This window comes from Nocardioides sp. (assembly GCF_016462705.1).
Lineage (GTDB): Bacteria > Actinomycetota > Actinomycetes > Propionibacteriales > Nocardioidaceae > Nocardioides.
Genome location: NZ_JAEMSS010000010.1, coordinates 1 through 43014 on the forward strand (window position 1 = coordinate 1; position 43014 = coordinate 43014).

48 protein-coding genes are annotated in these 43014 nt (G+C 72.4%); 27 read left to right on the forward strand and 21 right to left on the reverse strand.

Annotation, left to right across the window (positions count from 1 at the left end; translation table 11 throughout):
• A partial coding sequence (locus JHD21_RS02305; protein ID WP_292671325.1) for a hypothetical protein occupies positions 1-787 on the reverse strand: 787 nt, incomplete at its 3' end.
• 142 nt (positions 788-929) lie between these two features.
• Here JHD21_RS02305 and JHD21_RS02310 point away from each other — a divergent pair.
• Complete coding sequence (locus JHD21_RS02310) at positions 930-2906, forward strand: clostripain-related cysteine peptidase (RefSeq protein WP_292671327.1); 1977 nt, start codon at positions 930-932, stop codon at positions 2904-2906.
• Between the two features lie 150 nt (positions 2907-3056).
• Positions 3057-3692: a hypothetical protein gene (locus JHD21_RS02315; RefSeq protein ID WP_292671329.1), complete on the forward strand. Its 636-nt coding sequence runs from the start codon at positions 3057-3059 to the stop codon at positions 3690-3692.
• Positions 3693-3745: 53 nt separating this feature from the next.
• On the opposite strand, the gene JHD21_RS02320 is transcribed toward JHD21_RS02315, so the two are convergent.
• On the reverse strand, positions 3746-4189 hold the full coding sequence (locus tag JHD21_RS02320; protein ID WP_292671330.1) for a nuclear transport factor 2 family protein: 444 nt from the start codon (positions 4187-4189) through the stop codon (positions 3746-3748).
• A gap of 35 nt (positions 4190-4224) precedes the next feature.
• Here JHD21_RS02320 and JHD21_RS02325 point away from each other — a divergent pair, with 35 nt between their 5' ends.
• Positions 4225-5385, forward strand: coding sequence for a sulfotransferase (locus JHD21_RS02325; RefSeq protein WP_292671332.1), 1161 nt, complete (start codon positions 4225-4227; stop codon positions 5383-5385).
• Here the strand turns inward: JHD21_RS02325 and JHD21_RS02330 are convergent.
• Positions 5321-5935: a TetR/AcrR family transcriptional regulator gene (locus tag JHD21_RS02330; RefSeq protein WP_292671333.1), complete on the reverse strand. Its 615-nt coding sequence runs from the start codon at positions 5933-5935 to the stop codon at positions 5321-5323. The two genes, JHD21_RS02325 and JHD21_RS02330, sit on opposite strands and share 65 nt — an antisense overlap.
• A 37-nt stretch (positions 5936-5972) precedes the next feature.
• Here JHD21_RS02330 and JHD21_RS02335 point away from each other — a divergent pair, with 37 nt between their 5' ends.
• From JHD21_RS02335 to JHD21_RS02365, 7 genes are all read left to right on the forward strand, one after another.
• The gene (locus tag JHD21_RS02335; protein ID WP_292671334.1) at positions 5973-7256 is read left to right on the forward strand and encodes a hypothetical protein; all 1284 of its coding nucleotides are present in this window, start codon (positions 5973-5975) and stop codon (positions 7254-7256) included.
• The gene (locus tag JHD21_RS02340; RefSeq protein ID WP_292671335.1) at positions 7253-8089 is read left to right on the forward strand and encodes an oxidoreductase; all 837 of its coding nucleotides are present in this window, start codon (positions 7253-7255) and stop codon (positions 8087-8089) included. Before JHD21_RS02335 ends, JHD21_RS02340 begins: the two co-directional genes overlap by 4 nt.
• 28 nt (positions 8090-8117) lie before the next feature.
• Positions 8118-9068 carry an oxidoreductase gene (locus tag JHD21_RS02345; protein WP_292671336.1) on the forward strand — a complete coding sequence of 317 codons (951 nt, stop codon included), beginning with the start codon at positions 8118-8120 and terminating at the stop codon, positions 9066-9068.
• Between the two features lie 14 nt (positions 9069-9082).
• Complete coding sequence (locus tag JHD21_RS02350; protein WP_292671337.1) at positions 9083-10501, forward strand: M15 family metallopeptidase; 1419 nt, start codon at positions 9083-9085, stop codon at positions 10499-10501.
• Positions 10498-10911 carry an HIT family protein gene (locus JHD21_RS02355; protein ID WP_292671391.1) on the forward strand — a complete coding sequence of 138 codons (414 nt, stop codon included), beginning with the start codon at positions 10498-10500 and terminating at the stop codon, positions 10909-10911. The genes JHD21_RS02350 and JHD21_RS02355 overlap by 4 nt, the downstream gene beginning before the upstream one ends.
• A gap of 6 nt (positions 10912-10917) precedes the next feature.
• Positions 10918-11685: a 3-oxoacyl-ACP reductase FabG gene (gene fabG / locus JHD21_RS02360; RefSeq protein ID WP_292671339.1), complete on the forward strand. Its 768-nt coding sequence runs from the start codon at positions 10918-10920 to the stop codon at positions 11683-11685.
• 95 nt (positions 11686-11780) lie between these two features.
• Entirely contained in the window at positions 11781-12812 is a 1032-nt protein-coding gene (locus JHD21_RS02365; RefSeq protein ID WP_292671341.1) for a DUF3048 domain-containing protein, read from the forward strand.
• Between the two features lie 24 nt (positions 12813-12836).
• On the opposite strand, the gene JHD21_RS02370 is transcribed toward JHD21_RS02365, so the two are convergent.
• Complete coding sequence (locus JHD21_RS02370) at positions 12837-13553, reverse strand: TetR/AcrR family transcriptional regulator (protein ID WP_292671343.1); 717 nt, start codon at positions 13551-13553, stop codon at positions 12837-12839.
• A 159-nt stretch (positions 13554-13712) separates the two neighbouring features.
• Here JHD21_RS02370 and JHD21_RS02375 point away from each other — a divergent pair, with 159 nt between their 5' ends.
• The 5 genes from JHD21_RS02375 (at position 13713) to JHD21_RS02395 (ending at position 17956) form a co-directional block, all read left to right on the forward strand.
• A complete protein-coding gene (locus JHD21_RS02375) occupies positions 13713-14234 on the forward strand; it encodes a hypothetical protein (RefSeq protein ID WP_292671345.1) in 522 nt (173 codons plus the stop codon).
• Between the two features lie 85 nt (positions 14235-14319).
• The gene (locus tag JHD21_RS02380) at positions 14320-14889 is read left to right on the forward strand and encodes a YqgE/AlgH family protein (protein ID WP_292671346.1); all 570 of its coding nucleotides are present in this window, start codon (positions 14320-14322) and stop codon (positions 14887-14889) included.
• 22 nt (positions 14890-14911) lie between these two features.
• Positions 14912-15196, forward strand: coding sequence for a DUF3039 domain-containing protein (locus JHD21_RS02385; RefSeq protein WP_292671348.1), 285 nt, complete (start codon positions 14912-14914; stop codon positions 15194-15196).
• A gap of 92 nt (positions 15197-15288) precedes the next feature.
• Complete coding sequence (locus tag JHD21_RS02390) at positions 15289-16986, forward strand: DEAD/DEAH box helicase (protein WP_365695385.1); 1698 nt, start codon at positions 15289-15291, stop codon at positions 16984-16986.
• Between the two features lie 10 nt (positions 16987-16996).
• Entirely contained in the window at positions 16997-17956 is a 960-nt protein-coding gene (locus JHD21_RS02395) for a haloalkane dehalogenase (protein ID WP_292671350.1), read from the forward strand.
• A gap of 3 nt (positions 17957-17959) precedes the next feature.
• Here JHD21_RS02395 and JHD21_RS02400 read toward each other — a convergent pair whose 3' ends face one another.
• The 4 genes from JHD21_RS02400 to JHD21_RS02415 all read right to left on the reverse strand — a co-directional run bounded on the left by JHD21_RS02400 (position 17960) and on the right by JHD21_RS02415 (position 22023).
• Positions 17960-18613, reverse strand: a complete 654-nt coding sequence (locus tag JHD21_RS02400; protein ID WP_292671351.1) for a response regulator transcription factor — start codon at positions 18611-18613, stop codon at positions 17960-17962.
• On the reverse strand, positions 18610-20640 hold the full coding sequence (locus tag JHD21_RS02405; protein ID WP_292671352.1) for a histidine kinase: 2031 nt from the start codon (positions 20638-20640) through the stop codon (positions 18610-18612). Before JHD21_RS02405 ends, JHD21_RS02400 begins: the two co-directional genes overlap by 4 nt.
• A gap of 33 nt (positions 20641-20673) precedes the next feature.
• Positions 20674-21474, reverse strand: coding sequence for a hypothetical protein (locus tag JHD21_RS02410; protein WP_292671353.1), 801 nt, complete (start codon positions 21472-21474; stop codon positions 20674-20676).
• 66 nt (positions 21475-21540) lie between these two features.
• Positions 21541-22023 carry a helix-turn-helix domain-containing protein gene (locus tag JHD21_RS02415; RefSeq protein WP_292671354.1) on the reverse strand — a complete coding sequence of 161 codons (483 nt, stop codon included), beginning with the start codon at positions 22021-22023 and terminating at the stop codon, positions 21541-21543.
• 54 nt (positions 22024-22077) lie between these two features.
• Between JHD21_RS02415 and JHD21_RS02420 the strand changes: the two genes are divergently transcribed.
• Positions 22078-22605, forward strand: a complete 528-nt coding sequence (locus tag JHD21_RS02420) for a PaaI family thioesterase (RefSeq protein ID WP_292671355.1) — start codon at positions 22078-22080, stop codon at positions 22603-22605.
• 1 nt (position 22606) lies between these two features.
• On the opposite strand, the gene JHD21_RS02425 is transcribed toward JHD21_RS02420, so the two are convergent.
• Complete coding sequence (locus JHD21_RS02425; protein ID WP_292671356.1) at positions 22607-22975, reverse strand: nuclear transport factor 2 family protein; 369 nt, start codon at positions 22973-22975, stop codon at positions 22607-22609.
• Positions 22972-23457: an Lrp/AsnC family transcriptional regulator gene (locus JHD21_RS02430; protein ID WP_292671357.1), complete on the reverse strand. Its 486-nt coding sequence runs from the start codon at positions 23455-23457 to the stop codon at positions 22972-22974. The genes JHD21_RS02425 and JHD21_RS02430 overlap by 4 nt, the downstream gene beginning before the upstream one ends.
• Positions 23458-23527: 70 nt before the next feature.
• Between JHD21_RS02430 and hppD the strand changes: the two genes are divergently transcribed.
• A complete protein-coding gene (gene hppD / locus JHD21_RS02435; RefSeq protein WP_292671358.1) occupies positions 23528-24748 on the forward strand; it encodes a 4-hydroxyphenylpyruvate dioxygenase in 1221 nt (406 codons plus the stop codon).
• A gap of 12 nt (positions 24749-24760) precedes the next feature.
• Here hppD and JHD21_RS02440 read toward each other — a convergent pair whose 3' ends face one another.
• Positions 24761-25651, reverse strand: coding sequence for a phosphatase PAP2 family protein (locus JHD21_RS02440; protein ID WP_292671359.1), 891 nt, complete (start codon positions 25649-25651; stop codon positions 24761-24763).
• 146 nt (positions 25652-25797) lie between these two features.
• Between JHD21_RS02440 and JHD21_RS02445 the strand changes: the two genes are divergently transcribed.
• Complete coding sequence (locus JHD21_RS02445; protein ID WP_292671360.1) at positions 25798-27039, forward strand: HNH endonuclease signature motif containing protein; 1242 nt, start codon at positions 25798-25800, stop codon at positions 27037-27039.
• 89 nt (positions 27040-27128) lie between these two features.
• On the opposite strand, the gene JHD21_RS02450 is transcribed toward JHD21_RS02445, so the two are convergent.
• From JHD21_RS02450 to JHD21_RS02470, 5 genes are all read right to left on the reverse strand, one after another.
• Entirely contained in the window at positions 27129-27398 is a 270-nt protein-coding gene (locus JHD21_RS02450; RefSeq protein ID WP_292671361.1) for a hypothetical protein, read from the reverse strand.
• Between the two features lie 83 nt (positions 27399-27481).
• Positions 27482-27856 (reverse strand): hypothetical protein, encoded by a 375-nt coding sequence (locus tag JHD21_RS02455; protein ID WP_292671363.1) that lies wholly within the window; start codon positions 27854-27856, stop codon positions 27482-27484.
• Between the two features lie 868 nt (positions 27857-28724).
• Positions 28725-29393 (reverse strand): SPFH domain-containing protein, encoded by a 669-nt coding sequence (locus JHD21_RS02460; protein ID WP_292671365.1) that lies wholly within the window; start codon positions 29391-29393, stop codon positions 28725-28727.
• 330 nt (positions 29394-29723) lie between these two features.
• Entirely contained in the window at positions 29724-30983 is a 1260-nt protein-coding gene (locus JHD21_RS02465; protein WP_292671367.1) for an ATP-binding protein, read from the reverse strand.
• Positions 30980-31681: a response regulator transcription factor gene (locus JHD21_RS02470; protein ID WP_292671369.1), complete on the reverse strand. Its 702-nt coding sequence runs from the start codon at positions 31679-31681 to the stop codon at positions 30980-30982. The genes JHD21_RS02465 and JHD21_RS02470 overlap by 4 nt, the downstream gene beginning before the upstream one ends.
• 226 nt (positions 31682-31907) lie before the next feature.
• Here JHD21_RS02470 and JHD21_RS02475 point away from each other — a divergent pair, with 226 nt between their 5' ends.
• A complete protein-coding gene (locus tag JHD21_RS02475; RefSeq protein WP_292671371.1) occupies positions 31908-32507 on the forward strand; it encodes a hypothetical protein in 600 nt (199 codons plus the stop codon).
• Between the two features lie 48 nt (positions 32508-32555).
• Positions 32556-33089 (forward strand): DUF1697 domain-containing protein, encoded by a 534-nt coding sequence (locus JHD21_RS02480; RefSeq protein WP_292671372.1) that lies wholly within the window; start codon positions 32556-32558, stop codon positions 33087-33089.
• On the opposite strand, the gene JHD21_RS02485 is transcribed toward JHD21_RS02480, so the two are convergent.
• From JHD21_RS02485 to JHD21_RS02505, 5 genes are read right to left on the reverse strand one after another with little or no spacing between them, the layout of a single operon-like run.
• On the reverse strand, positions 33061-34311 hold the full coding sequence (locus JHD21_RS02485; RefSeq protein WP_292671374.1) for an MFS transporter: 1251 nt from the start codon (positions 34309-34311) through the stop codon (positions 33061-33063). The two genes, JHD21_RS02480 and JHD21_RS02485, sit on opposite strands and share 29 nt — an antisense overlap.
• Positions 34308-34883, reverse strand: coding sequence for a helix-turn-helix domain-containing protein (locus JHD21_RS02490; RefSeq protein WP_292671376.1), 576 nt, complete (start codon positions 34881-34883; stop codon positions 34308-34310). Before JHD21_RS02490 ends, JHD21_RS02485 begins: the two co-directional genes overlap by 4 nt.
• A 34-nt stretch (positions 34884-34917) precedes the next feature.
• Entirely contained in the window at positions 34918-35730 is an 813-nt protein-coding gene (locus tag JHD21_RS02495) for an enoyl-CoA hydratase-related protein (protein WP_292671377.1), read from the reverse strand.
• Positions 35723-36298 (reverse strand): isochorismatase family protein, encoded by a 576-nt coding sequence (locus JHD21_RS02500; protein WP_292671378.1) that lies wholly within the window; start codon positions 36296-36298, stop codon positions 35723-35725. Before JHD21_RS02500 ends, JHD21_RS02495 begins: the two co-directional genes overlap by 8 nt.
• 20 nt (positions 36299-36318) lie before the next feature.
• On the reverse strand, positions 36319-37656 hold the full coding sequence (locus JHD21_RS02505) for a nicotinate phosphoribosyltransferase (RefSeq protein ID WP_292671379.1): 1338 nt from the start codon (positions 37654-37656) through the stop codon (positions 36319-36321).
• Between the two features lie 18 nt (positions 37657-37674).
• Here JHD21_RS02505 and clpS point away from each other — a divergent pair, with 18 nt between their 5' ends.
• The 7 genes from clpS to JHD21_RS02540 all read left to right on the forward strand — a co-directional run.
• Positions 37675-37983: an ATP-dependent Clp protease adapter ClpS gene (gene clpS, locus JHD21_RS02510; RefSeq protein WP_292671380.1), complete on the forward strand. Its 309-nt coding sequence runs from the start codon at positions 37675-37677 to the stop codon at positions 37981-37983.
• Positions 37980-38567 (forward strand): DUF2017 domain-containing protein, encoded by a 588-nt coding sequence (locus JHD21_RS02515; protein ID WP_292671381.1) that lies wholly within the window; start codon positions 37980-37982, stop codon positions 38565-38567. The genes clpS and JHD21_RS02515 overlap by 4 nt, the downstream gene beginning before the upstream one ends.
• A 163-nt stretch (positions 38568-38730) precedes the next feature.
• Complete coding sequence (locus JHD21_RS02520) at positions 38731-39837, forward strand: glycosyltransferase (protein ID WP_292671382.1); 1107 nt, start codon at positions 38731-38733, stop codon at positions 39835-39837.
• 1 nt (position 39838) lies between these two features.
• Positions 39839-40900 carry a glycosyltransferase gene (locus JHD21_RS02525; RefSeq protein ID WP_292671384.1) on the forward strand — a complete coding sequence of 354 codons (1062 nt, stop codon included), beginning with the start codon at positions 39839-39841 and terminating at the stop codon, positions 40898-40900.
• The gene (locus JHD21_RS02530; protein WP_292671386.1) at positions 40897-41904 is read left to right on the forward strand and encodes a glycosyltransferase; all 1008 of its coding nucleotides are present in this window, start codon (positions 40897-40899) and stop codon (positions 41902-41904) included. The genes JHD21_RS02525 and JHD21_RS02530 overlap by 4 nt, the downstream gene beginning before the upstream one ends.
• Positions 41901-42743, forward strand: coding sequence for a galactosyltransferase-related protein (locus JHD21_RS02535; protein ID WP_292671388.1), 843 nt, complete (start codon positions 41901-41903; stop codon positions 42741-42743). Before JHD21_RS02530 ends, JHD21_RS02535 begins: the two co-directional genes overlap by 4 nt.
• 12 nt (positions 42744-42755) lie before the next feature.
• Positions 42756-43014 (forward strand): NAD(P)-dependent oxidoreductase (locus JHD21_RS02540; RefSeq protein WP_292671389.1); only part of this gene is annotated, 259 nt, incomplete at its 3' end.

The window sequence follows — 43014 nt, forward strand, 5'->3', positions numbered from 1 at the left end:
GAGGATGTGGCGGCTGACAGGTAGGGGCCTGCTCGCCCACCCACCCCGCCTTGCCGACCGCCGCGTTGACCGCCGGGCCGGCCAGCAGGCCGGCCACCAGGTTGGCGACCGCTGCGGAGGTCAACGCCGCGACGACGAGGTGGAGGCGCCGGTCCCGGGTCATCCCACCGAGCACGCCGACGGTGGCGGCCGTGCCGAGCTGGACGAGCAGGGTCGAGGCGTTGAGGAGCCACAGCAGCTGCTGGAAGTCCGGCCAGTGCGACATCGGTGCGCCTACGCACGACACCACGACCTGGCCCATGCTGGTGGCGGCGAGAACCCCGGCGACGCCGTTGAGCCAGTCCCCGGAGTCGGTCGCCTCGACCCGGAACTGGTTCCAGTGGACCAGCCCGCGGTAGATCAAGGAGGTGAACGCCACGCCACCGAGACCGAAGGCGGCGGTGCGCAGCCCCGCGTCCAGGAGCTGGTGGGAGATGAGCGTGTCGACGCACCCCTGGAGCACGAGAGCGGCACCCATCACGCCGACCGCCGCCGCGAACGAGGCGCGTACGCCGCGCTCGGAGGACTCGACGGACCTGTCGCGCCACAGGAGTGTCCCGAGCAGGCAGCACAGCACCCCGATCACGATCTCGACGAGCGGACCCCGGACCGCGATCACGCCCGCTTCCGCCGCGACGAACACGACCGAGCCGAGCGTCGCGAGCAGTGACACCGCGGTCACCCGCACGCCCTGGCTCCGGTTGTGGTCGTGCACGTGGCCACAGCCCTTCATCGCTTGCGGGTTCACAGTCGAGATCGGCAGGCACTCGCCAGAGGTGAGGAATCCGTGCCGGCGTTCGCGAGGCGCTGGGTCACCGCCCGACTAGCCCGGTCTCCAGGAACAGGCCGTTCGTCGGACGCCCGTCGGTGGCGCACCTACCGTCACCCGAGTGACCCCACGCCCCGTTCGTCGCTCCGGCCTCGCTGCCGCAGCCACCGTCCTGCTCCTCACCGCGGCATGTTCCGGGGGAGGGTCGGACGACGACGCCGGCGGCGACGGTGGCGAGGAGCCCGGTGACAGCGGCAGCGCGGTCAGCGGGCACACGGGCCGCGAGGGCGACGGCTGGACGGTCCTGCACTACTCGATGGCGGACACCAACCTCGAGCCGTTCATGGTCGAGGACGTCAACGAGCTCGGCGCGGTCGGCTCGAACGAGAACCTCCACGTGCGGGAGCTGATGGACCGGTCCGCGGAGTACGGGGACGACGAGCTCCTCGACCAGGGCAGCTGGGTCGGGGGCCGGGTGCTCGACCTCGGAGCCCCCGGGACGACCGAGGTCGTGTCGGACCTCGGTGACGTCAACTCCGCCGACCCCGCGCTGCTCGCGCAGTTCATCGCCGAGGGCATCGAGCAGAACCGTGCCGGGCACTACGCGCTCATCATCTCCGACCACGGTGCCTCCTGGCCCGGGATCGGCCCCGACGAGGGCAGCGACAACGACGTCCTCGACCTCGCCGAGCTCACCTCGGCGGTCTCGAGCGGGCTGGAGCAGGCTGGCGTCGACAAGCTCGACCTGCTCGGCTTCGACGCCTGCCTGATGGCCAACTACGAGGTGGCCAGCGCGGTGGCCCCGCTCGCGGACCGGATGGTGGCCTCGCAGGAGCTCGAGCCCGGTCACGGGTGGGACTACGGCTCGCTGCAGGTCCTGGCCGACGACCCCGACGCGACCGCCGACGAGCTCGGGTCCGCGATCATCGCCGGGTTCCAGGCCCAGGCCCAGGAGCAGGGCACCCAGGACCAGATCACCCTCTCGATGGTCGACCTGACCCAGATGGAGGCGGTCGACACCGCGGTGGCCGACTTCGCGGCGGCGCTGAGCGAGCAGTCCACGGTCGTGGCCCCCGCGGTCGGCCAGTCCGAGGCGACGACCCTCGCCTTCGGCAAGAGCCCCGACGAGACCCAGGACAAGCACCTCAGCGACCTCGGCCTGCTGGCCTCGTCGATCGGCGAGTCCGCGCCGGAGGTCGCCGCCCAGGCCGGCGAGCTCGTCGCGGCCCTGGACGCGGCCGTGCTCGAGGACATCGAGGGCAGCGGCACCGCGGGCGCCACCGGTCTGTCGATCTACCTCCCGCCGGTCGCGGAGCTCGCCGACCCGGCGTACGCCGAGGTCGTCAGCGCCGGTCCGTGGGGCGGGTTCCTCGACTCCTACTACGGCGCCGGGGAGGCGATCCCGGCCGAGCAGCTGCCGGCGTTCACCGACCCGGAGGCGGGACCGGAGGTCGGCTTCGAGGACGACGGGACCATCTCCCTCCTGGGGACCTTCGACGTCGCCGCGTTCGGGAACATCACCGAGGCGACGGTCAGCTACGCGGTCGTCAACGACGACGGCTCGATCACCTACCTCGGCGAGGAGGTCACCGACTTCGCCGAGGACGGCACCGTGTCTGGCGCCTACGACCTGACGTCGCTGCAGATCAGCGACGGCGAGGACGTCGCGTACGCGTACGTCGACCTGACCCTGAGCGACGACCTGCTCACCGGCTTCTTCGACGTGCCGATGACCTACTACGCCTCGACGGACCCCGAGCAGACCGACCCCCAGGAGGCGCTGCTCTCGCTGGTCCTCGACGCCGAGACCAGCGAGTTCGTCAGCGAGACGATCTACATCTACGACGAGGTGTCGGGCGGCTACGGCGAGCTCGCGCCCGACCCCGAGGGCATCCTCATCCCCGACGTGCTGACGATCGGCGCCGACGGCAGCCAGGTGTGGGAGCCCACGACCGACATCGGCCTCTACTCCGACGTGGAGAACCTCACCTACGAGTTCGTGCCGCTGGACTCGGGCACGACGATCCAGGCCGACCTGTCGATCTACGACTTCGGGGGCAACTCCAGCGTGCTGAGCGCGCTGGTCGAGGTGCCGTAGACCGCACGCGGGGCGCGGCACGCTGACGGGCACGGCGGACCGCTGGCAGGTGGCCCGGATGGGCTATGGCGCGGCGGGCCCGCAGGGCGGAAACATGCACGGGCCGGTTCGGGGCAATGGCCGGCGACCCACGAAAGGATGAGACTTCGCATGCAGAGCAGTTCACGCAGGCCGTCCCTGGCCCTGATCGTCGCGCTCCTCGCGCTCGTCGTCGCCCTCGGCGGGACAGCCGGCGCGCTGCCCGGCAAGGGCTCGGTGCAGAGCAACGACATCAAGAAGAACGCGGTCAAGGGCAAGCACGTCAAGAACGACAGCATCAAGGGCGCGGACGTCCTGGAGAGCTCCCTCGACACCGTGCCCTCGGCGGAGAACGGGGCGACCCGGATCTCCTACAAGGGCGTCGCGGGCGGGGCACCGCAGGTCATCTTCAACGGCGGCGGCCTCGTGCTGAAGGCGACGTGCGTGGATGCCAACGACCTGGTGATCACGATGGAGTCGACGGTCAACGACGCCGCGGTCTTCGCCGACAGCCACGACCACGACGGCAGCGGCGCCGGCAACGACGACGCCGACAACACCTACGAGCACCAGGGTGACTTCGACGCGGGCCAGCCGGTCGTCCTCGACGGCAGCAACCTGCACTCGGACGACGGTCAGGGCGTCGAGATCAACTACTCGAACCCCAACGGCACCGAGGTCCTCGTCAAGTTCCAGAACTGGCTCGGCAGCGGTGTCGCCACCGCACCGGCGGCCTGCTTCGTCGGCGGCGTCGGGTTCGTCGCCTGACCCGCAGCAACACTCGAGCTCTGGGAGCGGCCGGTCGGATGGACCGGCCGCTCTCAGAACTTCAGGTGGTGGCTCAGGTCGCCGGTCTGGTCGATGAACATCACCCTGGTGTCGAACCACCACGCGCCGTCGATGCGGCGGAACGTGTCCTGGTAGTGGCCGGTGATGATCAGCTGCAGAGGCAGCTCGTCGGTGGCCTGCGTGACGGCATAGCTGGTCCGTGCGCTGGCAGTGCCGGCTGACTCGTCGACCTCGATGCGCGCGTTGGTCGTGAGGTGCTTGGTCTTCGGCGTGCCGGTGTCCTCGTAGATCCGGGTCGCCATCCCGTAGAGCGCACGCACGGCGTCCCGGCCCTCGAAGACGGTCTCGGGCGGCCCGTTCTCCTGGCCGTGGATCCGGCCGTGGGCGAACAGGTCGGCCACCCCGTCCAGGTCGCCGGCGTCGATCCGCTCGGCGTACGTGTAGAGCAGGTTCTCGATCTCGCGGGCACTGTCCACGCGCGCAGCGTAGTGATGCGTCTAGGTTTCAGCGCGTGGACGGCTTCGACGTGGCGTCGGTCGTGGCCGACGCGCGCGCCAAGGAGGGCCTCGAGGACCTCGGCCCGGGTGACTTCGAGGAGCCGCTCGGCGTCCTCCTGGAGAGCTACCGCCACGCGGGGCTGAACGACGTCGGCGCGTTCATCCTCCGCCAGGGCATCGTGCACAGCCTGCGGATGCGGCTCCGGGCACAGGAGTGGTTCCGCCGGAACCCGGAGATCGCCGACGAGGTGGTCGCCGCGCCCGTCGTCGTGGTGGGGATGATGCGCAGCGGCACGACGCTCGTCCAGCGGCTGCTCGCCGCCGACGACCGGCTGCACAGCGCCCTCGGCTGGGAGGTCCAGCAGGTCGCGCCCCGGCTCGACTGGGACCCGCTGGCGGCGGATCCCCGGGTCGCCAGGGCGTTGGAGCGCGAGGAGCAGACCAGGCAGCACGCGCCGGACCTGTTCGCCATCCACCCGATGTACGCCCTCGAGGCCGAGGAGGAGATCGTCTTCCTCGCCGACGCGTTCCTCTCCCACGTCCCCGAGTCGGGTGCCGACGTGGCGGGCTACCGCGAGTGGCTGGACACCGCGGACCTCGCGCCGGCGTACGCCCACCTCCACCGGATGCTCCAGCTCCTCCAGTGGCAGAAGCGACAGCGTGGGGAGTCAGCCACCCGGTGGGTGCTCAAGACGCCGGCGCACCTCGGCTACCTCGACGACCTCCGGCGTACCTTCCCCGACCTTCACCTCGTGCACCTGCACCGGGACCCGGTGGAGACCATCCCGTCCGGCGCCAGCCTGAACTCGACGCTGCACGCGATGCACGCCGACACCGTCGACGGGGAGCGGATCGGTCGGCAGTGGCTGGACCGGATGGGGTGGACCAACGACCGGGCGATGGCGACCCGCGACCGCTGGGGCGCCGAGGCGCCGGTGACCGACCTGCGGTTCGAGGACGCCGTCGCCGACCCGATCGGCTCGATGGCCACGGTGTACGACGCCGCGGGGATGACGCTGACGGCCGAGGCCGAGACGGCCATGCGGGCCTGGCTGGAGCGGCGGCCGCGGGAGACGGGCCGGCCCGACTACTCGCCGGAGAGCTTCGGGCTCAGCGAGGGGTCGATTCGCGACCGGTTCGCGGACTACGAGCGCCGGTTCCGAGCGCCGGCCTGATCGTCTCCAGGGCCTCGCGGGTCAGCTCGCCGAGCCGGGCCAGGTCGTGCGGGGGAGGGGCCTCGGTCCAGACGGCCAGCGCGGCGAAGACCGCCCCCGCCACGGCCTCGGCCCGGACCGCGGCGTCCAGGTCCTCGGCTCCGCGCGCCACCAGCAGCGCGCGGACCTCGCGCGCGACCGCGCTCTGCCGGTCGCGGAACACCCGCCCGATCCGTTCCGGGCCCAGCAGCTCGCTGCGCAGCCGGGCGATCTCGGCGAGCAGCTGCAGGTCGGTGGGCCCCGACCCGAGCGAGACGAGCACCGAGCGCACCAGGTCCTCCTCCGCGGGCCGGTCGTGCAGGGCCTGGGCGAACCAGGCGAACGCCTCACCCACGTCGTCGAAGAGGACCTCGTCCTTGGTGGCGAAGTGCCGGTAGAACGTGCGCTCGGTGACGCCGACCTGCGCGGCGATGGCGGGCACGCTGGCCGCCTCGAAACCGTGCGCGACGAAGTGCTCCAGCGCCGCGGCCCGCAGGGCGGCCCGGGTGCGCGCGGACTTCGAATACGTCACAACTGACATTTTGGCATTTTCCCGCTACCTTCGCCGGGTGCCACCCGCCGCTGACAGCACCGGTCACCCCGTCGCCACCGCCGAGCAGCACGCGCACGAGCTGGCCGCGCTCGAGCTGTTCGAGCACCCCACCGTCAGGGCGGCGTACGCCGAGGTCGCCGCGACGTGGCTCGGGCGGGCCAAGGCGTCCGAGGCGATGCGGGCCGTCTTCGAGCCGGCGTTCGAGGAGGTCATGTTCTCCGCCGCGGTCTGGTCGTCCAACCAGGACCCGCTGCGGCCCAAGGTCACCACGATCACCCGCCTCGAGCACCAGGTCGAGGGGCGCCGGGTGCCCGGCAGCCGTTGGGGCATCGACAACCCCGACACCGTCTACCGCGTCATCCCGATCTCGGGCGAGGAACGCTACGAGATCCGGGGCCGGGTCGGCGCGAACCGGATGACCGAGAACTACTTCACGCTCTGGGACGCCCACATGGGCACCGTCGACGTGCTCGACGGCCGCCGGATGCACGTCGAGGCCGACGGGTCCTACGTCATCACCGTCGACTCCGGCCCGGCCGGCGACCGGCCGAACCACATCCGGTCGTCCCCCGAGGCGCACGAGCTCTACATCCGCGACGTGCTGCTCGACTGGGGCAGGGACGACGCCAACCACATCGCCGTCGAGCGGCTCGGTGCCGCACCGACGACGCCGGCGCTCACCCTCGACGAGCAGGCCGAGGCGACGGCCAGGATGATGGCGCACTTCGCCGACTTCACCGGCAAGCTCTCCTACGGCATGTACAAGGCGCCGCAGAACCACGTCAACCTGGCCTGGTCGGCCGACCACACCGGCGGGCTGCGGCACCAGGTCTACGTCGCCGGGCGGTTCGTGCTCCGGCCGGACGAGGCCTTCGTCGTCAACGTCAGCGACGGGGGTGCGGAGTACTTCACGGTGCCGCTCTCCAACATCTGGGGCACGACGCTCGACGTGCTCGACCGCACCGGCAGCCTCAACAAGGCGCAGTCCCGGCCCAACGAGGACGGCACCTACACCTACGTGATCGCCGGCGAGGACCCCGGCGTGCACAACTGGATCGACACCGGCGGGCTGCCCGAGGGCATCCTCACGCTGCGGATGGCGGAGTTCCCGGAGGGCGGCGCGCGGCCGGACCTGTCCGCGCGTGGCCGCGTCCTCCCGCTCGACCGGCTCGACGCCGAGGTGCCCGGGCTGGCCCGGGTGAGCGCCGAGGAGCGTGCGGAGCAGCTGGCCAGCCGACGCGCCGGCTACGTCGCCAAGCGCCTGCCCGAGCTGGACGGAAGCGAGGGCGGAGCAGCATGAGCCGCTGGCTGGTCACCGGGTGCTCCACGGGCATCGGCCGCGAGATCGCCCGGGCGGCGCTCGAGGCCGGGCACCAGGTCGTGGTGACCTCGCGCAAGGTCGCCGACGTCGAGGGCCTGGCCGACGCGCATCCCGGGACCGCGCTCGCCGTCGCCCTCGACGTCACCGACAAGGCACAGATCGCGGACGCGGTGGCAGCCGCCGACACGGCGTTCGGCGGCGTCGACGTGCTGGTGAACAACGCCGGCTACGGCTACCTCTCCGCGGTCGAGGAGGGCGACGACGCCGAGGTGCGCGCGCTGTTCGACACCAACTACTTCGGCACGGTCGACATGACCAAGGCCGTGCTGCCGCAGATGCGCGAGCGGGGGAGCGGCCACATCGTCAACATCTCCTCGATGGCCGGGCTGGTCGCCAACCCGCCCAACGCCTACTACTCGGCCACGAAGTTCGCGATGGAGTCGCTCACCGAGGTCCTGGCCAAGGAGGTCGGGCCGCTCGGCATCAAGGTCACCGCCATCGAGCCGGGCGCCTTCCGCACCGACTGGGCCCGGCGGTCGATGCACGAGTCGGCGACCCCGATCGAGGCGTACGCCGAGGGCGTGGGCGCCCGCAAGGAGCTGATCAAGGCCTTCGCCGACCATCTCCCCGGCGACCCGCGCAAGCTCGCCGAGGCCGTGCTGATGGTGGTCGCCTTCGACAAGCCGCCGCTGCGCCTGCTGCTCGGCGCGGACGTCCTCCAGGCGACCCGGGAGAAGCTGACCGCGATGCTCGCCTCCATCGACGAGTGGGAGGCCGTGACCCTCGACGTGGGCTTCCCGGCCGGCCAGTGACGTGAACAGTGACGTGAGGAGCTGGAGCGTGCTTGCGGACCACCCGACCGCCGACGAGGTGCTGGCCGGCGTCGACCTGACCGGACGCACGGCGCTCGTCACCGGCGGCTACTCCGGCATCGGCCCCGCCACCGTGGCGGCCCTCGCCAGGGCCGGCGCGCGCGTGCTGGTGCCCGCGCGACGCCCCGACGAGGCGCGGCAGGTCCTGGCGGACGTCGCCGGGGTCGAGGTGGGCCAGATCGAGGTGGAGAGCCTCGACCTCTCCGACCAGGCCAGCGTGGCGGCGTACGCCCAGACCCTGCTCGACGACGGGACGCACCTCGACATCCTGATCGGCAGCGCGGGGATCATGGCCACGCCGGAGACCCACACCCCGCAGGGGTGGGAGCTGCAGATGGCGACCAACCACCTCGGGCACTTCGCCCTGGTCAACCGGCTCTGGCCGCTCCTCACCGGAGGTGCGCGCGTGGTCAGCGTGTCGTCCTCGGGCCACCACCTGAGCGACATCCGCTGGGACGACCCGTGGTTCACGCTCGGCTACGACAAGTGGGAGGCCTACGGGCAGTCCAAGACCGCCAACGCGCTGTTCGCCGTGCACCTCGACGCCCTCGGACGGGAGCACGGCGTGCGGGCTTTCTCGCTGCACCCCGGCGCGATCCTGACGCCGCTCGGCCGGCACCTCGGCGCCGACGACCTGGAGAAGGTCATGGTCCGAGACGAGCACGGAGAGCTCGTGCTCCCCGAGTTCAAGACCCCCGAGCAGGGCGCGGCGACCTCGGTGTGGGCGGCGACGGCCGCCGAGCTCGAGGCGCACGGCGGCCGCTACCTCGAGGACGTCGCGGTCGCCGAGATCGCCACCGACGACGAGGTGCGGGCCGCGGAGAGCATCGGCGTGAAGGCCTACGCGCAGGACCCGGCCGCCGCCGCCCGGCTCTGGGCGTGGTCGGCGCGGCTCACCGGGGTCGACGCGTTCGCCTGAGGCATCATGCCCACATGCGACTCGGGTCGACACGTGCGCTGACGCGCGCCCTGCCACTGCTCCTCTCCGTCGTCCTCCTGGTGGCGCTGGCGCCACTCGCCGGGCACCGGCCGGCCTCGGCGGCGGACGCGACGACGCTCGCGCTCGCCGGTGAACCACGCCCCGCCGGGCAGTCCTCGCCGCTGGTGGCGACGCTCACCGCGTCCGACGGCGCCGCGGTGCCGGGTGCGCAGGTCGTCGTCGAGCGCAGGGTCGACGGAGCGTGGACCTCGGCCGGCACCGCGACGACGGACGTCTCCGGCCGGGCCCAGGTCTCGGCCGTCATCGGGCGGGACGCCGACGACAACGTCTTCCGGGCCTCGTACGCCGGCGACGGGACCCGCGGCCCGTCCCGGTCCGCCGACGTCCAGGTCCCGCTGGTGCGGGTGGGGACCCGGGTCCGGGTGACGGGACCGCGGACCGTCGTCGACGAGCGGCCGCTCGACCTGACCGTGCGGTGGACGACCGAGGCCGGCGAGCCGGTGTCCGGTCCCGTCGTGGTCCTCCGCCGGAAGGTGGACGGGCCGTGGCGACCCGTAGAGCGGCTGACCACGGACGCCGCCGGCGCGGCCACGTTCACCACTGAACCCCGCGTGGACACCCGCTGGAAGGCGCGCACCCGGCCGTTGCCCTGGGCCGAGCGGGACCGCAGCCGGGTGCACCGCGTCGACAACCTTCCCCCCGCCCCGCCGGCCGACCTCCCGGACGCCGCTCCGCGGCCACGGATCCAGCTGCCGCCCCAGCGGAGGGCCGTCGGCGAGGGTGCCAACCCCGTGATCAGCCGCATCCCGGACCAGGTGTGGCGGGACATGACCGGCCGGTTGTGGCACGCGGGCTGTCCCGTCGGCCGCGCCGGGCTGCGGCTGCTGAGGATCAACTACTGGGACTACGACGGCTACCGGCGGCGCGGCGAGATCGTCGCCGCAGCCGGGGCAGTCGGCGCCATGGCCGGCGCCCTTGCCGCGATGTACGAGCGCGAGCTGCCGATCCGGGCGATGTACCGGGTGGACCGGTTCGGCTGGTCACCACGGCTGCAGGGCGCCGACGACCACGCGTCGATGGCCTCCGGCAACACCTCGGCGTTCAACTGTCGTCAGGTCGTGAACAACCCGGGCGTCCGGTCCCCGCACTCCTACGGCCGGTCCCTCGACGTCAACACGTGGGAGAACCCCTACCGGTCGGCGACCGGCCTGGTCCCGAACGCCTGGTGGCAGCCCCGCTCGCACCCGCGCGTGGCCTGGCGGTCCCGGGCGCACGCGGTCGTCCGGATCATGGCGCGGCACGGGCTGCGCTGGACCTACGGCCACGGCGACACCCAGCACTTCGACGTCGTGCGCAGCAACGGGAAGGTGCTGTTCCCACGAGGGTGCTCGATCCTGGTGCCGTGCAAGTGAGCGACTGCGTCTTCTGCGGCATCGTGGCCGGCGACGTCGAGGCCCACCTCGTGCTCGACGAGCCGGACTTCGTGGCGTTCCTCGACACGCGGCCGCTCTTCAAGGGTCACGTCCTGCTCGTCCCGCGCGAGCACGTCGTGACCCTGCCCGACCTGCCGTCCGGGCTGCGCGACGGCTTCCTCGCCGCCGCCCAGCGGCTCGCGACCGCGGTCGTGGACGCGCTCGGCGCCCAGGGCAGCTTCGTCGCGATGAACAACGTGGTCAGCCAGTCGGTGCCGCACCTGCACCTGCACGTCGTGCCGCGCACCAAGGGCGACGGCCTGCGCGGGTTCTTCTGGCCGCGGACGAAGTACGCCGACAGCGAGGAGCAGGGGCAGTACGCCGCCCGCCTCCGTGCGGTCCTAGAGTGACCGCCCATGGGTAGGTACGACGGACGCGTAGTAGTGGTCACCGGCGCAGCGCAGGGCATCGGCTTCGGCTGTGCGACCCGGTTCGCCGAGGAGGGTGCCTCGGTCGCGGTCGTGGACCTCGACGAGTCCGCCGCCGCGGCTGCCGCGGCCAAGCTCCCCGGCGGTGACGGGCAGAAGCACACCGGCATCGGTGCCGACGTCAGCGACACCGAGGCGGTCGAGGCCGCGGTCGCGCGGGTCGTCGAGGAGCTCGGCGGCATCCACGTGGTGGTCAACAACGCCGGCATCACCCGCGACAACCTGCTCTTCAAGATGACCGACGAGGACTGGGACCTGGTCATGAACGTGCACCTGCGGGGTGCGTTCCTGATGACCCGGGCGGCCCAGAAGCACTTCGTCGAGCAGAAGTACGGCAAGATCCTCAACCTCTCCAGCGTCTCGGCGCTCGGCAACCGCGGCCAGGCCAACTACTCCGCGGCCAAGATGGGCATCCAGGGGTTCACCCGCACGCTCGGCATCGAGCTCGGCCCGTTCGGCATCAACGCCAACGCGATCGCGCCCGGGTTCATCGCCACCGAGATGACCGACGCCACCGCCCGCCGGCTCAAGATGGAGCCCGAGCAGCTGCGCCAGATGAACGCCGAGCACAACCCGGTCCGCCGGGTCGGGTTCCCGGAGGACATCGCGGCCGCGGCGGCGTTCCTGTGCAGCGACGAGGCGTCGTACATCACCGGCCAGACGTTGTACGTCGACGGCGGCGCCAAGCTCGGCTGACAGCCCGCGTCCGCGCCCGGGCGCGCCTCCCGCAGCCGCTCGGCCGGACGGCGCACACTTCAAGTCGAGCAAACTTGTAGACCTTTGATCGGAGCATGTCCGTGCGTGTTCACCGGACCAGCGCCTCGGCGCTCGCCCTCGCCCTTGCCGCCAGCCTGGTGCTGGCCGGATGCGGGGGCGACGAGAAGGACGACGGCGGAGACGACCCCGAGGCGCAGCCCGTGGCCGGCGGTGGCGCCCTCGCGCAGACCTGGCCGCTGACCGGCCTGGGCGTGAGCGGCGACCAGAGCGCGGCGCAGAAGCACCCGGTCCTGGTCGTGAAGATGGACAACACCCCGTCCAGCGCCCCGCAGGTCGGCCTGGACGCGGCCGACCTCGTGGTCGAGGAGCTCGTCGAGGGCGGTAGCACCCGGCTGGCGGCGTTCTACTACAGCGACATCCCCACCGAGGTGGGTCCCGTGCGCTCGATGCGGGCCAGCGACATCGGCATCGTCGCCCCGGTGGGGGCGACCATGGTCACCTCCGGCGCGGCCGCGGTGACGATCAACCGGATCGAGGACGCCGGCATCCCGTTCTTCGCCGAGGGGGACGCGGGCCTCTACCGCGAGGACAGCCGGAGCGCGCCGTACAACCTGATGGCCGACCTCGAGGAGACGACCAAGGCGGCGTCGACCGACGAGGAGGCGCGGCCCGCCGACTACCTGCCGTGGGGCGACGCCGCGGACCTGCCTGCGGGGCAGCCGGCGAAGACGATCGCGGCCAGCTTCTCCGGCGGGCACACCACCCAGTGGACCTTCAACGGCGGCGGCTACGTCAACGAGAACAGCTACGCCGACCCCAAGGCGCCGTTCCCGGCGGACACGATCCTGGTGCTGCGGGTCGAGGTCGGCGACGCCGGCTACACCGACCCGGCCGGCAACCCCGTGCCCGAGACCAAGCTGGAGGGCACCGGCCCCGCCATGCTCTTCCACAACGGACGCCTGGTCCGCGGCACGTGGAGCAAGGCCGACCTCGAGTCGCCGATCGAGCTCAGGACCCAGGCGGGCGAGCTCATCGTCCCCACCGGGCACACCTGGGTCGAGCTGATCCCGGTCGACGGTGGCGACGTCACCTTCACCAAGAAGTAGGGCTGCCGGCGCAAGGTCGCGGGGTCACTCCGGCTCGTCGGCCTCCGCTGCCGGTGGGGCCGTGGGCAGGTCGACGCCCGCGTCGGCGAGGGTCTGGAAACCGGTGATCATGAAGCCGATGGCCGCCTCGACCCGCCACGCGGCCAGCTCGGGGTCCTCGGCGGTCGCGACGGACTCGCCGGCCGACGACATGGCGCCGAAGAAGATCCGGGCGAAGGTCTGGAGCATGCCCTCGTCGAGGTCCCAGTCGCCGGCCCCCAGGACCGAGCGGACGATGTCGAGGACCGAGCCGAAGGTCGAGCGCTCCTCCTGCTCGCGGAACCGCTCGTAGCCGAGGACGGACGGGCCCTCCTGGATCACGATCCGCCGGTAGCGCGGCTGCCGCACGATCTCGAGGAACGCGGCCAGCCCGGCCTGCGCCTTCTCCCACGGGTCCCGCTTGCCGCGCAACGCCTTGTTGATGGCCTTGGAGGCGTCGGACTCGACCCGCTCGAAGACCGCCTCGAACAGGGCCTGCTTGCCGCTGAAGTGGTGGTAGAGCGCCCCCTTGGTGACCCGGGCGCCGGCGACGATCGCGTCGAGGGAGGTATTGGCGTAGCCCGACTCGGTGAAGAGCTCCTCGGCGACGTCGATCAGCGCGCGCTTGGTGGAGGCGGAGTACTGCTGGCGCCTGGTGGCCCCCGTGACGGCTGAGACGTTGGCCACCTCGCGGACCAGTCGATGCATCGGGGACTTGGGCATCCCGGCAGAGTAATACCGACCGAAGGTACGGGTGGCCATCATCACGTGGTCAAAACTTGGCGTACCGACGGTATGAGCCAGTACTCTCGGTACGTACCCACGGTATGTGGGCTCCGGTTCCGTCCGACCGGACGGACTGATCACCGAGAGGAAAGAACCATGACCTGGACCGCTTTCCACCGCCGCGGCGAGGTCCTCCGGGCCGTCGTCGAGACCGCTGACCAGCGCGTCGACGGCGAGCTCCCCCTCTACGTCCCCGGTGTCGCCGAGACCTTCGCCGACGCCACCGACCTGCTCGGCGCCCTCCAGCTGCGGTGGCACACCCGCCTCGCCGGCCGGATCGAGCGCGAGCTGATGACCCAGCCGATGGACCTCGAGCGGGCGGTCGTGACCGCCTGGCACCGCACCGCCGACGAGATGCCCGGCGTCCGCGCCATCCTCGACCGCCACCTCGACCACCCCCTCGACGACGACATGGCGCGGGTCGCCCGGACCGCCGCGACCAAGGAGCACGTCCTGCTCGCCGTGATGGCCGGCCTCGGCGGACCCGCCGACGCCGCCTCGGCGACCGTCGGCGCCCGGATCGAGGCGCGGGCCCGCGAGACCTACGTGGCGACGCGTGACCTCGTCGAGCGGCCGCCCACGCTCCTCGGCCGGCTCAAGGCCGCGCTGGCTGCCTGACCGCCCGACCCGCGGCCGGCACCCCTCCCTCCCGTCAGCCGCGGAGACCTCGCCCACCCGAACACCTGTTGTGCAGACTGTCCGGGTGGGCGAGGTGCGCGCGGGGATGCTGCTGGTGGCGACGCCTGACCTGCTCGACCCCAACTTCGCCGACACCGTGGTGCTGATGCTCGAGGTCGACGGGGACGGAGCGCTCGGCGTCGTCCTCAACCGGCCGTCACCGGTGCCCGTCGCCGACGTCCTCGACCCCTGGTCGGACGTGTGTGCCGAGCCGGAGGTGCTGTTCCGCGGCGGCCCGGTGAGCACCGAGGGGGCGCTGGCCGTGGCCCGGCTGCGCGACCCGGCCGACCCGCCCGTCGGCTTCCGGGCCCTGGACGACGCCCTGGGCGGCGTCGTCGGGCTGGTCGACCTCGACACCCCGGTCGAGCTGGTGGGCGACAGCCTGGCCGGGCTGCGCATCTTCGCCGGGTACGCCGGGTGGGGCGCCGCCCAGCTGGCCGCGGAGATCGAGGAGGGCAGCTGGTACGTCGTGCCGGGCGAGGTCCCGGACGTCTTCCGGACCGACCCGACCGAGCTCAAGCGGGACGTCCTGCGCCGCCAGCCCGGCGAGCTCGCCTGGCACTCGACGCGGCCCGTCGATCCTGAGCTGAACTAGCAACCGTCGTAAGGTGGAGCCAATGAGCACCATCGGTTTCGGGCCCGGCACCGCTGTCGACACCGACGTCCGTCAGGACGAGCGGACCGTCCCCACGGACGCGGGTGACCACGAGCGGTTCTCGCACTTCGTGCCCAAGGAGAAGCTCACCGAGGCGATGGTGATGGGCACGCCGGTCGTCGCGCTGTGCGGCAAGGTCTGGGTGCCCAGCCGGGCGGGGGAGAAGTTCCCGGTCTGCCCGGAGTGCAAGGAGATCTGGGAGTCGCTGGGCGACGACTCCGGCAACGGCCCGGACAGTCCCGAGTGACCGGCGGCGACGACGCCGCCCCTCAGCTCCCCCCTCAGGTCGCTCTCACCCCGGCCTGGCCGGAGCGGGCGGCGTGGGGCACCGCGGGCTCACTGCGCGCCTGGCAGTCCGCGGCGGTGGCGCAGTACGCCGAGCGGCAGCCGCGCGACTTCCTCGCGGTCGCGACCCCCGGCGCCGGCAAGACGACCTTCGCCCTCACGGTGGCCGCCGACCTGCTCAACCGCCGGGTCGTCGAGCGGGTGACCGTCGTGGCGCCGACCGAGCACCTGAAGCAGCAGTGGGCCGAGGCCGGCGCGCGGGCCGGGATCCCCATCGACCCGGCGTACGCCGCGGGCAAGGGCAGGACGTCGGCGGACTACGTCGGCATCGCCGTGACCTACGCCGGCGTCGCGGTCAACCCGCTCGCGATGCGGGTCCGCACCGAGCGGTTCAAGACGCTGGTGATCCTGGACGAGGTCCACCACGCGGGCGACGCGCTGTCCTGGGGTGAGGGGATCCGCGAGGCGTTCGAGCCGGCGCACCGACGCCTCGCGCTGACCGGCACGCCGTTCCGCTCCGACGTCAACCCGATCCCGTTCGTCACCTACGCCCCCGGCGACGACGGCATCCCGAGGTCGGCGGCCGACTACACCTACGGGTACGCCGAGGCGCTCGCCGACCACGTCGTCCGGCCCGTCCTGTTCATGGCGTACTCCGGCGAGCTCCAGTGGCGTACCCGCGCCGGCGACGAGGTGGCCGCCCGCCTGGGCGAGCCGCTCACCAAGGACATGCACGCGCAGGCGCTGCGGACCGCGCTCGACCCGCAGGGCGCCTGGATCCCGGCGGTGCTGGCGGCCGCCGACACCCGGCTCTCCGAGGTGCGGCGGCACGTGCCGGACGCGGCCGGCCTCGTCATCGCCTCCGACCAGGACTCCGCCCGTGCCTACGCCGCGCTCCTGAAGAAGGTCACCAAGGAGTCGCCGACGGTCGTGCTGTCCGACGAGCCCGGCTCCTCGAAGAAGATCAGCGACTTCGCCGCCGGCGACAAGCGGTGGATGGTCGCGGTCCGGATGGTCAGCGAGGGCGTGGACGTGCCCCGCCTCGCGGTCGGCGTGTACGCCACCACGACCTCGACGCCGCTGTTCTTCGCGCAGGCCGTCGGCCGCTTCGTCCGGGCCAGGTCCCGGGGTGAGACCGCGTCGATCTTCCTGCCGTCCGTGCCGTCGCTGCTCGGGCACGCCGCCGAGCTCGAGGTGGCCCGCGACCACGTGCTCGGCCGGCGTGTCAACGACGAGGGAGACATCTTCGCCGCCGAGGACGAGATGGTCGCCCGGGCCCAGGAGGGCGAGGGTGCGCTGGAGTCCGGCCTGCCGTTCGAGGCGCTCGGCTCCGAGGCGCGGTTCGACCACGTCCTGTTCGACGGCTCGACCTTCGGCCACGAGGGCGAGGTCCACGTCGGCTCCGACGAGGAGATGGACTTCCTCGGCATCCCGGGCCTGCTCGAGCCCGGCCAGATGCGCGAGCTGCTCCAGCAGCGCCAGGCCTCGCGCCGGTCCCAGGGCCGCGGCACGGCGGCCCCCGAGCCGACCGTCACCGAGCTCACCACGCACGAGCAGCTCGCCGCCCTGCGCCGCGAGCTCAACGGCCTGGTCGCCGCCTGGCACCACCGCACCGGCCAGGCGCACGGCGTGACGCACGCCGAGCTGCGCCGTGAGTGCGGCGGCCCGGCCGCAGCCGTGGCCAACGCGACCCAGCTCCGCGCCCGGATCGCCCGGGTCCGCGAGTGGGCGGCCACCCGCAAGACCTCCTAGGCTCCTCGCCGTGGAGACCGCCCGCACGCCCGACGAGCGGTTCGCGGACCTCCCCGGCTACTCCTTCCAGCCGCACTACGCCGACGTCGAGACCGACGGCCTCCCGCCGGTGCGGATGCACTACCTCGACGAGGGGCCGCCCGATGGTCCCGTCGTCCTGCTGCTGCACGGCCAGCCGACGTGGTCCTACCTCTACCGCGCGGTCGTACCCGTGCTCGTCGACGCCGGCCTCCGGGTGGTCGCCCCGGACAACATCGGCTTCGGCCGCTCCGACAAGCCGACCCGGCCCACCGACTACACGTTCGCGCGGCACGTCGGCTGGACCCGGAGCCTGGTGCGGGCGCTCGAGCTGACGGGGATCACGCTGGTCGCGCAGGACTGGGGCGGCCCGATCGGCCTCAGCGTCCTGGCGGAGGAGCCCGACCGCTTCGCCCGGGTCGTGACCACCAACACGATCCTGCACACCGCCGACCCGGCGCTCGCCGGCCGGCTGACGTGGGCCGTCCACGGTGACGGCGAGTCGCGGGTGGTGCTCGAGGAGGCGCTGGTCGACTACCTGCTCTACACCCAGCGGGCGCCGGAGCTGCAGGCCAGCGTCTTCGTCGGCGCCGCGACGACCGTGCCGCTCGACGCCCAGGTGCTGGCGGCGTACGACGCCCCGTTCCCGGCACCCGAGCACACGGCCGGACTGCGCCAGATGACCGCGCTGCTGCCGCTGACCCGCAACGACCCGGGTGCCCGGATCGGCCGCCGGACGATGGCGGCGCTCGAGCAGTTCGACCGGCCGTTCGTGACGGCGTACTCCGACGGCGACCCGGCCACCCGGGGCTGGGACGCGGTGTTCCAGGAACGCGTCCCCGGCGCCCGCGGGCAACGACACGTCACCATCGCCGGGGCCGGGCACTTCGTGCAGGAGGACGCCGGCGACGAGCTCGGCCGGGTCGTCGCCGACGTCGTCAGGACGACGTAGCCCTCACCCCGGGTCGAGGCGACCCATCCCGGCCCGCCGGGCACGCTCGATGACGTCGGACCTGTCGGCGCCGCCGAGCTTGCCCAGCACGGCTGACACGTGGTTGCGGACGGTCTTGTCGGAGAGGAACAGCTCGCGGGCGATGCGCCGGTTGTCGTAGCCGCGGGCGACCAGCTCGAGGACCTCTCGCTCGCGCTCGCTGAGCTGGGGGAAGACCTCGCGCGCGGGCCTCGCCGAGAGCCCGGTGAAGAAGTCGCCCAACCGGTCGGCCACGGCTGGGCTGAACACCGCACCGCCGCCCGCGACCGTCCTCACGGCCTGCAGCAGGGCTTCGCGGCCGGCTCCCTTCACGACGTAGCCACGCGCTCCGGCGCGCATGGCCGCGACCACCGCGTCGTCCTCGTCGGACATCGTGATGACCAGCACCCGGGTCGCCGGGCTCGCGGCGAGCACGCCGCGGGTGGCGTCGATGCCCGAGCCGTCCGGCAGGTTGAGGTCCATGAGGACGACGTCGGGAGGGTCGGCGGCGACGAGCTCGAGAGCCGAGGCCACGTCGTGGGCCTCACCCACGACCGCGAGGTCCGGCTGGCCGGCGAACGCCGCGCGCACCCCGTCGATGAACAGCGGGTGGTCGTCGACGATGAGGACCGTGGTCATCGTGCCTCCGTCCGGTCGAGGGGAATCACGGCAGAGACGCGGGTGCCGCAGCCGTCGGGCCCCATCGTGACGCCCAGGTGCCCACCGAGCTCCTCGGCGCGCTCGCGCATCGAGCCCAGCCCGACGCCGTCGGCGGGGTCGCCCGGGTTCCCGCCCAGCCCGGATCCGTCGTCGTCGACCACCACCGAGAGCTCGGAGTCGCTGCGGGTCACCTCGACCAGGGCTCGGGTGGCGCGGGCGTGCTTGGCGACGTTGGCGAGGCCCTCGGCGACGATCCGGTACGTCGCCGCCTCCGCGGCCGGGCCGACGTCGAGGTCGTCGTCCACCAGCACCTGCACGGCGAGGTCGGGCGTGCTGGTCCGCTCGCCGAGCAGGCGGAGGGACCTGGCCAGGCCGAGGTCGTCGATCCCCGGCGGGCGCAGCCCGTCGACGAGGCTGCGCACCTCGCCGACCGCCTGGCCCACGCCGGCGGAGGCGCGCTGGAGGATGCCGGCCGCGGGCTCGTCGACGAGCGCCTGCGCCGACTCGATCTGGAGGCGCAGTCCGGCGAGGGTCGCACCGAGACCGTCGTGGAGGTCTCGCCGCAGGCTGCGTCGCTCGCTCTCCCGGGCCGAGACGAGCGACTCGCGGCTGCGCTGGAGCTGTCGGTGCAGGTGCAGGGCGGCCAGGGCCGGGGCCGCCTGCGTCGCGATCGACCCGACCACCGCGGCGTCGCGGGGGTCGAGCTCGGACTCGCCGGCGCGGTGGGCGACGACGAGGCTGCCGAGGTCGTCGCCGCGGTGCCGCAGCGCGAACGCCGTGGTCGTGAGGCCATGGGTCTCGCCGACCGCGGCCGCGGGATCGGGATCGCCGCCGTCGAGGTGCAGCGCGGCTCCGGGGAGGCGCAGGGAGTCGACGACGATCCGGCACACCAGGGTGGGCACCGTCTCCATGTCCGGTGGCGCGTCAGCGAGCTCGGTGCCGAGCTGACCCAGGATCACCATCGGCTCGGCCCGGTCTCCGTAGTAGAGCCGGTCCACCCCGGCCGACAGCCGACGCGCGAGCGGTTGGATGGCCGCGCCCGTGGCGCCGGCCGCGAGCGCGGCGCCGACCGGGGTGTTCATCCCCAGCCCGGCCTGGACCACCGCCAGGAGGCTCAGGTAGAGCCCGGCGAGGCAGACGGCCAGGCTCGCCACGACGACCGCGCGCCGCACCGCGACGTCGAGCTCGTAGAGCCCGTGCCGGGTGACGGCGACGCCGATCGCCACCGGCATGAGCACGACCGCGGCGGCCTGGGCGAGCACGTCGCCCGGCCAGGGGATGGCGCCCTGCGCCGCCGTCACCGCGAGCAGGATGCCCGCGGCGCTGAGCAGCACCGCGACCTGGCGGCGCTCGAGACCACGCGACGACAGCAGGTGCCGCATCAGGCTCGCCAGCCCTGCGACGGCCGCGGGAACGAGGAGCAGCGCGGCCAGAAGGGTCAGTGCCTGCGCCGCGGGTTCGGACGTGACCGGCTTGGTCATCGTCACCGTGCCGTGGAAGGGCTCGGGGTACAGGGCCACGCCGAGCGCCAGGGCGACGATCCCCGCCACCGCCGCAGCGGCGGCGAGACGCCAGACCCGGCCGGGCCGCAGCCCGCTCGGGTAGAGCAGGGGGACGAGGGTGAGCAGCGGGATGAAACCGGGCACCCACAGCCAGCTCTGGAGCTGCACCAGGGTCCTCGCCCATGGTGTCTGGTCGGGGGCGGTCACGGCGAGCGCGGTGGTCAGGGCTGCCGCGGCGGCTGCCGCCCCGCACACCAGCAGCACCTTGGTGAGGGTGCGAGCGCCGGTGGGGAGCGCGGGAGACAGCAGCGCGAGGACGGCGACCAGCGGGAAACCGGTGCCCACCGCGGCGTCCACGGCGATCTGTGGCGCCGGTTCCAGGTCCCACGCGTCCGCGCGTTGCACCACGGCGACGGCCGAGAGCGAGGCTCCGGCCGCCGCCGCGGCGATCACGCTGCTGCCCGCACGCCGGGCGGTCGTCGACACCCGGCGGAGTGTAGGCACGCCGCGCTCCTCAGGTGGTCAGCGACGCGGCAGTCACGCGCCGAGGGGCCGACGCGCCCCGACGAGCCCGGCGGCGGCGAGCACGATGCCGAGGGCGACCGCGACCCACGACGACGTCACGTCCTCACCGAACGCCAGGCCCGCGGCGCCGAGTGCGGCCGTGGCCGCGGCGACCGGCAGCGCCAGTCGGCGGGCGGCAGGCAGCAGTGCGGCCATGAGCGCCTGGGAGACGAGGACGACGGAGATCCACGCCATGTCGAAGAAGTGCGGGTTGCGTGAGTGGTAGCCGGTTGCGTCGTTCTGCAGGGCCAGCTGGTCTGCGGCGTACGGCAGCAGTGCGGCGCCCAGGACGAGCGCTGCAGGCAGCAGCAGGGCGTCGACCTGCACGGCCGAGCGCAGCCGCGGACGCCGAGGGAGCGCGCACCAGAGCAGGGCGCCCCCGACCGCGATGACACCGACCAGGCCTGGAGCCCCGCCACCAGGCGCGGCGACGGCGCATCCTGCGCCCGCCACGACGAAGGTGAGGTGCCGCAGTCCCGCAGCCGTGCTGGGTCGTTCGCCTCGCCAGCCCGCGCGGAGGAGAGGGACGACCGCGCCGAGCCAGAAGGCGACGAGGATGAGGCCCTGCCCCGTGGTCTGATGGAACCGGTGGTCGCTGTCGACGCCGGTCAGCAGCATGCCGGTGATGGTCGTACCGAACACCAGGGGCAGTGCGCAGGTCAGGAACGCGCACCCGGCCAGGGCGGTGCGCCGACCCGCCCCGGGTGGGGTCGCTGCCTCGGCGGTGTGGACGTGGGTGATGTTCTCGGTGGTGATGCTCTCTGTCGTGGTCATGGCACCACCGTCCGCGGTGCGGCGTCCCAGGCGCATCGCCGGATCGTCCCGGCGTTGTCCCGACCCCTACAGGCGCCGGCCTCCGGGTCCGGGCCGCGGAACGACGTCGCGGACGTCGTCGAGCCGGTGTCCCTCGTCGCACACGAGGACCGCGTGCACCTCGGCACCGCAGTCGCGGTGGGCCATCTCGACGGCCGGGCCCTCGGGATCGGCGACGTACCTGGCGCCCCACTCGGCGAGCGCGGTCAACACCGGGTAGAGGTCGAGGCCCTTCTGGGTCAGCCGGTACTCGTGCCGCACGCGAGACCCCTCGGGCTGGTAGGGCACCTTGCGGAGGATGCCTTCGTCGACGAGATGAGCCAGGCGGTTGCTGAGCACCTGGCGGTTGACCCCGCTGTGCCGCTGCATGTCGTCGAACCGGCGTACGCCGTTGAAGACCTCCCTGATGACGACCAGGGACGACCGGTCGCCGAACACGTCGAGGGCCCGGGCGACCTGGCAGTTGTCGGTCGACCAGGCCAGGGCGGAGGGAGTGGTCGTCGTGGTCACGGTCACAGGCTAGGTCTGCTTGACAGACCCAGCAAGCCCGGGAAGGCTAGGTCCATGACGCAGACCCAGCGCGAGCCGGACCTGAGCCAGTGGCGGACCGAGACCCGGGAGGTCACCTGGGCGTTGCCCGGTCAGGGCGACTTCGAGGCGCTGTCGAAGCTGGACGGCCTGGGCCAGCTCCAGTCGATCGAGCAGGGCCTGATGCCACCGCCGCCGGTGATGTCCACCATCGGGATGACCCACTTCCACGCCGAGCGCGGCACCGTCACCTGCGGCATGCGTGCCGAGACGTTCCACTACAACCCGCTCGGCGGCGTTCACGGCGGCATGATCTCGACGCTGCTCGACACCGCGGCGGGCTGCTCGGTCCACTCGACCCTGGCCGTGGGCGAGGGCTACACGTCGCTCGACCTGAGCGTGAAGTTCCTGCGGCCGGTGACCGTCGACTCCGGTCTGCTGGCCTGCGTGGGCAAGGTCGTCTCGCGCGGCCGGCGTACGGCGCTGGCCGAGGCGCAGCTCTTCGACGAGAACGACCGGCTGCTCGCGCACGCCACGTCGAGCTGCATGATCTTCGGCGGCTGACCTACGCCAGGTCGACCGGCGCGGTCTGGCCGGCGAGGTAGCGCCACTGCCCGTCCTGCTGGACGTAGGTCTGCGTGGTGGCGAACGTCAGCACGTGCTCCTGGCCGCCGACGACCACGTCGTCGAACACGAGACCCGTGACCACGGCGGTGTCGCCGACGACGGTGACGAGGATGTCCTCGAGCCACTGCCGGTTCCAGCGCAGCGGTCCGTCGCGCAGGAAGTCGAGGTACCCCTGCTTCATCAGCCGCTCACCGCGAGAGTTGGTGTAGACGAAGTCCTCGTGGAGCTGGGCCTCCACCACGGCCCAGTCCTGTGCGGCCAGTGCGTCGGCCCGGGCCCGGAAGGCGCGCTCCACGTCGACGGTCATGCTCCAGCCTGACGCACGAGTGGCAGCACCCGGTAGGGCACCTGCGTCTCCAGGGCGATGACCGTCGACGACCTGGTGATGGCGGGCGCGGCCAGCACCCGGTCGATCACGCGTTGGAGGTCGGTGTTGGACCGGGCGACCACGCGCGCCATCAGGTCGCCGGCCCCGGTGATGGTGTGCGCCTCGAGCACCTCGGGGATCGCGGCCAGGTGGGCTCCGACCGCGTCGTGCCCGCCGCCCGCGGCGGCTTCCTGGCGGATCTCGAGGGTGAGGAACGCCGTGACGGGATAGCCGAGCGCCTCGGGGGAGAGGTCCGGCCCGTAGCCGGTCACCACGCCGGTCGACTCGAGCTTGTCGAGCCGGGCCTGGACGGTGCCGCGGGCGACGCCGAGCCGACGGGAGGCCTCGAGGACGGCGATGCGTGGCTCGGCGGCGAAGAGCTCGATCAACCTGCGGTCCAGATCGTCCATCTCGTCCTCCATGTCTGGACAGATTGTCCAGTGACTCCTACCTCGGTTGCGCAGAATGTACTCCACCCGTCAGGCTCCGGCCATGACTGCAGACTCGGGCACGACCTTGACCGCCCTCACCGACGAGGAGATCCAGGCCGGGCTGTCCCTCGACCAGCTCAAGCAGCTGGTCGGGCTGGTGGACTACGACGCCAGCAGCGACCCGTTCCCGGTGACTGCGATGGACGCGGTGGTCTTCGTGGTCGGCAACGCCACGCAGACCGCGACGTTCTACCAGCTCGCGCTGGGCATGGAGCTCGAGGCCTACCGCGGCCCCGAGACCGGCACCCGCGACTCCAAGACGTTCGTCCTGCGCTCGGGCAGCGCCCGGTTCGTGTTCACCGGCGCGGTGTCACCCGACAGCCACCTGCTGGACCACCACCGCAAGCACGGCGACGGCGTCGTCGACCTGGCCCTGGAGGTCCCGGACGTCGACAAGTGCATGGCGCACGCCCGCTCGGTCGGCGCGACCGTCCTGGTCGAGCCGCACGACGAGACCGACGAGCACGGCACCGTGCGGTCGGCCGCCATCGCGACGTACGGCGAGACCCGGCACACGCTCGTCGACCGCAGCCGCTACCACGGTCCCTACCTGCCCGGCTTCGTCGCGCGCACCTCCAGCGTCGTCCGCGGCGAGGGTCACCCCAAGCGGCTGTTCCAGGCGATCGACCACTGCGTCGGCAACGTCGAGCTCGGCCGGATGGACGAGTGGGTCACCTTCTACAACCGGGTCATGGGCTTCACCAACATGGCCGAGTTCGTCGGCGACGACATCGCGACCGACTACTCGGCGCTGATGTCGAAGGTCGTCGCCTCCGGCAACCACCGGGTGAAGTTCCCGCTCAACGAGCCGGCGATCGCGAAGAAGAGGTCGCAGATCGACGAGTACCTCGAGTTCTACGACGGCGCCGGCTGCCAGCACATCGCCCTGGCCACCAACGACATCCTGCGCTCGGTCGACATCCTGCGCGACAACGGCATCGAGTTCCTCGACACCCCGGACTCCTACTACGACGACCCCGAGCTGCGCGCCCGGATCGGCGAGGTGCGGGTCCCGATCGAGGAGCTGAAGAAGCGCAAGATCCTGGTCGACCGCGACGAGGACGGCTACCTGCTCCAGATCTTCACCAAGCCGATGGGAGACCGGCCGACGGTGTTCTACGAGTTCATCGAGCGGCACGGCTCGTTGGGCTTCGGCAAGGGCAACTTCAAGGCGCTGTTCGAGGCCATCGAGCGTGAGCAGGAACTGCGCGGCAACCTCTGACGCCTGGCAGCGTCAGGACGGGACGCCCTCGGCATCCCCTGCCCACTCAGGTGCTCCGCTGGTCTTGCGACGCACAGTGAGGGCGAGCCGGTGACCGGTGACGATCACCGCGAGCCAGGCGGCACCGAGGGTCCAGCCGACCAGCACGTCGGTCAGCCAGTGGTGGCCGAGGTAGACCCGGCTCAGTCCCATGGCCATCGCCAGTCCGGTGGCCACGGCGAGCGCGACCACGGCGACCCAGCGACTGCGGGTGCGCACCGCGACCAGGTAGCCGATCAGGATCCACAGCACCCAGCTGTTCAGCGTGTGCCCGCTGGGGAACGAGGGGCTCGACTCGAACGGCGGCACCGCGAGCTCCTGCGGCGGCCGCACCCGCCCCACCACCTGCTTGCCCACCACGGTCATCAACAACGACCCCGCGGCTGCGATCGCCAGCAGGATCGCCGGTGTGGGGCGTCGCCACCACCACCAGAGCGCCCCGGCCGCCACCGCCACGAGGGGGATCATCAGGTGCGCGCCGCCCAGGTCGGTGTACGCCGTCACGGCGTCGTCGAGCCACGGGGTGCGCCAGCCCGCCACCCAGTCCAGCACCGGCCGGTCCAGGGCGGTGGCGCCTTCGCCGTCCTCGACGCCGTCGTAGAGCTCGGCACTCGCGGCGGTCGCGAGCACGGCCAGCGCACCGCCCACGGCCGTCGTCGCCAGCAGCACCAGCCACGGCAGCTCGCGGTCCGCGAGCCGCGACCGCAGCCCGGCCGGCAACAGCCGGAGCGCCAGCGCCACGAGCCAGGTGGTCGCGCGCACCAAGGCAACGCCCGCCGCGGTCGTCCAGCGGGTCAGGTCGCGGTCGCCGATCCGGTCCTCGCGCCACTCCGAGAGCCGGCTCAGCGGTCGCCGGGCTGCCATGCGGCACCGTAGCAATCGGGTCTCGGCGCCTGGTGAGGGTGCTGCGTAGCCACTTCGTCTCCACAGCCCCGACCTGAGCGACGTTCTCCACAGGTCTGCCGTGCCTACTGCTGGTCGTGTCGGTGGGCATCGGTGGGCTGGGAGGCATGACCGAGATCGCGACTCCGCCGGCCCACCGGGTGGGTGCTGCGATCTCGGCTGCCCGGGAGGCGTTGGGGTCGGTGGCGGGTGAGCGGCCGTGGTCGATGACCGCAGCGCAGACCGAGCGGGCGCTGGACGACATCGCGGCGCTGGAGGCGCAGACCGCGGAGGCCAAGGCGCGGCTGCTGACCCATGCGGAGACCCTGGGGCTGCCGGCGGAGCTGGGTGCGCGGTCGGTGGCGGTGCTGCTGGCCCGGCGGCACCGGACCAGCCGGCCGGAGGCACACCGGCAGGCGCGGCTGGCCGCGGGACTGGAGGCGCACCCGGTCACGGCCGCGGCGTTGTCGCAGGCCAGGGTCAACCCCGAGCAGGCGCTAGTGATCATCGCCGGGGTGGACGCGCTGCCGGCCGACCTCGAGGCGGAGGTGAAGGTCAGGGCCGAGGAGCACCTGGTCGAGCTCGCCGCCGACCACGACCCCAAGGCGCTCAAGGGCCTGGCCCGGACCATCCTCGAGGTCGTCGCCCCCGAGGTCGCCGACGCCCGCCTCGCCGCGCAGCTCGAGCGGCTGGAGCGTGATGCCGAGGAGGCCAACCGGTTCCGGATCTGGGAGACCCCGCAGGGTCGGGTCAAAGGGGACTTCGACCTCGACGGCTACTCCGGGGCCGCGCTGAAGAAGGCACTGTTCGCCCATGCCGCCCCCCGGCACCGCGCCGCCCAGGGCCCGCTCGGCGAGCGGTTGCCCACCGCGGAACGGCTCGGGGAGGCGTTCGCCGAGTACGTCCGCCGCTACCCGGCCGACAAGCTCCCGAACGCCGGCGGCCTGAACGCGACCGTGGTCGTCCTGATGTCCTACGAGACCCTGCTGGGTGACCTCAAGGCCGCCAAGCTCGACACCGGCGAGCACATCTCCGCCGACCTGGCCCGCCGGATCGCCTGCGAAGCCGGGATCATCCCCGCCGTCCTCGGCGGCAGGTCCCAGGTCCTCGACCTCGGCCGGTCCCGGCGCTTCCATTCCCGAGCCCAACGGATCAAGGCCACCATCGAGCAGGGCGGCTGCCTCGAGGAGGGCTGCGACGCCCCGCCCGCCTTCACCCACATGCACCACCCCACCGAGTGGTCCAAGGGCGGCCACACCGACGGCGACGGTTGGATGCTCTGCCCCTCGGCTCACCGAAGGATCCACGACCCCCGCTACACCTACGAACGACTACCCAACGGCAAGATCCGCTTCCACCGACGGGAGTAGGCCGCCGACATCGTCAGCAGAATGGCCGCCTGGAGGTCCCACCATCCGCGGCATGATCGGACGGCCGCGCAGCGGCATGAGCGGGCGGTTCAATCGGGTCCCGGATGAATGTGAAACTCGCGCCAGGCGTCCGGAATCTCGTTCCGCTCTGACCAGTGGGTCGTTCCGGGCACGATGGTCACCCCGTCGGCCACTTCCCAGTCGGGCGGCTCAGGGATGACAGGGGTTGTGGTGGAGACCAAACCCGGCTCGCGCCAGACCTCGTCACCGCTGTCACACAGGAGGACGACCAGCCCCGACGCTGTCGTCAGAGGTCGGACGAGGCCCTGGTCTCCGTACGGACACTCGAAGAACCACACGGTGCACATCCTCCACCGACATCCGAGAGTGGCCCCTGCGCGCGGCATGATCGGACGGCCGATCCGCGGCATGATCTGGACGTTCAGGCGAGCCTGACCTGATTCTGGTTCACGCGGTCCACGGGCCACGCCACGTCTGCTGAGTCCACGAACCACACGGGCTTGTCGGTGCTGACAGCAATCAGTGTTCCGACCTCCGCGACCCAGTTCGGCGAGCGGCACTCGAAGATGAGTGTCGTCATGCTCTGGGGGTTCTCGATGCCAGTGCTCTCCTCATCCCAGTTGTCCCACTCCGAAGCAAGATTCTCGACCGAGTAGATGTTCGTCAAAGGCGCACTCGACCCATCACAGTGCAGACTGGTGTCAGTCTCGATGAAGCGCTTGTCGTCTCGCAGCCATGCGCGAAGGTGCGCTAACAGTTCGGCGTCAGGGCTCAGCATGACGACGGAACGCGGCACCGTTACAGGCTAGTCATTACTCACCGCCATGACCGGAACGCGGCGTGAGCGGACGCTTGGGCAACACTTGCTCATGAACTGGCTGACCTCGTGGCTTCTGGCCAGTGGCGTGTGGGTGGTCGCAGGTCTGCTAGCCCTACGGTGGGTGCTCCCGACGAGCGAGGCGTGGCGCCAAGAGGCAGGCATGCCTCCGCTGACACGAGCTACCCGGCTCTTGATCAGTGCGGTGCTACTGGGTGGCGCCCCGCTGGGCGTCTTCATTGGGGCGCTTTTCATGCGTAACAACCACTAGCCGCTCATCGGCATGACGCACTACTCGCGGCATGTGAGTGCGCTTAGCGACGCAGTTCGCAGGCGAGCGCCGTCCGCACACGCTCAGGCATCGATCTAATCGCCCCAACTGTGTCGCGAAGCGGCGTCAACTCGGCATGACCGCGCCAGTCGCGGCATTGTTCAGACGTGTAGCCCACCCTGGCCCGGCTCGAACGGGCTGCCTCCCCTCCATGTAGCTGGGCGGGCGGTCGGGGTGAACCGGCCCGCCTAGGGCAGGGTCGCCCTCAGCGTAGGCAGGGCGGTCCCGGCAGCGCGACTCAGTTCGCGCCTCCGCTCATCGGCAAGACAGGACGTGTCGGAGAGCCGGCCCGCTGACACGCGGAACGGTCAGCTGGCGGCTGCCGGCGACCTGGCCTCAGTCGGGGCTTCAGTCGCGGCCGAGGCGTCGGAGAACGGCAGCGGCGCGCCGTCACAGCAGTTCGCCTTCGCATGGCAGTGCGGGCACAGCCACCGCGTGCTGATCGGGTCGAACTCCTGGCCGCAGAAGTCGCAGGGCATGCCCGCCACCGTAGTGACGGGCACGCCCCGCGATCTCTCACTCGGACGGCGCGTCGCCCACCGACAGCTCCAGCGTGGAGCCGTACGGCAGCGCCTGCACCAGCCGCAGGCGAGCCAGCGCCGGGTGCTCGTCGAGCAGCTTGGCGCCGTTGGCCAGCGACCGCAGCGCGGCGGTCTCGGCCCGCGCGGCCTCCAGCTGGGCGAGGCCGCGGGTGCGGGTCGTCACCAGCTCGGCGTACGCCGTGCGCAGCTCCGTCGGCAGGATCACGTCCTTGACTACGACCTCGACCACGTCGATGCCGACGGTCGCACCCGCGGAGCGGGCCGCCGTGGTCGCCGCCTCTGCGGTCGCGGAGCGCGCGGTGCGCACGATCGCGTCCGCGTCGGTGTCGACGAGGGCGTCGCGCAGGGCGACCTGGATCGCCAGGTAGACCAGCGCGGCCGCGTCGTGGACGGTCTCGACGAACGCCCGCGCGTCGCTGACCTTCCAGCGCACCGCAGCGGTGACCCGCACCAGCACACCGTCGGAGGTCAGCACCTCCTGCGGTGCGGTCGTGACGATCCGCTCGCGGACGTCGACGCGGTGGTACGTCGCGCGGGTCGCGGCGCGGTAGCGACCGGGCTCGAGCACGCGGGTGCACACGCCGTCGACGTACTCGAGGGCGCGCTCGTGGGCGAACACGGTGATGTGGGTGAACAGGGACATGGCTGCCTCCTCTCGGTCGTGTGGTGCCAGTCCAGGGATTGGTGTTCCGTTGTGGGGATGCGGTGGTGGAACGGGCGGGCGGTGGCACGCCCGGGCGCGGGGCAGCCGGGTGTCGTCCTGACCACCCGGAGCCGCAGAGCGCCCGCACGCTGACGCCACCGCCCACCCGCCCATGGAGAAGGAGAGGAATCGAACCTCGGACGCTGGATGCGTTACCTATGCCATGGCAGGTGGCGAGGTACGACGCGCAGGACCGGACCGGGCACACCCGGCCGGCTGCTGATCTCGCCTCGACGAGGGTAGGGACCGGCGTCGGGGGACGCGAGCGAATTAGCGTCCGACGGCTGCCGGACGCGGGTCCACGGCGACCTGGGCCACGGGGACGGTGCCGTGCACCGTCGTGCCGCGGCCCGGCGCTGACCGGACGCTGAGCGTCCCCCCGCTCGCGCCCAGCCGGTCCTGCATGTTGACCATCCCGCCCGACCCCTGCTGCCGGTGGGCTCCGACGTCGAAGCCGACGCCGTCGTCCTGCACCGTGAACCACACCGAGCCGTCGTCCGCGCCGACCGACACCCGCACCCGGCCGGCTCGGGAGTGCTTGGCGGCGTTCTGCACCGCCTCCATGCAGCAGAAGTAGACGGCCGCCTCCAGGTCGCTGGAGTGGCGGCCCGGGTCGTGCAGGTCCAGCGTGATCGGCAGCGGGTAGCGGTCCACGGCCGACCTGATCGCCTCGACGAGTCCGTGCTCGGAGAGCACCGGCGGGTAGACGCCCTGAGCCAGGCTGCGCACCTCGTCGTGCGCCAGGTGCAGCTGTCGGCGGAGGTCGGTGAGCGCGGTGGCGGCGGCCTCCGGGTCGCTGCGGCACAGGCTGGTGGCACCGGCCAGGCCGATCCCGATCGAGATCAGACGCTGTTGGGCGCCGTCGTGGAGGTCCCGCTCGATGCGGCGTCGTTCGCGGTCGGTGGCGGCGACCAGTCGCGCCCGCGACCTCCTGAGCTGCTCGGCCTGCTCGGCCAGCTCCTCCTGGGCCCTGAGGGCGCCGGCCAGTGCGGCCTGGAGGCGCAGGCTGTTCTGCAGGACGATCAGCCCGACCATCGCGGCCAGTGCGGGGGTGAAGAGCGCCAGCAGCCCGTGCTGCAGCGCCCGCGGCGTGTCCGCGGCCAGCCCGGTGGCGTCCTGGAGCACGCCGACCAGGACCACCGCCGTGGAGACCGCCACCGACCCGGCGACGTACCAGACCAGGGTCCGGCCGCTGGCCGTCGCCGTGGCCAGCACGGCGGGCAGCAGCGCCGTCAGCAGCATCAGCGGCCAGGCGAAGGTGGCGGTGGCCGCCGCCACGATCGCGATGCCCCAGTTGGCCGCCGCCCACCAGAGCACGGCCTGGGGCACGTCCCCGTGGCGCAGCGGCCACAGCGCCCGGGCCATCACGCCGCCCGTCACGGCGACGGCCACCGTCACGGCCGGGAGCACGGGGGAGTCGACCCAGAGCAACCAGCTGAGGAACATCAGGAACGCCGCGGTCAGGGCGACCGTCATGTCGACCAGGATCAGCACCCGCAACCGGGCGATCTGCTCCGGGGAGGGGGTCATCCGCGTCCGGGCCCGGCAACCGGCTCGGCCGGGTCGCGCCCGGCGAGGAACATGACCACGGCCTTGACCCGCCGGTTGATCTCGACGTCCTCGGCGAGGCCCAGCTTGGCGAAGATCGCGCTGGCGTGCTTCTCGACCGAGTGCGCCGAGAGGCACAGCGACTCGGCGATCGCCGCGTTGGTCGCGCCCGTGGCCATCTCGGTGAGCACCTCGATCTCGCGCGTCGACAAGGACTCCAGCGGGGAGTCCACGCTGCGCGTCTGCGACCGGACGAGCACGTCCACCACGTCGTCGTCGATGTAGGACCCGCCGTCTGCGACGGTGCGGATCGCCCGGGCGAGGCGGTCGACCTCGTCGACCCGGTCCTTGAGCAGGTAGCCCCGACCCCGCGTCCCCGCCTCCAGCAGGGCCAGGACGTAGGCGGGGTCCAGGAACTGCGAGAGCACCAGCACGCCGAGCTCGGGGTGTGAGGCGCGGAACCGGTTCGCCGCTCGGATCCCCTCGTCGCGGTGGTCGGGGGGCATCCGGATGTCGGTGACGACCACGTCGGGGGAGAAGTTGTCGACGGCGGCGAGCAGGTCGTCGAAGCTGCTGCACGACGCGGCGACGCGCAGGCCCTCGATCTCCGCGACCAGGCGGAGGACGCCTTCCCGCACCAGCAGGTTGTCCTCCGCGACGACCAGTGTCAGCTCCCGCACTCCACCGGACGCTACCAGCGGGAAAGCTCGACGGGACCCGGGTTGACCGGCCTCTTGAGGTAGGGAAAGCCCTACCCGGGACGGCGGTTGGCCGGACCCGAAAAGTGGGGCTGGCGCGGTTCGATCCGGCGTCCGGAGTCGGGAGGCTGAGTGCTCCCTGGTGCGGCACGTGCGCCGGGGAGCCCACAGGTCCGGATCCGGGCCGCCCTGAGAGGACACGGAACAGATGAACGTCAACAGCACCGACCCGAACCGCCCACCCCGTCGCGCCCGTCGCGGCCTGGTCCTCGGCGCCAGCGCCGTGGCCGGGGTCGCGATGCTCGCGACGACGGCTCCCGTCGTCGCCGCCAACCTGGTCGACAGCAAGGACCTGGCCAAGGGCGCGGTGACCTCGTCCAAGATCGCCAAGAACGCGGTCAAGACCAACAAGCTCGCGCCGGGCGCGGTCAAGACCAAGAAGATCAAGGACGGGGCGGTGACCTCCTCGAAGCTGGCAGCCGGCGCGGTGACGCGCAACCACCTCGCTGCCGACCTCCAGCCGCTGTGGGCGGTCGTCTGGGGCGGCCCGAGCATCGTGCGCGGCAAGGGCGCCGTCGCGGTGGAGCACGTGGGCGTGGACTCGCAGTTCCGGGTCACCTTCGACCGGGACGTCTCGCAGTGCTCCTACACCGCCACGCCCAGCCAGCCCGACTCCGACGACCCGCAGCAGATCGGCATGCTCAACGTGTCGTCGGCGATCGGCAGCGCCAACTCCGTCATCGTGCGCACCCGCGACCACGACGGTGTCGCCCAGTCCCTGGGGTTCACCATCCACGTCTGGTGCTGATCCGGGCCTGAGCCGGCTCCGGGCCCTGGGGCACTAGGGTCCGGAGCCATGGCGACGTACGTCGGGTTCCTGCGCGCGATCAACCTGGGCGCGAAGCGGAAGTTCCCCAAGGACGCGATCGTCCGGGCGACCGAGGCTGCGGGGTTCACCGACGTGGCGACGTACATCAACACCGGCAACGTCCGCTTCGACACGACCCTGCGCTCCCGGGCGAGGATCGAGGCGGCGCTCGAGGAGGCCTACCTCGCCGAGGCCGGCTTCGAGGTGCCGACGATCGTGTTCACGGCCAAGGAGCTGAGGTCGATCGCCGAGGAGGCGGCCGGCTTCGGCCACGACGGTCGGCACTACGTCTCGCTGCTCAAGGAGCCGCCGTCGGCGGCGGCCATCACGGCCATGGAGGAGGCGAGCAACGTCGACGAGGTCGCCAAGGTGGGGGGCCGCGCGGTGCACCTGCTCTACTCCGGTGACAGCAGCTACGGGTCCGACGCCAGGCTGACCAACGCCCAGGTGGAGAAGCTGCTCGGCGTGGCCACCAACCGCAACCTGACCGTGATCAGTGCGCTGGCGGAGAAGTGGTGCTGACGGCGGCCGGCAGCCGCTGCAGCTCCCGCACCGAGCGCGACGTGAGCGTCAGCAGCGAGATCGCGATGAACGCGATGCCGGAGACCAGCATCACCGGCTGGATGCCAAAGGCCAGGCCCAGCGGTCCGAAGAGCAGCTGACCGACCGGGATCGCGATGAACGACCCGAGCATGTCGTAGGAGTAGGCGCGCGAGAGCATCTCGTCGGGCACGTGCTCCGCCATGGCGAGGTCCCACCCGAGGTTGAAGACCTGGCTGCCGACGCCGGCGAGGAACGACCCCACCATCGCCGCGGCCAGCAACGGCTCGAAGCCGAGCACGAGCATCGGGATGCCTTCCAGGGCGATCGCGGCCATGCCCCACAGCAGCGGGCGCCGGAACGAGATCCGGATCAGCGCGAGGGAGCACACGAGGAAGCCGACCGCCTGCGCGGACCGGATCAGGCCCCACCCCGCCTCGCCGATGTCGGTGTCGGTGGCGAGGACCGGCCCGAGGGTGTTGAACGCGCCGCTGACGATCGCGTTGAGCGCCGAGAACGCGAGCACGACGACCCACAGCCACGTCGTGGAGCGGAAGTAGGTCCAACCCTCGCGCAGGTCGGCGATCGCGCCGGCGCGCTTCTTGCCCGACGGCTTGGGCAGGGAGACCTTCGTGAGGATCAGCGTGGCCAGCAGGTACGTCGCGCCGTCGACCGCCAGCGCCCACCCCGGGCCGACCACGACCACGAGCACGCCGGAGACCGCCGGGCCGAGCACCATGAGGGCGTTCTCGGGCACGGCCAGCACCAGGTTGGCCGCCTTGAGCTGCTCGCGCGGGACGAGCTGGGGCAGCACGCCGGCCATGGCGGGCATCCCGGCGGCGGTGGCGGTGCCGTTGAGGGCGGCGAGGACGGCCAGGTGCCACACCTCGGCCGTGTCCGTGAGGACCAGGGCAGCCATGGCGAGCTGGGTGAGGCCGGACACGACGTTGGTGCCCTGGATGACCAGGGTGCGGCCGAACCGGTCCGCGAGGACGCCTCCGGCGAGCAGGAACACGACCATCGGGATGCTGTACGCCGCCAGCACGGTCCCGAGTGCCGTCGGGGAGTCGCTCACGTGCAGGACCGCGAAGGCGAGCGCGATGCCCGCCATCGTCGTCCCGGCCCGGTCGACCAGCCGGGAGAGCCAGTAGTAGCGGAAGTTCGGCTCGCGCAGCGGTGCCAGCGCGCTCTTCTCCTCGGTCATGACGCGTCCTCGCCGCGGGTCATCTGGAACGCCCACGAGCTCGCGCTGACGTGGAGGGTCCCGGGTGTTCGCGGTGGCTGGTTGTGGTCGTGCAGGAGGTGCGAGGCCTCGGTGAGCAGGTCGAGTGCGCGCTCCCACACCTCGGGCGTCACCCAGCCCTCGAGGTCGCTGGACAGGCTCTTCGTCCGGGCCTTGCGCTCCTGGACCCGGCGCTCGAGCTCGCGACCGAGGGTGCGGGCGTAGAGGACGTGGTCCTCCGCGCTCGTCCTGCGCCGGGGGTTGTGGCCCCGGAGCTCGTGGGGGTAGCGGTACTTCTTGGCCACTCCGCCCCGGATCCGCTCCTCGCCGGCCTCCACGATCTCGCCGGAGTCGAGCAGGATCCGCAGGTGGTACGACGCGTTCGCGTGCGTCAGGCCGAGCTCCCGGGCGACCTCGGCGGCGCTCATCGCGGAGCCGGTCAGCAGCGACACCATGCGCAGCCGCACGGGGTGCGCCATCGCCCGCAGTCCCTTGAGGTCCTCGTCGGTCATCATTACTCCCCAATAGATGTTGGGGAGATAGTGACGCACCACGCCACCGACTGTCAAACAGTTATTGGGGAGTTGGTCAGCGACCTCGGAACCGCGGCTTGCGCTGCTCGGAGAACGCCCGCATCCCTTCGGCAACGTCGTCGGTGCGCAGCAGGATCGTCTGTCCGGTCCGCTCGCGCTCCAAGGCGTCCTCGAGCTGGCCGAGGGTGGCGGCGTTGACCGCCTTCTTCGCGGCGGTGTACGCCAGCGGTGGGCCGGTGGCGAGGCGGCGGGTGAGCTTGTCGACCAGCTCGGGGAACTCCTCGGCCGGCGCTACGTGCGTGACCAGGCCTGCGTCGTAGGCCTCCTGCCCGGTGAGCGGCTCGGCGAGCAGCGTCATCCGCATCGCCCGGGCCCGGCCGACCGCGGCGGCGACCGTCGCCGACGTGCCCCCGTCGGGCATCAGCCCGATCCGGGAGAACGCGAGGAGGAACGCCGCCGCCTCGCTCGCCACGATCACGTCCGCGGCGAGGGCGATGGAGCAACCGACGCCTGCGGCCACGCCGTCGACCGCGGCGAGCACCGGCTTGGCGCAGCCGACCTCGGCGCGGATGATCCGGTTCGCGGCATCCAGGGCGCGCACGTCGAACCTCTCGTGCGCGTCGACGCCCGAGATGTCGGCTCCCGCACTGAAGGACCCGCCCGACCCGGTGATCACGACCACCCGGACGTCGTCGTCGGCGTGGGCGCGCTCGAGCTGCTCGGCGACGGTCACGGCCATCAGGCCACTGAGCGCGTTGAGGACCTCCGGCCTGGTGAACGTCAGCCGGAGCACCCCGCCGTCGAGCTCCACGGTCATGTCGCCCATGCCGCCGGGGGAGCCGGCGCCCTCCGGCAGGTCCTCAGGCAACGGAGACGCCGGCCTCGCGCAGGGCCGCCAGCGCGGCCGCGGTGGTCTCCGGAGCCACCCCGGCGCAGAGGTCGGTGAGCACCCGGGTCTCGAAGCCGTTCGCCGCCGCATCGAGCGCCGTGGCCCGGACGCAGTGGTCGGTGGCGATGCCGCAGACGTCGACGCGGGTGACGTGCCTGGCGCGGAGCCAGTCGGTGAGGGTCTCGCCCTCCTCGGACCGGCCTTCGAAGCCCGAGTAGGCCGCCTGGTGCTCGCCCTTGAGGAACACGGCGTCGAACGGTCGGGGCCGGAGGTCGGGATGCCACTCCTCGCCGTGCGTGCCGACCTCGCAGTGCACCGGCCACGAGTCCACGAAGTCGGGGTCGGCCGACCAGTGCGCGCCGGGGTCGACGTGGTGGTCCCGGGTGGCCACCACGTGCGCGTAGTCCGGGGCGCCGTCGGACCGGTCGACCCAGGCCCGCAGCAGGCCGCCGATGCCGGCCGCGACCCGGGCGCCGCCGGTGACGGGCAGCGAGCCGCCCTCGCAGAAGTCGTTCTGGACGTCGACGACGATCAGTGCGGTCTTCATGTGGCCGACCCTAGGACCCGTCAGACGTCCCCCTCGAACAGCGTCGGGATGACGGCCTCGCCCTTCGACATCTGCTGCGCCGCCGCCGGCAGCTCCGCCCGGGCCGCGACGTGCCGCTCGCGCGCGACCTCGAGCGGCTCGCGGCCGACGACCTCGCCGTCCCGGACGAGCGGGACCAGCAGCGACCGGTCCCGCTGCATGTCTCCAGGGGCGTCGTCGGGGCGGGGGGAGTGCCCGATGCCGATCACCTCGGCCTCGGCGACACCGGTCGGCGTACGCCGGCGCAGGGCGTACTTGCGGCCACCGATCGAGATCTTGTCGACGCTCTTCTTGGCCACCGGGCGCAGGACGCCGGCGTCGTCCGCGCGGGCGACGAGCTTGTACACGAACCCCGACGTCGGGTGGCCGCTGCCGGTGACCAGCTGGGTGCCCACCCCGTAGCCGTCGACGGGCGCGGCCGCGAGCGCGGCGATGGCGTGCTCGTCGAGGTCGCTGGTGACCACGATCCGCGTGCCGGTGGCGCCGAGCGAGTCGAGCTGGGCGCGGACCTCGCGCGCCAGGGCGCCGAGGTCGCCGGAGTCGAGGCGGACCGCTCCCAGCTCAGGGCCCGCGATCTCGACGCCGAGCCGGACCGCCTCGGCGACGTCGTAGGTGTCGACGAGCAGCGTCGTGCCGCGTCCCAGCGAGTCCACCTGCGCGCGGAACGCGTCGGCCTCGGAGTCGTGCAGGAGGGTGAACGAGTGGGCGCTGGTGCCGGCCGTCGGGACGCCGTACCGCTGCCGGGCCGCCAGGTTGGAGGTGGTCGCGAACCCGGCGACGTACGCCGCCCGCGCCGCGGCCACCGCGGCCTCCTCGTGGGTGCGCCGCGAGCCCATCTCGATGCAGGGCCGGTCGCCGGCGACGAGCGTCATCCTGGACGCCGCCGAGGCGATGGCGGAGTCGTGGTTGTAGATCGACAGCAGCACCGTCTCCAGCACCACCGCCTCGGCGAAGGTCGCCTCGACCACCACGAGCGGTGAGTAGGCGAAGTAGGCCTCGCCCTCCCCGTAGCCCCAGATGTCGCCGGAGAAGCGGTACGCCGCCAGGTAGTCGAGGGTCGGCGCATCGACCACGTCCTCGAGCACGGCCAGCGTCGCCTCGTCGAACCGGAACGCCTCGAGGGCGTCCAGTGCCCGCCCGGTGCCTGCCACGACGCCGTACCGCCGACCCTCCGGCAGTCGGCGCCCGAACAGCTCGAACACCGAGCGTCGGTGAGCCGTCCCGGACGCCAGGGCGGCCTGGAGCATGGTCAGCTCGTAGTGGTCGGTGAGGAGCGCGGTCGAGGCCGCGTGGTGCACTGTGTGGTCGGGCGAGGGCACGGGGACGACTGTGCCACCATGGGATGCGTGTCCGCCGCCGCCCCGGTCGAGGTCGAGCCGGAGATCGTCCCGGACGAGTCGACGAAGCTCGCACAGCCCTGGGTGACGATCGTCTGGAACGACCCGGTCAACCTGATGTCCTACGTGACCTACGTGTTCCAGAAGTACTTCGGCTATGACAAGAAGAAGGCCGAGAAGCTGATGCTCGAGGTGCACGAGGACGGCAAGTCCGTCGTCAGCTCCGGCTCGCGCGAGGAGATGGAGCGCGACGTGCAGGCCATGCACGAGTACGGCCTGTGGGCCACCATGGACAAGCAGGCTGAGTGAGCGCCTTCCAAAGACACCGGCGCAGCAAGCGGATCATCGCCACCTTCACCGGGTTCGAGGCCGACCTGCTCCGCTCGCTGGCCGCCCAGCTCGTGGAGCTGCTGCGCAACGAGGCCGCGGTGCCGCGCGACCACGTGGACCCGTTCGAGGCGATGATGGACTTCTCCGGTCCCGAGACCGAGCCCGACGACCCGGTCCTGGCGCGACTGTTCCCCACGGCCTACCCCAGCGACCCGGAGGCCTCCGCGGAGTTCCGGCGGTTCACCGAGGGGGCGTTGCGGGACGGCAAGGCCGACGCCGCGATCGCCATCATCGACGGGCTCGAGGAGGCCGGGCTGCCCTCGGAGCTCACCGAGGAGGGCCTGATGATCGACGTCGAGCTCGACGAGCCCGACGCCGAGACCTGGATGCGGTCGTTCACCGACCTGCGGCTGGCTCTCGCCACCCGGCTCGGCGTCGAGGAGGGCGACGAGGCGGTCTGGGCGGCGATGCCCGACGACGACCCGCGGGCCCAGGCGCACGACATCTACGACTGGGTCGGTTACCTCCAGGAGACGCTCGTCCACGCCCTGTCGTCCCGCTGAGTCCTCCCGCTGAGTCCTCCCGCTGAGTCCTCCCGCTGAGTCCGCAACCGGCACTCCAATCCTCCTCCTTGCGCGACCGCGCAACTACCCGTCCGGGTGAGAGTGCGTGCGGCCGTGAGGGTCACCGAATCGGAATGGAGGAGCATCTGGGAGGGCTCGGGTCATGACGGCGGCGTCCGTCAACCACCAGTCGGAGGGGCCGGTGGTGGTGGCTTCCGTGCCTGCCGACCACGTGTACATCCGGCACCTGAGCCCCGAAGAGGGGCCCGGGCCGCGTCGGCTCGCCGACCCGGTCCCCGACGACCCGCGATCGGCCGAGCAGACCTGGTGGCCGCCCAGGATGCTCAGTCCGGGGTGGGCGAGCACCCAGGACTACGACCTCATGCACGTGCACTTCGGGTTCGACGCCCGGACGCCGCAGGAGCTGGCGGCGCTCGTGAGCGCGGTCCACGACCGCGGTCGCCCGCTCGTCTTCACCGTCCACGACCTGCGCAACCCGCACCACCCGACCAGGGCGCTGCACGACGAGCAGCTCGACGTCCTGGTCCCCGCAGCGGACGCGCTGATCACCCTGACGCGGGGCGCCGCCGAGGAGATCCGCCGACGGTGGGGGCGGGAGGCGGTGGTCGTCCCGCACCCGCACGTCGTGGACCTGCGCACCATGCAGATCGCCGCGGACGCCCGGTCTCGGCGCCGCACCGGGGTGTTCCGGGTCGGGCTGCACGTCAAGAGCGTGCGGGCCGGCATGGACCCCCTGGCCGTCCTGCCGGTGCTGGTGGAGGTGGTGGGTCGGCTGCCCCTCGCCGTGCTCCAGGTCAACGTGCACGACGAGCTCTTCGAGCCCGACGGGCGCCGCCACGACCCTGCCGTGGCCGCGGCCCTGACGGCTGCCGCACGACACCGGCACGTGGACCTACGCGTGCATCCCTACCTCGCCGACGACCGCAGGTTCTTCAGCTACCTGAACTCGCTGGACGTGTCGGTGCTCCCGTACCGGTTCGGCACCCACTCCGGCTGGCTCGAGGCCTGTCGCGACCTGGGGACGACGGTCATCGCACCCACCTGTGGCTACTTCGCGGAGCAGGGACCCGTGCTCACCTACGGCATGGACGAGCAGCGGTTAGACGCCGACTCGCTGCGGGACGCCGTCGTGACGGCCTACGACGAGCGGCCGCCGTTCGGTGCCACCGTGCCGGAACGCCGACGGCAACGGGCCGACGTCGCGCATGCCCACGACGAGGTCTACCGATCGGTGACGGAGGCGGGCTGAGGTGCGTATCTGCGTCATCGCCTCGAGCCGCTTCCCGATCGCCGAGCCCTTCGCCGGCGGGCTGGAGGCATGGACCCATGCGCTGGTCTCGCAGCTCCACCAGCGCGGCCACGACGTCACGCTCTTCGCCGGCCCGGGGTCCGACCCTGCGCTCCCCGTCACGACCCTGCCCGTGCCGGAGTGGAGCCCCAGCGCCTCCGCCGTCGCCGACGTGCACGCGCCGCCGGTGGTGTTCATGCACGAGCACCACGCCTACCTGGGCCTGATGCTCGGGCTCGGCCGCCGGGAGACGCCGTTCGACGTCGTCCACAACAGCAGCCTCCACCACCTGCCGGTGGCCATGGCGTCGGCGCTCACGCCGCCGATGGTGACGACGCTGCACACGCCGCCGGTGCCGTGGCTGGAGTCGGCCATCGCCATCACCGAGCGACCCGGGGCCTTCGTGGCCGTGAGCGACGGGACGGCGCGGGCGTGGGCGCCGGTCGTCCCTGCGACGGTGATCCGCAACGGCGTGGACACCCAGCAGTTCCTGCCGGGTCCGGGCGGCGGCCCCGCCGTGTGGACCGGCCGGATGGTCCGCGAGAAGGCGCCGCACGAAGCCATGGACGCCGCCCGCGCCGCTGGTGTGAAGCTGGTCCTGGCAGGGCCGCTGTCCGATCCCGCCTATGTCGCCGCGGAGGTCGAGCCGCGGCTGGGGGACGGCTGCACCTACGCCGGCCACCTGCGACGCGGCGAACTGGCCCGTCTGCTCGCGACGGCCTCGGTCGCCGTCGTCACGCCGGCATGGGACGAGCCCTACGGCCTCGTCGCCGCCGAGGCCATGGCGTGCGGGACGCCGGTGGCGGCGTACGCGCGTGGCGCCCTTCCGGAGCTGGTGCCGGAGGGTGCCGGCGTGCTCGGGGTGCCCGGTGACGTGGCCGCGCTCGCGGTCGCCATCCGCCGAGCCATGGACTGCGACCGGGCCAGTGTCAGGGCACACGCCGAGCGGCACTGCTCGCTCGACCGGATGGTCGACGACTACGAGCGGCTCTACGCCGCGCTCATCCAGCCCGAGGCCGCGTGATCGGCTACTACGTGCACCACGTCGGGTCGGGGCACCTGCACCGGGCCACCGCCGTCGCCCAGGCACTGGGGGAGCCCGTGACGGGGTTCTCCTCCCTCCCTGCCCCGGCCGACTGGCCGGGCCCGTGGATCGAGCTGGAGGCCGACGACGTGACCGACGGCGGGGCCGACCCCGCGGGGACCACGGCGCGCGAACGGCTGCACTGGGTGCCGCTGGGGCATCGGGGCCTGCGGTCACGGATGGCCGAGATCGCTGCCTGGCTGCGGCACCGCGAGCCGACGGCGTTCGTCGTGGACGTGTCCGTGGAGGTGGCCGTCCTGGTCCGGCTGCACGGGATCCCGGTCGTCACGGTCGTCCTGCCCGGCGATCGTGGGGACGCCGCGCATCGGCTCGGGTTCGACGTGTCGGACGCCCTGGTGGGCTGCTGGCCGCCGGCCGCCGCCGGCATGCTGCGCGGTGTGCCGGCCGAGGTCGAGGAGCGGGTGCAGGCGGTCGGGGCGTTGAGCCGGTTCCCGGTCGTCGATCCTGCGCCCCGGACGCCGGATGGGCGCCGGGTGCTGCTGCTCGCCGGCGCGGGTGGTCACGACATCTCCGCCGAGGACGTGGCGAGGGCGCGCGAGGACTCGCCGGACTGGGAGTGGACCGTGCTCGACCGCGCGCTCGGCACGTGGGTGGCCGACCCCTGGGACGCGCTGCGGGGGGCTGACGTGGTGGTCACGCACGCGGGCCAGAACGCGCTGGCCGAGGTGGCGGCGGCACGGAGGCCGGCGGTCGTCCTGCCGCAGCCCAGGCCGCACCGGGAGCAGGAGACCACCGCGGACGTGCTCGCTCGAGCATGCTGGCCGGCGGTCGTGGTCACCGAGTGGCCCCGGGACGGCTGGTCCCAGCGGCTGGCGGGCGTCGCGGCGCTCGACGGAGCCGGCTGGTCGGGGTGGTGCGACGGGCGCGCGGCCGACCGGGTCGCCGACGTGGTGCGCCGGACCTCCCTGCTGGAGCCGTCGTGACCAGGATCGGGGTGGTCACCCTCGCCCACGGACGGCACGACCACCTCGCGGCGCAGCACGAGTCGCTGGCCCGGGGCAGCCGGAGGCCGGATCACTACCTGGTCGTGGCCATGGACGATCCAGACGTCCGGCCTGCGGCCAGGCACGGGCTCGACCGGCACGTCGTCCGGGTGCCCGGCGAGACGCTCGGGCTCCCGCTGGCCGCCGCGCGCAACGTCGGAGTCGCTCGCGCCCTGGCCCGGGGAGCAGACGTCGTGCTGCTGCTCGACGTCGACTGCCTGGCCGGCCCTGACCTCGTGGCGGCGACCGCCGAGGCCTGCACGCGTCACCCCTCGACCGTGTGGAGCGGAGTGGTCACCTACCTGCCGGAACCGCCCGCAGCGGGCTACCCGCTCGACCGGATCGAGGACCTGGACGACCCACACCCGGCGCGGCCGGACCCGGGGCCGGGACGAACGCTCCTGCGCACCGACCCGGACCTGTTCTGGTCCCTGTGCTTCGCGCTCTCGGCCTCGGCCTGGCGGCACTCAGGCGGCTTCTGCGAGGAGTACGTCGGCTACGGGGGCGAGGACACGGACTTCGGCCACCAGGTCGTCGCCCGCGGTCTCGAGCACGGCGTGCTGGGCGGGGCCCGCGCCTACCACCAGTGGCACCCGGTGTCGGACCCTCCCGTCGAGCACCTGGGCGAGATCCTTCGCAACGCTGCGCTCTTCCACCGTCGCTGGGGGACGTGGCCGATGCAGGGCTGGCTCACCGCCTTCGAGGAACGCGGACTGGCGGTTCTCCGCGACGGGCAATGGGTACGTGAGGCACCGGTCGGCGCGATCGCCGGCGACTGAGAGAGGACGCGGATGTCATCCCAGACCATCGTCGTGACGGGAGCCACAGGCAACGTGGGATCCCGGCTCGTGCCGCGCCTGCTGCAGGACGGTCACCGGGTCCGCGGTGTCTGCCGTCGCCCCCCGGTCGGGAGCGTGTGGCCGGACGTCGCGTGGGTCCCGGTGGACCTGACCCGCCCCGAGGCGGAGCCGCGGCTGCGGCAGGCCCTCGACGGTGCGGACGCCGTGGTCCACCTGGCCTGGGGCTTCCAGCCGTCCCACCGGCTCGACC

Excerpts from the sequence above, each read along its gene's own strand:
- JHD21_RS02315 (WP_292671329.1), top strand. The coding sequence starts at position 3,057 with ATGCAGAGCAGTTCACGCAGGCCGTCCCTGGCCCTGATCGTCGCGCTC.
- JHD21_RS02340 (WP_292671335.1), top strand. The coding sequence starts at position 7,253 with ATGAGCCGCTGGCTGGTCACCGGGTGCTCCACGGGCATCGGCCGCGAG.
- JHD21_RS02350 (WP_292671337.1), top strand. The coding sequence starts at position 9,083 with ATGCGACTCGGGTCGACACGTGCGCTGACGCGCGCCCTGCCACTGCTC.
- fabG (WP_292671339.1), top strand. The coding sequence starts at position 10,918 with ATGGGTAGGTACGACGGACGCGTAGTAGTGGTCACCGGCGCAGCGCAG.
- JHD21_RS02365 (WP_292671341.1), top strand. The coding sequence starts at position 11,781 with ATGTCCGTGCGTGTTCACCGGACCAGCGCCTCGGCGCTCGCCCTCGCC.
- JHD21_RS02370 (WP_292671343.1), bottom strand. The coding sequence starts at position 13,553 with ATGCCCAAGTCCCCGATGCATCGACTGGTCCGCGAGGTGGCCAACGTC.
- JHD21_RS02375 (WP_292671345.1), top strand. The coding sequence starts at position 13,713 with ATGACCTGGACCGCTTTCCACCGCCGCGGCGAGGTCCTCCGGGCCGTC.
- JHD21_RS02385 (WP_292671348.1), top strand. The coding sequence starts at position 14,912 with ATGAGCACCATCGGTTTCGGGCCCGGCACCGCTGTCGACACCGACGTC.
- JHD21_RS02400 (WP_292671351.1), bottom strand. The coding sequence starts at position 18,613 with ATGACCACGGTCCTCATCGTCGACGACCACCCGCTGTTCATCGACGGG.
- JHD21_RS02410 (WP_292671353.1), bottom strand. The coding sequence starts at position 21,474 with ATGACCACGACAGAGAGCATCACCACCGAGAACATCACCCACGTCCAC.
- JHD21_RS02420 (WP_292671355.1), top strand. The coding sequence starts at position 22,078 with ATGACGCAGACCCAGCGCGAGCCGGACCTGAGCCAGTGGCGGACCGAG.
- JHD21_RS02425 (WP_292671356.1), bottom strand. The coding sequence starts at position 22,975 with ATGACCGTCGACGTGGAGCGCGCCTTCCGGGCCCGGGCCGACGCACTG.
- JHD21_RS02430 (WP_292671357.1), bottom strand. The coding sequence starts at position 23,457 with ATGGAGGACGAGATGGACGATCTGGACCGCAGGTTGATCGAGCTCTTC.
- hppD (WP_292671358.1), top strand. The coding sequence starts at position 23,528 with ATGACTGCAGACTCGGGCACGACCTTGACCGCCCTCACCGACGAGGAG.
- JHD21_RS02440 (WP_292671359.1), bottom strand. The coding sequence starts at position 25,651 with ATGGCAGCCCGGCGACCGCTGAGCCGGCTCTCGGAGTGGCGCGAGGAC.
- JHD21_RS02445 (WP_292671360.1), top strand. The coding sequence starts at position 25,798 with ATGACCGAGATCGCGACTCCGCCGGCCCACCGGGTGGGTGCTGCGATC.
- JHD21_RS02460 (WP_292671365.1), bottom strand. The coding sequence starts at position 29,393 with ATGTCCCTGTTCACCCACATCACCGTGTTCGCCCACGAGCGCGCCCTC.
- JHD21_RS02465 (WP_292671367.1), bottom strand. The coding sequence starts at position 30,983 with ATGACCCCCTCCCCGGAGCAGATCGCCCGGTTGCGGGTGCTGATCCTG.
- JHD21_RS02475 (WP_292671371.1), top strand. The coding sequence starts at position 31,908 with ATGAACGTCAACAGCACCGACCCGAACCGCCCACCCCGTCGCGCCCGT.
- JHD21_RS02480 (WP_292671372.1), top strand. The coding sequence starts at position 32,556 with ATGGCGACGTACGTCGGGTTCCTGCGCGCGATCAACCTGGGCGCGAAG.
- JHD21_RS02485 (WP_292671374.1), bottom strand. The coding sequence starts at position 34,311 with ATGACCGAGGAGAAGAGCGCGCTGGCACCGCTGCGCGAGCCGAACTTC.
- JHD21_RS02500 (WP_292671378.1), bottom strand. The coding sequence starts at position 36,298 with ATGAAGACCGCACTGATCGTCGTCGACGTCCAGAACGACTTCTGCGAG.
- clpS (WP_292671380.1), top strand. The coding sequence starts at position 37,675 with ATGGGATGCGTGTCCGCCGCCGCCCCGGTCGAGGTCGAGCCGGAGATC.
- JHD21_RS02520 (WP_292671382.1), top strand. The coding sequence starts at position 38,731 with ATGACGGCGGCGTCCGTCAACCACCAGTCGGAGGGGCCGGTGGTGGTG.